Genomic DNA, 57671 nt, shown 5'->3' on the forward strand with positions numbered 1-57671 from the left:
ATAAACGCGCTGGAACAAATTAAAAACTAAACCTTTAGGCGAGCCACGCGCCTGTGGCATTCGATCTCCAACCGAGTGATTTATACACGGCATCTACCAGCGCTTGACCGCGTTTGTTAAGCAGTATGCCTGCGCCCATGCGGTTCATCGTATAGCCAAAACTAATGCCCGCAGACGGGTCTGCGAAGCCTATGCTGCCACCCATCCCCACATGCCCAAAGGCGGATTCCCCAAGGATAACGCTTTCTGCCCCCATAGCTCGATTATCCGTGCTGGCCATAAACCCCATAGCAAAACGCATAGGTTGCATTAGTACAGCATCTTCATGTGTGGCGGCACTCACCCGCCCCATCTGCGCAAGCGTCCTCGGCGAAACCAGCGTACCGCCTCCGTTGGCAAGCGGTGCATACATGCCGGCTAAACCACGGCCGTTAGTAATGCCATTTGCACTGCCCATTTCTGCGGCATGAACGACGCGGCTGTTAAAGTCTGAATTACCTTGGTTATTTAGAAACAAGTTGGGCAAACTGCCGGGCTGCTGCGTAGCCATTCGAAAGAATTTCGATGCAAAGTTTACCTCGGATGGCGCGGGAGGGATCATCGGCGCGACCCGCCGTTCTTCGGATTCGGGAAGACCAATATGAAAATCCAACTCAAGCGGGCCAGCAACCTGTTCAGCAAAGAGAGCACCAAGCGGCATCCCGGCGGCAAGCCGCACAAGGTTGCCTACAGTCCAAGCATAGGTCAATCCGTGATAGCCTTGTCGCCTGCCTGGCTCCCAAAACGCGGGTTCTAAAGCAACGCGCTCTGTCATATACTCCCAATCTGTAAGTCCCCCAGTTTTGATCGGTTCGCGCAAATGTGGGACAGGTGACGTGTGTCCGAGCATCATAGCCACGGTCGTGTCAGTTTTGCCCCCCGCAGCAAATTCCGGCCAAAGGTCTACGACCCGCGCATTGTAATCCAGTTTACCCTGATCAACGAGCATATGCGCACACAGCGCGGTTGCCCCTTTGGTACAGGAATAGACAAGGGAGATTGTGTCCCTTTCCCACTCCGCGCCCGTGTCCGCGTCTCGTAGCCCGCCCCAAAGGTCAATCACAGGTTTGCCATGGTAGGTAAGGCAAACGCTCGCGCCGACCTCATCATTGTGCTCGAAATTGTCGCGAAAGGCGAAAAGCACTTGCTCGAACCCGGGTTCGCACACGCCATGGATGCTTCGGCCATCGCGAAGCTGCTGCAATAGGATTGTCACGATATGTTAAAATTATCAGGAAAAAACTCTTTGGTCATCTTCCAATAATCAACGAGCCGGTATGGTAACAATGCAAATACCCGCCCGTTAGCGTTGCGATACCAGTTGTTCAGCCCCTTGTGCGTCCAAACCATCTTGGCGTGCAATGCGTCTACCTCTGCGACATGTGCGTCGTGTATATCCCGCTTTACGTCAATTTCTCCCACCCCGCGTTCGAGAACTTCACGCAGGCAGGCAAGTATAAAGCGCGTCTGGCATTCCGTAATGAAGATAACGTTACCGCCATGCGCCAGTCCGGTGTTTGGCCCCATCAGAGTAAAAAAGTTGGGGAAATCTGGGATCATAGTTCCTAGATATGCCTGTGCATCATCCTTGCCCCAAAAGTCGTGCAGGTCTCGGCCGCCTTTGCCTCTAATCGTCATAGGCGCCAGCATTTTGCTGGCCTGAAAACCAGTGGCATATACGATAGCATCAACTTCAAACATTTGGCCGTCAGCAGTTTCAATTCCTGCTGGCGTTATCTTTGCTATCCCTTCCGTCACGAGCTCCACATTAGGCCGTACCAGCATTTTAAACCAGTTATTGTCCACCAGGATACGTTTTCCATAAGGCGGATAACTGGGGGTCGCCTTCTCAACAAGGTCTGGACGATCGTTAAGTTGGGTTTGGAGGTAGCGCTCCATGAATGACCGATGCCGAGCATTGGTTTGGTTGATCGACTTCCCATCATCTTCCCATGACGGATCGACCATCAACGACGCATGAAGCCCATCTGCAAAAGCCCAGAAAAGCTGGAAGCGGTACCATCGTGCAAAAAACGGAATATGTGCGAGCGCCCATTTCATGCCGTCAGATACTTCTGCAAAGTAATTTGGGTTTGGCACCACCCAATGCGGGGAGCGCTGGAAAATCGTCAAACTTTTAACTTCCCCTACAATTGTGGGCCCCACCTGTTGGCCCGAAGCGCCTGTGCCAATCATGGCTACGCGTTTGTCGCGCCATTCGAAGTTCTTGTCCCATTGCGCTGTATGGAGTGCCACACCGGCGAATTCGGCGCGACCTGGAATGTCCGGAAGTTTCGGTCGGTTGAGTATACCAACTGCAGAGATAATCGCCTTCGCATTCAGCTCAGCAAGTGTCCCGTCGCGGCGGCGCAGCGTGAGTTTCCAATATGCATCCCCATCCTGATAAATGGCCGACACAACTTCGGTGTCGAACTGGATGCTAGAGCGAATATCGTATTTTTCTGCCGCACGTTCAAAATAGTCCCAAAGTTCGTCACGTTTGGCGAAGAAATGTGACCAGTCATGGTTTAAATCGAACGAGTATGAATAAAAATGATTGGGTGTATCGACGCCGCATCCAGGGTAAAAATTTTCGAACCAACTGCCCCCAACCGCGGAATTTTTCTCCATTACTGTAAAGGGGACGCCAGCTTCTTTCAGCCTTACAGCGGCACAAATACCTGACATGCCGGCGCCAATGATCACCACTGGAAATGCATCAAGTCTGTCTTTGGCAGGTTTAGTGCGCCAGACTAGACCTCGTGGGTCAACTTCGGACGCTTCTAGGTCCTCTCGCATCATCGCGACATAGTCTTCGCTCACTTCCTCGCCCGCAGCGGCACTCAGCATCTCCCGAAGAAGGCCTCCTTCGGGAATGGGCGGAAGTGGCCTTCCGCTTCGGGCGTAGTCGATCAAAGCTTCGGTTAGCCGTTCGCGGATTTCGCCTCGCAACTCCTCCGGCATAGTTTCTTGGTAATTCATCGGGCCTGCAATATGCGGGCGCGCCCGAGCCAAAATGTGGGTATCTCCCGTTAATTGAACCAATACAAGGAGCAGAGTTGCCGCGTCAGCACCCTCAAGCTCCGCTCTTAAAAGCTCGGAATCGGACAGAAATTCAAATGTCTGCGTGTCACTCATAAAGCAGCTTTCAAGCTCGATATTATCGTCATAAATTACCTTGGAATAGCTACATTTACATTCTCGCTTGCATTCTACTTAAAATAAAATACATCTACGTGATAGTATAAAAATATACGTTAGATAAGACGAATTAGGGGAGATGGTGAGATGGCTCAGTCGAAGAAATTGGTAGCAGGCACAACTTTATCAGCGCGTAATCCGTTAAGAATGCTTCATATCTTAACGCTGCTCAGTACTGCCTCACTTGCATCAATAGCAAACCCTGCATTTGCGCAATCTAAGGCGCAGGACGACACGGGGCTTGGTGATATAATTGTAACCGCAACGCGTAATTCAGAAGCCCTTTCAAAGGTCCCAGCTTCGATAACGGCTGTCGCAGGGGATGACCTTGGCGCAGGGGGAATTAAGGATGTTGCCTCACTTGCTTCAGCTATCCCCAACCTTTCGGTCGGTGACCAATTTGGTGTAAACCGAATTTTTATTCGTGGGATCGGCCTAACCAGCATCGATCTTGGTGCTGACGGAGGCGTGGCCTTTCTGCAAGATGGGGCGCAGATTGCAAGGCCGGCGGCCCAGTTATCTGGCTTTTACGATCTTGAGCGGGTCGAAGTGCTGCGCGGTCCGCAGGGAACACTTTACGGTCGTGGTGCCACAGCTGGGGCAATCAACCTAATCACAAAGCGCCCAACCGACGAACTCGATGGCTATGCGCAATTGACCTATGGAAATTATAACGCGCTCAGCGTCGAAGGCGCGGTGGGTGGACCAATTGCCGGCGAGAAGATCTTGGCTCGCGTATCAGGAAAGTATGATCGTCGCGATGGGTATGGCATTAATGAATTTACCGGCAAAGATATCGATGATCGCGACGCGTATGCTTTGCGCGGCGCCCTGCTTTTTAAGGCGGGTGAAACGGTAAACATCCTAGTATCCGGAGAAGTTTTTCATGAAAAGGATAGCAATTATGCGTTTCATTATTTTGGACCGACGGTTGCCCCGGAAAACCAACTCGGTGCCATTCTAGGCGGAAAATCTATTTTGTCGGTAGCGGCTGCTGCCGGCAAGACAGCAAACCTGCGCAATATCTATTCCGATCAGGAGCCGTTAAATGAACGTGATGGGCAAAGCGTAACTGGCACAATTGAATGGACGCCTGGTGACTGGAATTTGAAATCTATTTCATCCTATCACAAGTTTAAGCGCTTCAATCGCGACGATCTCGATGCTTCGGATGCTAACCTGTTTGGCCAAAACAACTACGACGAAAACAGCAAAACTTTCAGCCAGGAATTTGTAGGTAGTTATTCGAGCGACAAGTTTGATGCGATTATCGGCGGAATGTATTTTAATGAAAAGCTGTTCGGTAGTGTACGGGTACCGCTTACCAATTTAGGCGTTCTGTTCGGCGTGCCTGCAAACACTTTTGACGAGGCTAATTATCTTCAACAGGGCACCGTAACAATTGATGCCATCGGGCTCTATGCTCAAGGAAGCTACGCAGTAAGCGACAAGTTTAAAGTGACACTTGGCGGACGCTACAGCCACGAAAATCGGGATGGTGTAGGTAGTTTCGACTTCTTAGGATCGGTTTCGACTGACAAGAAGAAGGGGTGGAGTGCCTTTACTCCAACGCTTACATTAAACTATCAGGCAACTGATAGCACGCTGCTTTATGGGTCGGTTACCCGAGGGTTCAAATCCGGTGTTATCAATGTTGGATCTCGCAATGATGTCATTAACCCCGAATTTGTTTGGAGCTATGAGCTAGGTGTAAAGACTTCAGCATTGGACAATCGCCTGCAAGCAAACGTAGCTGGCTTCTACATGGACTATTCCGATCTTCAGGTCGGATTTGTAGATGCCACCAGCGTCGTAACAACGGTAAATGCGGCATCTGCACGCAACTTTGGTCTCGAAGCCGAACTCCGCGCGAAGCCAGCGCCTGGCCTGACAATCGAATTGTTTGGTACGTATCTAAATGCGAAATATAAACAGTTCGACAGCGGCGATTATCGCCAAGACTTTCAGGTAGTGAGCCTTGCCGGTAACCGTTTGTCTAATGCGCCGGAATGGTCTTTCCGGGCCGGTGCCGATTATGACATTCTGATAAATGGTTCGGGTAAATTAAACCTTCGCGCCGACATTAACTGGCAGGATCGAGTGTATTTCACGGAATTTAATAACGCTGATGCCACGCAAGCACCTTATGCCCTAATCAATGCTGGTGTAAAATACACACCTGATAACGGCATGTGGTCGATTGATTTATGGGGCCGAAATCTCTCAGACGAGCTGGTGGTTACCAATAACATTATAACAGCACCATTATTCAACAGCGTTCGAGTAGGTTCGGTAGCTCCGCCACAAACATATGGGGTAACGCTCGGCGTAAAATTCTAGGGGCTAGCCTGAATGGCAAACGATAGAGCCATATTTGATCCAACAGATCCTCAGCTTAAGCTGGATCCTTACCCGCTGTTTAAGGCTTTGCGTGAACAGGATCCGGTTCATTTTTCGGAGCTTGGGTTCTGGGTTGCCACAAGGTATGATGATGTTCGCACGGTCCTGATGGACCGTGAGAATTTCGGGCAGGGTGATTTCATCCGCAATATCCAGCTCTTCTATGGGCCTGATTTTGATGTTCTGTCTCACTCCGCCTATCGCTGGTTATCCGAGATTTTTCTCTATCAGGATCCCCCAAGGCACACGCGCGTGCGCGGGCTTGTGACCCAAGCCCTGACGGCGCGGCGGGTGGCGGAAATGCGCCCCCGCGTGCAGGCAATTGCAGATCGCTTGCTTGACGCAGTGATCGGTAGTGGGGAGATGGAGGTGATTCACCAATTTGCCTACCGCTTCCCCACACTCGTCATGTGTGACATGCTTGGTTTGTCCCCTCAGGAGGCTTCTGACGACGTCCTTGCCGCGCTTAATCAAGCGATCGCGGATTCTTTTATAGTTTTTGAAATGCGCGCTTTCGAACCTGACGTGCTGGCGCTGGCTAACAGCCAGATCGATTTCCTTGAAGAATTTTTTGGCAAGATTTTTGCAGCGCGCCGGATCGAACCCCGCGATGATCTGGCGACCGGACTGTGCAACGCCTGCGATGAGAATGGGCCGCTGACCGATCATGAGATGGCAACGGTCGCCATCGGGCTTTTTGGAGCTGGATTTGAAACAACCGCACATATGATCGGGAATGGTCTGTTATCGCTTCACAAATTTCCGGATCAATGGGCCAAGCTGGTAGCGGACCCTACGCTTGCTGCTTCGGCCAGCGAAGAGATTCTGCGCTACGAGAGTTCACTGGTCGGAACAAACCGAACGGCTTTCAAGGATGTGACTCTAGGCGACAAGACAATTCACGCAGGTGAGCGTGTGCTAACACTAGTTGCAGCGGGCAATCGCGATCCCGAAATATTCGACGCTCCGGATATTTTTGACATAGAGCGCAAGGGCCCTAGGCATCTCTCGTTCGGCGGAGGTATTCACTTTTGTGTTGGAGCAGAGTTGGCACGGTTGGAAGGCGAAATTGCCTTTACTACACTCGCAAAGCGTTTGCCCGGATTGAAAGTAGATGTCGCATCGGCGCGATGGCGGCAGGACGGCTTCATGTTCCGTGGCCTTACAGCGCTTAGCGCAAGTTGGCAGCCACTATAGTTTTTCCTTGCGCAACTTGATGCCGCTTGCCTCACGGTCCCAACTGTCGGCAGTAATACCAGCGACGCGCAATTCGGCTTTCATAACCTTAGCTGTCGGTGTTTTTGGCAGGTCGTCCATCATTCTGATGTAACGCGGCACCATGAAATAGGGTAGGCGCGAAGTTAGAAACTCGATTAGCTCAACATAATCTACGGTTACACCCGGCACTGGCGCTATTACCGCCATCACTTCGTCCTCAGAATATTCACTAGGCACTGCAATTACGGCGGCCTCGCGTACGTGAGGATGAGCCATCACTTCACTCTCTACTTCGAAGGACGAGATATTCTCGCCGCGTCTTCGGATTGCATCCTTCACGCGGTCAACAAAGTAAAAGAAACCCTCATTGTCGCGGCGAAACGCATCGCCCGTATGAAACCAACCATTGCGCCATGCTATTGCTGTCGCTTGTGGGTTTTTGTGATAGCCACTATTCATTGCCCACGGTCGGTCCGTGCGCACAATCATTTCTCCAACGGACCCGATCGGCACTTCGCAATCATTGCTATCCACCAATCGCACTTCGACGCCCGCGCGCACTTTGCCGCATGTACCAAGCTTATTTGGGTTGGCCTCTGACACAATCGGTGAAGAAATTTCGGTCATGTTGAATATCGTGAATACGTCAATTCCAAAGCGTTCGTGGAACGGCCCCGCGGCATCAGTCAACGGTACCATGAAAGCGACGCGTACATTGTTATCTCGGTCATCCGGAGCCGGGAGTCGTTTCATCAAGAAGGTTGCCATGACGCCGAGCAAGAAGATAACCGTGCATTCAGTCTTCCGCACAAAATCCCAGAAGCTGTCGGTTGAGAAGTTCTCCATTAGGGCAATCGATCCGCCGCGCGCGAGCATCACGAAAGGAATACCAAGGCCTCCAATGTGGAAAATCGGCATGTTAACAAGATAACGGTCCTCACCAGTAACAAAGTGCCAGCTTTCAGGCCCGGCATTGGTGAAGAGATGAAGATAGGAGGACAGCACGCCCTTTGATGGGCCCGTTGTTCCTGACGTGTAAATGATAGACTGATTTTCCCAAGGTTCGATTGGGCTGGCAAGCGGTTGAAGTTCATCCTCGGTCCCGTTGACGTTAACAAAATCGATTGTTTCAAGTGCGGATGTTGTTGCGAGCTTGCCCAGTGTCACAATTTTTGAAATGGCGGCTGTGTTGATCCCGTCTAAGCGATCAAGAAGGCCTGCGTGGGCAATGAGAAGTTCGGCGTCCGAATTCGCAAGGACATGCTCCAATATGGTCCCGCGATAGGCGGTGTTAAAGGGCACAAACACGGCACCTATGTAGTTGATTGCGTAGAAGGCGATCAACGCTTCTCTGCCATTCGCCATCCAGACAGCAACATGGTTGCCGCGTTTTACGCCCAACTTCTGTAGTCCTGCCGCCTTGCTGATTACCAGCTCGCGCAACTCAGCATAGGTCCAGCAGCCACCATCTTCAAATATGGCATAGACTTTATCGGGCTGCTTTTGCGCCCAATCATCAATCAAGTAGCGCAACACGCAGGTATTACGGTCAAGGACGCGGGGATCGCTATGGGTGGCAGCAGCCATCTGCTCAACCACGTTGGGCAGTCCCTGGGAGCACCATTTTCATGATCATGTTGATCGCGTCCATGACAACTTCAGTTGCCGACCAGCGCCCGCCGTCGTGATACCAAAGCGCAATCCATGTCAGTAGCCCGCTGACCCAAATCGCCGTCTGCGAAGGGTGTCGAATATCAAACTCGCCCGTCCGCTTTCCCTTTTCAAGTAGGTCGCTCAACTGAAGATCAAACTGGTGTCGCAAATCACGAATGCGCCTTGCATCCTCAACATCTAGGCTCTTTTCCTCTCTCAGATAAACACTGATGTACCGCTGATTTTCAATAATTATGCGGGCAACCCGCTCGGCCACCATTTTGAGCCGTTCAGTAGCGGTGCCTTCAATAGACAGCGCCTCTTCGAGAACATTAAGAGAGAGCTGGATACCTGTTTGGCAAATTTCGTAAAGCAACTCGCCTTTATTTTTGTAATAGGAGTAGATGAATGGTTTCGTCACATTCAGTTGTTCCGCCACAGCATCTAGGGTCGTCGTTTCATATCCGTATGTGTAAAACAAGTGGCTCGCTTCTTCAAGGATACGGCGCCTTTTATAGGCTGCGATCTCATCCTTTAATTGTGTCGATTTTCGAACTTTTAATACGGCTTCCGGCATCAGTTTTCCCAACTTGCGATTAACCCATCGCCGTCTGCAGGATGCTCATTACATCCGCGGATTTGGTTATTGGACGAGGGTTTGTACGCCCCCAGATGTCTTCAAGAGTATAGTCAGCGATAAGTTGCAACTGGCTTTCGACAACCCCCACTTCACGCAATGATCGCGGCATCCCGAGGCCTCGGATTAGCGTATCCAGTAACTCCGAGGCAGGCTTGCTTGCATCGCCCAAACAGGCGCTGATCCGCTTTTGTCTGTGCGCGTTCACTTCCAAGTTATAAGCCTGAACAAAAGGTGACATAACGCAGGAAGTATACCCATGGGGGACATCGCACGTCCCGCCCAGCACATGCCCGATAGCATGGCTTGCGCCCATCGGGACGCCTCCAATAATCGGGATCATCGACTGCCATGCCCCGATTTGGCATTTCAGACGCGCGTCAAGATTTGCGGGATTTGCTTTAACTTCCCGCAAACCCTCTGCAAGTAGGCGAAGCGCGCTGTCCGCCAGCCCATCACAGAAATCGTTAGAAAGCAGTGACGCCAGCGTTTCCGTGGCATGATCCACCGAACGAACGCCGGTCGATAACCATAGCCATTCAGGCGTATGCACAGTAATTGCCGGATCAAGCACGACGCAAACAGGAACCATGTCGCGTTGGGCATAAGCCTGCTTTTGCTTTATTTTTTCATCGGTTGCGCCGGAAAGCGGGTTAAACTCTCCGCCCGACAGGGTTGTCGGGACACAAATCGCGCGAACGTCCGGGGCATCAAATGCCGGGTTCGTAACAGTTCCGTCCTCTTCCACACGAGTGCGAAAATTATCAAACTGTTCTACCGTGGTGATATTGTGCTTGAGGCAGATGAGCATGATTTTTCCTGCATCCGTCACCGAACCACCACCAACTGTAATAATTAGATCGGCGCCCACCGACCGCGCATGTTCCGCTGCTTTGAGGACGTCGCCGCGAGGTGCGTGCGGCTGGATGCCGTCATGGGTCGCAACATGGCGCGTGCCTAATGCGGCCTCGATCCGACGGATCTCGTCCGTTTTCTGGTTAAGATGTGAACTGGCCAAGATGAAAACCTTGCGGGCACCGCGATTGGACGACTCTTCGGCAACAGCCTCTGCTGCGGGTACTCCCAGTGTGACGCGTTCTGTCGCCGTCAAAACGACCTGTGATGCAGCTACCATAAAAAACTCCCATCGTTTTGCTGGAACGTATACTACAAAGTAGCATGTTTTTCCCATGGGTCAATTTCTAAGGTTAGGAATTAAAGGCGAGTATGCTGTTGCACTACAAGTCCGAAAGCTATGATTTTTTGCTTCGGCTTAACCCGAACCAAGGCTGACTTCGCTATTTGGAGCATATACCACTTCGGTTTTTGTGCGTGTCGCCGGGTTTATGTTTAGTGGAGAGTTTAGATGGCCCATATCCACCTTCTTTCTCTAATTTAGTTATAGCCCCACGCTCGCAGATATAAGAGCACAAGCTTCACGTTCCGAAACGACTTCTGCATATTTGGCCTGTAGGTCGAACAGATTAGCTTCATGTGGTGCCGAATGCCGATCGCCACAGGCTTCACGCACGACGAAAGGTGCAAAGCCGGACTGCAATGCGTCCAGCGCCGTTGCGCGCACACATCCTGAAGTCGAAAGCCCTGTTATGAGCAATGTGTCTATCCCTTCGTCAGAAAGCGTCTCTGCAAGTGATGTCCCAAAAAATGCCGACGCGAACTGTTTTGAAATGACGCGCTCGCCGTCCACCGGTTGAAGCGACGGGGGAAATGCGCCTAATGGCGACCCTTCCAAAAACACCCGAAGCGACGGGATTTTCTTGTAGAACAAACCGCCGTCTGCGCCATCTGCCTGATACACGACATTCGTAAAGAAGACCGGGATTCCGGCAGCCCGCGCAGCCGCCAGCAGGCGTTCGTTGCTGGCCAACGCATCCTCAACCTGCGCGTACAAAGGCGATGCAGGGTCCAGGTACGCCATAACAAAATCGACGATGAGAAGCGCAGGGCGTTTACCAAAAGAAAGACGGCCGTCGAACGCGCCGACATAATTTGCGGTCAGTTCGTCATTCTGTTGCGGCATCAGATTGCGCCAGCCGCCTTCAGCCTATCCAACTCCGCAGTATCCATCCCAAGTAAGCCGCCATATATTTCGGCATTATGTTGGCCTACAATTGATGGTGCGGGGGAGCGAACGCTGCTAGGAGTGGCCGACATCTTCGGAAACGCACCCTGCATTTTCAGCTTGCCGTACCGCTCTGTCTCGACTTCGATAATTGCTTCCCGCGCTTGAAAATGCGGATCCTCGAGCATCTCCGGCGCGCGGTATACCCGGCCTGCGGGGATTGAATATGCAATCATCAACGCGTCGACTTCATCAACGGTAAGTGTGGCCGTCCAGGCATTGATAATTTCATCAAGTTCCAACTGGTTGTGGCCGCGCGCAAGATGCGTTGCGAACCGAGGGTCCGTCCCAAGGTCGGGCACGCCCATAGCTTCTGCCAATCTTTGCCACAGCGAGTCTTTGTTCGCGCCAATCATATATTCGCCATCCTTGCAAACATAGACGTTGGATGGCGCAATGCCGGGTAGAATTGAACCGGAGCGTTCCCGAATAAAGCCGCTATGGTCATATTCGGGGACCAGCCCCTCCATGACTTGCAATACACTTTCATAAAGCGCGGCATCGATAACTTGCCCCTGACCAGTGACGTTGCGATGGTGCAATGCTGCAAGCACGCCCATGCAACCATAAGTGGCGGTCAACGTGTCGCCGATGGAAATGCCCATGCGGCTTGGTGATCGATCAGGCTCACCCACAATATAGCGCCAGCCGCCCATTGCTTCGCCAATGCCACCAAAGCCTGCGCGGTCTGAATAGGGCCCCGTCTGGCCATAGCCCGACATGCGTGCAATGATCAGGCTCGGATGTTCAGCCAAAAGCGCTTCTGGAGAAAAGCCCCATTTTTCCATCGTGCCGGGCTTGAAATTCTCGACCAAGATATCGGCTATGCCAATCAATTGGCGGACCAGCGCCTGCCCTTCTGGAATCCGCAAATTGGCCGAAACAGATTTCTTGTTTCGTGCAATGACTTCCCATTGCACCTTTTCTTCGCCTTGGCCCCACACGCGCATTGGGTCGCCCGCGCCCGGGGGCTCGACCTTGATAACTTCTGCGCCCATATCGCCCAGTAGTTGTCCGCAAAACGGTCCAGCGAGCAGCTGTCCGAGTTCAACAACACGTAAACCCTTAAGTGCACTCACTCAGCAGCCTCCAGCGCTGTCCAGACAGGCTGAACAGGAGCCTTCAGGCCTGTTTCCGCCTCGCAATTGGCTCGCAGCGTTTCAATACCCGGCCCGTAATTGAACAATGGAAGTTCGCCGCGCTCTTGCCGCAAACGGCTGCGCAAGGCCTCAGTGGCATCGACATCTACTACGCCATGTGCGTTGGCAATTACGCCATAAGCTTTTGCGCCTTCGACAGTAACAAGCCCTTGGATGATTTCTTTGCCAACCAATGCCGGATCACGGTCAAGTGCGTCGCCCCAACCGCCACCACCCCACGTGATAAAGTGCAATTGATCGCCCTCTTCGACATGGATGTCCTCGACCTTATTGCCGATAATCTGCGAAGTGCCGTCAGCTTTTTCGAGAATTTTGCGTGCGCGCTTGCCAGGCTCACCGCCATTGACGCCCCACGGAGGCACGAACCAACGGTCATCGTGGATCGAGATCGTGCCTGTCGCCAAGAAACGGTAGGTCATGTGGATACCATTGCCGCCACGATGCAGACCAGCCCCACCGCTGTCGGGCTCGGTTTCATAACGTTCGATTATCAATGGGAAATACCGCTCCAAAAATTCATTGGGTACATTGGTAAAGCCCGGCCATAGCGAGTGGCCGTCTGGCCCGTCGCCCATTGGACGTCCGGGAATTCCACCAAAGCCTATCTGGAACAGCTGGAACCAGTCACCCTTTTTATCATTGCCAGAATAGAAGACATGGGGGCTTGAGGAAAAACCAGCAGCATTTAGGAATTCGGGTGTTTTCTGCCCCAAGAGACCACCTAAAATATCGAAAATGCGGCCCAGCGCGTGGGTGCGACCCGAGAGCGCTGCTGGAAATTTCGGCTTGAGAAGAGAGCCGTCCGGAATGCGGACATCGATCAGATCATAAAAGCCATCGTTAAAGAGAATTTGGGGATCGAAGACCATGATCATGTAAATGCCAAAGAACATTTTGAACATGTTTTCGTTAAGCAGAAAGTTGATTGAAGCCTGACTTTGCGGGTCCGTGCCGGCAAAATCGAGCACAACCTTTTCGCCGTCGCGCCACATGGTGCACTTAATTTTATACGGGCCAGCGCCCATGCCGTCGTCGCAGATATAATCTTCGAAGCTGACCGGTTCTTCGCCAATGGCCATAGCAATAAGCGATTTCATGGCGCGGTGGTTTCGCGCCAGCAACTCTTGTGTTGCCGAGATGTAGACATCATCACCAAAGCGCGCGGCCATTTCGACAACACGGCGCGCTGCAACCCGGCAGGAAGCGATAAGTGCGTTCAAATCCGCCTGACACCAATCGGGCTTGCGGGTCTGGTGCATGACGAGCTTCATCAGATCGTCATTATATTCGCCCTTTTTCCAGATTTTGACGGGCGGAATGCGAACGCCCTCCTCAAAAATTGAACGGGCGTTAATTGGCATCGAGCCGACAACTTTTCCGCCAATGTCGGACTGGTGGCCAAACATTGACGTAAAAGCGATCAGACGTCCGTCTTTGAAAACAGGCAAGAGCACGAGCCAGTCATTCGAATGGCTAACCGCGCCGGCGCAAGAATAGGGGTCGGACAAGAAAATCATATCGCCGTCTTCGAGTGTTCCGTCGAAGTTATCGAGGAAACCACCGATAAAACTGCCAAACTGGCCAACAATCATTTTGCCGGTGTGATCCGCTATCAACGGGAATGCATCCCCCTGTTCACGAATACCTGGCGACATGGCTGTGCGCACCAACGTCGCATCCATTTCGATGCGGGCATTACGCAGCGCGTTTTCGATGATGTCTAGCGTAACCGGATCGATAGCGATTTTGTTGAAGGGGGTGTTGTTCGTTTGAATGATTTGGGCGGGCATGTCGTTCGCCTCCTCAAGCCAGATTGATCAGGATATTGCCGACCTTGTCGACGATTGCGACGCAGCCAGTTTCGATAAGTGTCGTCGAATCCATTTCGACCACAATGGCCGGACCAGGAATGACATCCCCCTGTCGCAGCTTTGATCGGTCATAGATGACTGCAGCCTGTTCTTTGCCATCCATCCACAAAACATGGTCGCGCATTTTGGCCGCTGCGGGGCTTCCATCACCCTTTGGCAATTCCGCAGCTGGCAAGTCGAGCGGTTGCCCCAAGGCAACGGCGCGCAAGTTCACGATTTCGTGCGGCGTATCCATGTTGAAGGTGAACAACCGCAGATGCTCTTCGTCGAAACGCGCCAGAATTCCAGCAACGCCATCACGTTCCAAAACGTCGGGTGTGATCGTCAACGGCACTTCGAACGCTTGCCCCGCATAGCGGACGTCAATTTCGAACTCGCTGGTGATGTCGGCATCGTTGATGCCATCTGACTGCAGCTGCGCACGCGTCTGCTCTGCCATCTCTTTCAAAATAGCGATGAGTTCGGCCGCATCGGTTGTTGTCGCCAGCCGTGAAAAGCTGCGCGCTGTCTCTGTACGCATCCGCGTCGTGGCATCGCCCAATGCGCACAATACGCCTGGCGAAACGGGTGACACGGCAGGCCAGCTGCCCATCAGTCTTGCAACGGCGTTTACGTGCAATGGTCCAGCGCCGCCAAAGCCCATCAGAGCAAAATGCCGTGGGTCATACCCCTGCTGCACCGAAATCATGCGCAGCGCGCCGAACATATTTTCGTTCACAATATCAATGATACCGCGCGCAGCGGCCATTAGGTCAATGCCGAGCGCGTCAGCGATAGTTTGCACCGCTTTTTTCGCGCCCTCGCGGTCAAGCTGGAACGTTCCGCCCAAAAGATTTTCAGGAAGATACCCCAATACCACATTGGCGTCGGTTACGGTTGGCGCTTCCCCGCCCTTACCATAAGCGACTGGTCCGGGAACAGCGCCAGCTGACTGCGGGCCAACACGCAACGCCTTGGTCAATTCAGGTACATAGGCAATCGAACCGCCGCCTGCACCAACGGTTTTGACATCAAGCGAAGATGCACGCACCGCCAAATGGCCGACCTCCGTCGTGCGCACGCGCCGGGGTTCAAGGTTTTCGATCAGGGCGACATCGGTGGATGTGCCACCAACATCAAGCGTCAGGATATTCTTGATGCCTGCATTTTTACCCACCCAAAGCGCGCCTGTTACACCGCCCGCTGGGCCGGACATCAAGATGTCGACAGGATGCTCCTGCGCTTTTTGCGCCGACATCAATCCACCATCGGACCGCAACAATGACAGCTTGCCGGTGAAGCCAGCGTCAGCCAACTTGCTCCGCAGATTGGAGATGTATTTCCCGACTACTGGACGCACGGCGGCGTTCGCAACGGTTGTTAGCGTCCGCTCATATTCCTGCATTTCAGGCAGAACTTCATGGCTGAGTGACACCGGAACATTCGGCATCATTTCACGAGCGAGATCGCCCACATGCTTTTCATGCGCGCCATTGGTGTATGCGTTCATGAAGCTGACGGTGATCGCTTCGACACCCTGCTCCTTCAGATAAGTGAGAGCCGTTTTTGCCGAGGCTATATCCAGCGGACGAACTTCTTCGCCTTGGGCATTCATCCGTCCACCGACAGTGACAGTATCTTCCAAGGCAGCCAACGGTGTCGGCTTTGGCCAGATAATCCACGCGGCAAGACCACCAGGCACATAAGACCGTGCGATCTGCATGATGTCGCGATATCCCTCAGTGACGATCAGGCCAACGCGCGCGCCTTTGCCTTCAAGCACGGCATTCGTCGCCACCGTGGTTCCGTGGAGGAAATATTCAATGCCTGCCGCATCTACGCCAGCGTTTGCGCAAATCGCGTTGACGCCGTTTAATATGCCCTCGCTGCTGTCATGCGGCGTCGACGGCGTTTTGTGCCTCCAAAACGCGCCAGTCTCTGCATTGAACAGCAACAGGTCGGTAAAAGTCCCGCCGACATCCACGCCCAAACGATACCCCATTAAACTCTCCTCACGCTGCTTTTGGAAATGATGGCGATTGCGCCACCATGCCGGGTAGTTTTCTGCCCATAATTTCTGAAAGCCAGTTGCTCGCCTCAATCAGGCTATGCAAATTCATTCCGGTACGCACGCCAGCACGTTCAAGCATGTAGACGACGTCTTCACTAGGCACATTACCCGCTGCGCCCGGCGCAAATGGACATCCGCCAAGCCCACCAAGCGATGCATCGACGACGCTGGCGCCTGCGCCAACAGCGGCCCACACGTTCGCGAGGCCCGTGTTGCGGGTGTTATGGAAATGCACCCGAACAGGAAGAGGGTGAACCTCTTTACGAATTTGCGTCACGAGGCGCGCAACATGGGCTGGGTTTCCAACCCCAATAGTGTCCGCCAATGCAATTTCTACGGGACCAGCCTCTGCTATCGCTACAGCCATTTCGATAACGCGCCTGTCGGCCACTTCACCTTCGAATGGACAACCAAAGGATGCTGCAATTGTGCATTGTGCTGTATGCCCTTCGGCGTGCGCAAGGACGATAATGGCCTTCGCCGCTTCGACCGATTCGTTGCTGCTTTGCCCTTGATTGGCCATGGCGAAGGTATCGGTTGCGACCGCTACCGCACCCAGCTGATTGATATTTCCTGCGGCAATGGCGCGCTCTGCACCACGTAAATTCATAACCAGTCCAATAAACGTGACGTCGTCGCGATCGGGCAGACCCGCGCACACATCCTCTGCATCCGCCATTTGCGGGACGCGCTTTGGATTTACAAAACTCGTAACCTCAATACGGCGCGCACCAGCATCGATGGCCCTGTTTATCAGCGCCAACTTATTCTCAGTCGAAACCAATACAGCCTCATTTTGGAGGCCGTCGCGGGGGCCGACTTCGACAAACTCGATGTGGTCAGAAACATTCATCGCCTCGTAAATGGCATAATTGTATACAAAATAAAATAGGATTATGCCGCCCAACTGGACTTTCGAATTTCGGTGTCGGTCGAATGCGCTTCGGCATAAGCGTGAAAGGCGCGTCGGATATGACCGGTCATTACGGCAGCGGCCCATTCACCATCGCGCTTGTCAAATGCGATAAGCAATTCGTCATGCTCGCTGTGCGAACGGCGCAGATTTTCTAAGTCATATTGTCGCGCTGTGCGAAGGATGACAGGTTGTTCGGTAACCTGCCCAAGCATGTTGGCAAGGCGCTCCGATGCGGCCGCCGCAAGGATAATCGCATGGAATTGCCGGTTGTGATCCAAAAATTTTGGTACATCGGGATTTGGCAATCCGATAGCCTGTTTTAGTTGCGCGTTGTGGAAGCGCAGCAGGGCCAGTTGCTCACGGGTAATGCGGCTCGCTGCGCGTTTTGCAGCACGTGATTCTAGCATAGCGCGCAACTGGAAAGCGTCTTCAAGGTCGTCGAGCGACCAATCCGCAACGAAGCTACGCTGTGAATCATTGCGCCGAATGAACATTTCCGCCTCAAGTCGCCGAAGAGAATCACGTACGGGCGTGCGTGAGACTCCGCATAATTCAGCAAGCGCTTCCTCACGAATTTGCGAACCCGGCTGTAATTCGCCGGACAAAATCATGCTGCGTATGTGATTATATGCTCGTTCCGATGCCCGGGACATTACTGTAACGCTCCTCTTGACTAATGCTATTTGTATACAATAAGCTGTCACCAAATCAATAATTGGTAAATCAAGGGAGTAAGGTTACATGCGTATTGGGAAAAGTGCACTCCTATCATCGATAGCAGCCAGTGTTTTAGTTCCGACCATGGCGTTCGCGCAAAATGCCGAAGAGAGCGTTGAAGCTGAAGAAATCATTGTAACCGCGCGTCGCCAGAATGAGCGGCTTGTTGACGTTCCTGCTTCTGTATCCGTCATTGACGCCGACGCGCTTGCAAAAACCGGTGCAGACAATGCGCAAGGCTTTGCCCAACTTACACCCGGGGTAACCATCGTAACGGGAACCGCCGAAGCCGGTGATACCCAGATAAACATCCGCGGCATTAACGGTGCGCGTGACGCTGAAAGCTCAGTCGCGTTGGTCGTTGACGGCATTTTGAAGACGAACACGGCGCAGCTCAATCAAACACAAGGTACGCTGCGCCAGATCGAAATATTGAAGGGCCCACAAGGCGCAATCTATGGTCGCAACGCTGCGGCCGGCGCGATTGTCGTATCGACAGTGAAGCCTGGTGATGTTCTGGAAGGCGCTGTTAAACTCAGCTACGCCAACGAACAAACGATTGAGGGAACTGCCTACATCTCATCGCCCTTGGGTGATAATGCAGGCTTTGTATTGTCGGGCAACTACCGCAGCACGGACGGTTTTTACCGGAACCTGTATCTCGATCAAAAGGTGGTCGATGACCAAGAGGTTTACTCCATCGACGGCCGCTTTATGGCGCAACTGGGCGATGCGACTGAACTTGACGTAAAAGCTCGCTATTCCAAGTTCTCCGGTGCATCCATCAACTTCAACTCAGTGTTTCATATCGAAGCACTTGGTGGCGCGTTCTTCGAAGACGTCGACGCGCACGAACTGCGTTACTATAGCAACATCCGGCCGACGAACGACCAACGGTCAATCGATCTCTCTGCAAAAATAGATCATGACTTTGGTTCAACGCGTTTAACCGCATGGGCTTTGTATTCCGACGTTGACCAAAGCCTGACCGCAGACGGGACATCGGCAGATTTCGCGCGTTATATTTCACCAGCCCTCGGCGCGCCTGCGAACCCAACAAACATTGCCGTTGAGAACGAGTGCTTTGCAACGACTGCTGATTTGACTGGGTTCCCGCTGAACCCTCCTGGTTTTGTCGGACAAGTTCCGGTGCCGTTTATTTTTGCACCTGCGACAGGCTCAACCTTTGGTGCGTACAGCCCAACAACCTGCGACGGCACGCAGCTGCAAATTCGCAATCAAAAGGACATAAGCGGTGAAATCCGTCTCGCGTCTAATAATGATAGCGCGCTGAATTGGCAATTGGGTGTCTATGGACTGCACATCGACCGCACTGTGGGCGTCAGCCTCGGCGCGGACTTAGGTCAAGGTGTCAGCCGGTCGCTGTACAACGCACCGGGCAGCAGCAACCCGACTTCGCAGTTGTTCAACGACACGTTCAAGACCGATGTTTATGCTGCATTTGGTTCGCTCGACTATAAAATGTCCGATCAATTCAAAGCTGGCGTCGCATTGCGTTATGACGTCGAGGATCGGACAACGTCCAACCTCGTGCCAAATGTGTTCGACCCAATTACTGGTACGAAGATCAATCCCGGCCTTCCTGCAACAGGCGTAATTGCGGATAAATCCGCTAGCTTCAAGCAAGTGCAGCCAAAGGTAACACTTAGCTATACGCCCAATAGCTCGACAAACATCTATGCTAACTGGGGCATCGGATTTAAATCGGGCGGCTTCAACAACACCGGTTCGTCGGCTCTCGTGAACGAAAACTTCAACATTCCTGCGATCGGTGCAGGCGTGACGATCAATGACCAGTTCCGCAAAGAACGGTCTAGCTCGTTTGAAGCGGGTATCAAGGGATCGTTGCTCGACAACCGCGTCACGTTTGATCTTGCTGGGTATTACACCCGGATCACAGACATGCAGTTTTTCGAATTCTTCGTCGGCTCCTTTGGTCTGCTTCGTGTTGTTTCCAACATCGACCAGGTCGATGTTAAGGGCGTCGAGCTGAACACGACCGCAAAAATTTTGGATGGTTGGAAGGTTTTCGGTTCAGTCAACCTGACGGACAGCGAAATTAAGGAAAATGCTTCGCGGCCCTACACCGTTGGCAACAAATCGCCTTATACTGCAGACTACACAATCAACCTCGGTACCCAGATTGATGCGCCGCTTAACGACAGCATTGATCTGGTGTTGCGTGCCGATTATCGGATTACCGGCGCAACTTGGTTCCACACCGTTCAGGACCAAACACGGGCGACTATTTTCAGCCAGCTGCTGCCAATTTCCGCGCTCGCACTGCCCGGGGCTGTCGGAAACGCCAATTACAGCGTCGCCAAGCGTGATCCTTTTGGTGTCTTGAACCTGCGAGTTGGCCTTGAAGGTGATAACTGGAATGTCACGGCATTCGCTGACAATTTGCTCAACCGCAAATATATCAACGAAGCCATTCCGGCGATCGAATTTGGCGGTTCATTCATCTCGCCAGGCGCACGTCGCCTGATGGGTGTCGAAGTGGGCTACAAATTTTAGTTAGACCGTTCACGCGCTCTATCAGAAGTTAGTGGTTGAATTCCATTCTCGCACTTTGGGTAGGTGCGTAGGACAAAGGTCCCGGTAGGATGGCATCGCGAATAATTTTCGTGGTGCCATTTCGCTAAATCTAATGGCATTTGGGCGCAAAGCTGCCGATCCACACTTGTCTGGAAACCCAAACAAAGGATTACGAGTGGCGGGCGCGTTTTAAGGTGGCGGCTTCCACTAAAACATTGAACAAAAAGCCTTCTGAGTAAATCGCGCTGAAAATGTTCGGATCGCGTTCGGATTTTTCACAGTATTTATAAAAATATGTTTTAGAGCATAAATGTAATAGAGCCGAATTTGGCCAAGGTTGGGGTCGAGGGTTCGAATCCCTTCGCCCGCTCCAGTATTTCGATAGTTTTGATGACTGCCGTCGCGACCCTTTTGGCTCTGCGATGAACCTTGCGGTTTACGCGCCGCGCACGAACGTGCTGCGCGTGAGGCGTGTCACTAATCCGGCCAAACCATCGTAATTTGCGCGGTGATAGGCGGAGTCGGGGTCCAATTGTGCCGTCAGTCGGCGGTGGGCTTCGCCCAAGGCATGATAGGGCACGCTGGGGAGCAAATGATGCAGCGCGTGGTAACGCAGTCCTACGGGCGCCCAGATCGATGCCAGCATACCGGGCGGCGGCACGTTGACGCTGTCGAGGAACTGCGCAGTAACGCTTAACGGTTCGCCGTCATTTTCCCATAAATGAGCGACAAGCGTGCGGACTTGATTCAGCACGGCAACGCTGGAGACGATGGCCAAAAATATCAGAAAGGCTTTCATCGGAATATAGCCAGTTAACACGCCGCCCAGAAGGACAATCGACCAAATACTCGCGGCAGTTTCTTGTATGATCCAGTTGCGCTGTGCTTCGTCCTCGGCCGGACGGCGGCGAAAGGCGGGATTGATTGCAAGGCCCGAATATCGTTCCACCACAATCTGGCGAAGCGCCGGAATAAATAGCGAAATCGGCGCAAGCACGGCGTTGCGAAATAGCAAAGCAAAGGGTGCGAACAATGAGACGAAGATGAACAACGGTAAGGTCCAAGGCTTCATCAACGCCAGCGGCAGATATTCAGGATCCTGATCCGTACCATAGCGCGTGCGCGCATGGTGGAGATTGTGAATGCCTTCATACATGTATGACGGCACGAGTAGAGGCACACCGATCACTGCGTTAAAGCCAAAGCGGAAACCGGGTAGGGCCGAGTGCTTTACATGGCTGACTTCATGGATGAAGCTGCCGGCGCGATATAGCGCAAGCACCGATAGCAGAGCCGCCACGCATTGAAGCCAAAGATTGCCGGACAGGATTGCCACGGCAAGGCCAGCATAGCCCAAAAAGGCAGAAGCGAGAAAGTCGGACCAGAAAATGCGGGGATTGGGTGTGCCCAAGTCGCGCGTCAATTCCGCCACAGCGCGCAGCATCGCCTTATCATCGGGCACGCGCTTGAGCGCAGCCGCGCGCATTGCAACATCGGTATCCGGCTGGACATCGGTTGCAGGGGTATGCGCGGTCAGATTGCTGTTACGCATAGGCGAATCAATGGGGCCAGCTATTGTCATGCCGTGCGGCATAACCGCCAGTCATGGCAAGAAAATGGCAGAATGCAGAAATTGTGGCGCTAGTGTATATCTTTTGCGCATTCCCAAAGGCACAATTTCTACAGGCTTGTCAGGGGCCCGGCGTCCGCTAAACATGCTGTATGTTAGGTGTCTGCTATTATCCCGAACATTGGCCGGAAGAATTTTGGGCGCGTGACGCCCGTCGGATGCGTGCGCTTGGGCTGACCTATGTTCGGATTGGCGAATTTGCATGGGGGCGGATCGAAAAAAGCGAAGGCGTTTTTGATTGGGCGTGGATGGACCGCGCGATCGAAACCCTGGGCGCTGCGGGCCTAAAGGTTGTTTTGGGCACGCCAACCGCGACACCGCCCAAATATTTATGCGTGAAATATCCTGATATTCTGCCAGTTGATATTCACACGGGCCAGGTCCGCGGGTTCGGGTCGCGGCGGCATTATGATTTTTCGAGCGAAACTTATGTAATGCAGGCGCAGCGCATTACGGACGCAATGGCGCGGCGATATGGCGGCCACCCCCATGTTGCGGGTTGGCAGACGGACAATGAATTGTGCTGCCACGACACGATGATGAGCGCGTCGCCAGCTGCGTTGGAAAAATTCAGGGCATATTGTGCGCAGCGTTACGGTGATATTGAAACGTTGAATGCGGCATGGGGCAATGTGTTCTGGTCCATGGAATATGATGGTTTTGACCAGATTGAACTTCCGTTTTTCACGGTGTGTGAGACGAACCCGGCGCACCGTTTGGCCTATCGCCGTTTTGCATCGGAACAAGTTGTGCGGTTTCATGACGTCATGATAGCGGCCATTCGCCGTCATGCCGGGCCTGAGCAATGGGTCACGCACAACATCATTCCGCCAGCGACTACGGGCGTCGATAATGCGGCCTTAACGCAGGCGCTCGATTTTGTGAGCTATGACAATTATCCGCTCGGCTTTTCGGATCAATTGATGGCGAAGGCGTCGGCGGAGGAATGGAAGCCGTTTATGCGCACCGGACATCCTGACCTTGCCGCGCTGAATTTCGATTCGGTACGCGGCCTGTCCAAGGGTGCATGGTGGGTGATGGAGCAGCAGCCGGGCCCGGTTAATTGGGCACCGCATAATCCGCGCCCTGCACTCGGTATGGTGCGCCATTGGACGCTTCAGGCCTTTGCCCATGGCGCAGGCTGCGTTGCGTATTTCCGGTGGCGGCAAGTGCCATTTGCGCAGGAACAAATGCATGCCGGGCTATTGCGGCCTGACGATATGCCAGCCTCGGCATGGGCAGAGGTGGAGCAGGTGGCAGCAGAGATGCAGCTGCTGGGCGACGTGTCGGTGGTGGCGCCTAAGGCCCCTGTGGCGATTATCATAGATCCGGTGTCGGGCTGGGTGGATGATATTGAACGCCAAGGCGCGGGCTATCGGTATGATGCGGTCATATTCCAATATTATTGCGCCTTGCGCAGCCTTGGCGTCGATGTAGACTTTGTGTCGGCAGGCGACGCGCGGTTGGATGGTTACAAATTGATTGTCGTGCCAACGCTTGCGGTTGTTGATGATGCTGCGTTTGATGCGTTGAACGCGAGCGAGGGCTTGCTACTATTTGGTCCGCGCTGCGGCGCAAAGACGGCGGAGTTTTCGATTGTTGAGGGCCTGCCGCCGGGACGATTGCGCGCATTTGTGCCGATCAAGGTGACGTCGGTAGAAACGCTGCGTCCGGATTGTAGTGGCACGATCAGATACAAGAACGCGGTGTATGAAAGCGGACGCTGGCGCGAAACGATTGAGGTCGGCGCGGCGGATATCATCGCCACTTATGAAGATGGCGCACCCGCCGCTGTCCGGTCGGGGCGCAGCGTGTATCTCGCGACGTTGACGGACGACGCCTGTATCAAGAACATGCTGGTTGATCTGTGCGCTGAGGCTGGGGTCGCGATAACGCCGCTGCCGCCGACCTTGCGCTTGCGCCGCCGGGGTGATCTGACCTTCGCGTTCAATCTCGCTGAAACGCATGCGCCTGCCCCTGCACCAGACGGCGCAGTATTCGTCATCGGTAGCCCCGAAATCGAACCCTTTGGCGTTGCTGTCTGGCGTTAGCGCTCTTTGGTTGCGCTAAATTTCAGGTCCGGATGCTTTTCCTGCTGATACCCCACATCCCATGACGAGCGGGCCATAAACACAGGGTGGCCATCGCGATCCTTGGCCATATTGCCGCCGTTGAACGACACAAATTGAGCCAATGCGCTTTCCGAACCGATCAACCAGCGCGCAGTGTCGTAAGGCGCAGCTTCCAAGAAAGCATCGACCTTATACTCCGCCTCAAGCCGGGAGATCAGCACGTCCAATTGTAATTGCCCGACAACGCCAATGACCCAGTTGGAACCGATTTCAGGGTAGAATACCTGAATGACGCCCTCTTCGCTCAAATCATCAAGCGCCTTGCGCAACTGCTTGGTCTTGGTGGGGTCGCGCAACACGACACGGCGCAAGATTTCCGGCGCAAAATTCGGCAGGCCTGTAAAGCGCACCTCATTGCGTTCCGACAAGGTGTCGCCAACACGCAGCGTGCCATGGTTGGGAATACCGATGATGTCGCCGGGTTCGGCGCTGTCGGCAATTTCGCGGTCTTGGGCAAAAAACAGGATTGGCGAATGTATCGCAACCGGCTTTCCAAGCCCGGATGGCGTCAGCTTCATGCCGCGCTTAAACGTGCCTGAGCATAGTCGCATGAATGCGATACGGTCACGGTGTTGCGGGTCCATATTGGCCTGCACCTTAAAAATAAAGCCAGTGACTTCCTTTTCCGACGGATCGATATTGCCCTTTGAACTGGGCTGTGGCCGGGGTGGGGGGGCGTAGGCCGCAATGGCGTTAATCAGCTCGATCACGCCAAATTCTTTCAACGCAGACCCGAAATATACAGGCGTTAGGTCGCCGTTCTGGAACGCAGTCAGGTCAAAGTCTGAATATCCCGCTTGCGCAAGTTCCGCTTCTTCGCGCAGCCGGTTTACGCCCGCTGGCGTCAACACCTGTTCCAGCGTGGCCGCGTCAAGCCCGCTATGATCACTCATTTTGCCTTCAAATGCCTTACTGTCGCCCGACGGTTGGCTGAGGCGGCCGCTATGGAAATCATACAGGCCTTCAAACTCGCCGCCCATGCCAACGGGCCAATTCATTGGGCAGACATCAAGTGCAAGCGCGTCGGCGACCTCATCGATCGTTTCAAACGCGGCGCGGCCTTCGCGGTCGACCTTATTGACGAAGGTGATGATCGGCACGCTGCGCAGGCGGCAGACTTCAAACAGCTTGCGGGTTTGCGGCTCAATACCCTTGGCCGCATCAATGACCATGATGGCGGAATCGACCGCCGTCAGCGTCCGGTAGGTATCTTCCGAAAAATCCTCATGCCCCGGCGTATCGAGCAGGTTGAAAACAATGCCATCTTTCTGGAACGTCATCACCGATGATGTCACCGAAATGCCGCGTTGTTGTTCGATTTTCATCCAGTCCGAACGCGCGCGCCGCGCTTGCCCGCGTGCCTTGACTTCACCGGCCAAGTGAATCGCGCCACCTTGCAGCAGCAATTTCTCCGTCAGCGTGGTCTTGCCAGCATCAGGGTGAGAAATAATGGCAAAGGTCCGGCGGTTGAGCGTCATGCCGCGCGGCTTAGGGGTGAATGATTAACGCTTCAACCCGTTTGTCAGCAGATCAGCGGCAATCCCCCGGCCTTTTTCATCCGCGCAGCGCAGCGCCCAATTTTGTCGCCGCGGCTATGACCTTGTCCGAAATGGCTTTCAGCTCGTCATCGCTATAGCTTTTTTCGGTGGGTTGGAGCGTTACCTCAACCGCAAGGCTTAATTGTCCTTCAGGTACGCCTTGTCCGGCGAAGCGGTCGAACAGGCGGACCGCCACGATGTTGTCCTTGTCACATCCCTTTATGGCGCGAACCAGATCATTGGCAGGCATGTCTGCTGCGACCAGAAACGCAAAATCGCGTGTTACCGCTTGTAACGCTGGCGGTGTGAAGGCTGGCCGCATGAAGCCGCTCGCTTTCTTCAACGGTATGGCATCCAAAAAGATTTCCGCGGCAACGACATTGCCATCAAGGTCGAATGTTTTTGTAGTTGCCGGGTGTAAAGTGCCAAAGGCCGCCAAAATGGTCTTGGGCCCCATACGCAAGGTCGCCGACTGTCCTGGATGATAATGCGCGCCGGCATCGTCCATCACCAGCAGATTATCTGTGGCGACGCCTGCGGCCTTGAGCAAGGCAATCGCTTCTGCCTTTGCGTCAAAGGCATCAAAGCGTGCGGCCTTACCCGCAGCCCAGTTTCGCGCGGAACGTTCACCCGCCAGCAATATGCCCGCCGTAACCCGCTCGTCGCTCGCACCGTCAGCGGCGGTCAGATAGCGCCGTCCAATTTCGAATAATCGAACGGATGATGCGCCGCGGTCCATGTTGCGCTGCGCGGCGGAAAGTAGCCCGGGTAGCAAGGAAGGTCGCATGACCTTCATGTCCTCGGAAATCGGGTTCGCAAGGCTCCAATTGCCGCCGCCAAAGGCGTCGGCGGCCTTTTGCGGCAGAAAGGACCAGTTGATCGCTTCATTCAGCCCACGTGCCGCAGCCGCGCGGCGGACTTTGCGTTCTAATGATTGTGCGGGCGTCGCGGTGGGCTTGGCCACGCCATCGGCGCGGGGCAATGGGACCGACACGACATTGTCGAGGCCAACCATGCGCACTACTTCTTCCACAATATCGGCCGGTCCATCGACGTCACGACGCCATGACGGCACAATTATGCGCCAGTCTGATGTGACCGAAAAGCCAAGTCTTTCAAGAATGTTGCGCTGTTCCTCTGGCGCAACATCCACCCCGCCGAGGCGGTCGCAATAATCGGTATCATAAGAAAATATGCGTGGCGCAACGGGCGCTTGGCCAGCGCGCGTGATGGCACTGGCGGTGCCGCCGGCCAGGTCAAGAACAAGCTTTGTGGCAATTGCCAGCCCGTCGTCGAGAAAGGCGGGATCAACGCCGCGTTCAAAACGCTGGCGCGCATCGCTGGTCAGGCCAAGCTTCTGTCCCGTGCGGGCAATATGTTCAGGATCGAAAAAGGCGCATTCGATGAGAACATTCACAGTGTCTTCCGAAACACCGCTATGTTCGCCGCCCATGATGCCGCCAATATCATGCACCAACGCGTCGTCGGCGATGACTGTCATACTGGCATCCAACGTGTAAGTTTTGCCGTTGAGCGCAACTATCTGTTCGCCGTCCACGGCTTTGCGCGCTACCAGCGCACCGTTGAGCTTATCTTGGTCATAGACGTGTAGGGGGCGGCCAAGGTCAATCGACAGGAAATTGGTGATGTCGACCAAGGCAGAAATTGGCTTTTGGCCAATCGCTTTCAACTTGGCGCGCATCCATTCAGGCGAACCACCATTGCGCACGCCGGAGACTGATTGCGCATAAAAAGCCGGACAACCGGCTGCGTCGTCGGTGCGGACGTTCGGCGCAGTGTCGCGACCTTCCAAAGGCGCAGACAAGTCAATTTTATACACCTCGCCCAGCGGCTTTAGCGTGCCCAGCCCTGCCGCCGCCAGATCGCGCGCAATGCCACGCACGCCCATGCAATCCTGACGATTGGGGGTAATGCTGACATCGATGACTGGGTCGTCAAGGCCAGCCCAATCGGCATACACAACGCCGACGGGTGCATCGTCTGGAAGCTCGATTATACCATCATGTTCATCGCCAAGTTCAAGCTCAGCAATGGAACACATCATGCCATTCGATTCGACGCCGCGTATGGCCGCTACCTTCAGTACCATGCCATTGGCGGGTACGACTGCGCCAGCCGGGCCAAAGACGCCAAGCATGCCGGCACGTGCGTTAGGCGCGCCGCAGACGACCTGAAGCGGCTCCCCGCCTGCGTCAACCGACAGGACTTGCAATTTGTCAGCCTGGGGGTGCGGGGCGGCGCTTATGACCTTTGCAATGCGGAAGGCAGACAATGCGTCAGCCGGGTTTTCAATGCCTTCGACTTCCAAACCAATGCGGTTCAGGCAGTCAGCGACGGCTTGAATATCCGCGTCGGTGTCGAGATGCTCTTTTAACCATGAAAGGGAGAATTTCATGCGCCTACGCCTCCGCTTAGCGTCGGGACATCGAGCGCATTGAACCCATAATGTTGCAGCCAGCGATTATCGCCATCGAAAAAGGCGCGCAGATCATCCATACCATATTTCAGCATCGCGAGACGATCGACACCTGTGCCAAAGGCAAAGCCCTGCCACACATCGGGATCAAGGCCGCAGGCCTCAATAACCTTACGGTGCACCATGCCCGAACCAAGCACCTCCATCCAGCCTTCGGCCCCGCCAATAACGCGTTTGCCGTTAATGACGGAATAGCCGACATCAACCTCCACCGATGGTTCTGTGAACGGGAAATAGCTTGGGCGCAAACGCAGGACAACATCCTCGCGTTCAAAATAGGCCTTTAAAAATGTCTCCAGCGTCCATTTCAGATGGCCAAGGTGAATACCCTTGTCGATGACAAGGCCTTCAATCTGATGGAACATCGGCGTGTGCGTCGCATCGCTGTCGCTGCGGTACACACGGCCCGGCGCGATGATGCGGATGGGTGGTTCCTGTGACGTCATGGTGCGGATTTGCACGGGCGATGTGTGCGTGCGTAGCACCATTTTTTGGCCGTCGCGGGCCATATCGTCGGGGAAATAAAATGTGTCGTGCATGGCGCGGGCCGGATGCGTTTCGGGGATATTGAGCGCGGTGAAATTGTGCCAGTCATCCTCAATTTCCGGCCCCTCGGCCACGGCAAAGCCCATATCGGCGAAAATCTCAGCCAGCTCGTCCATGACTTGGCTCACGGGGTGGACTGTGCCACGCGGGACATCTGACGCAGGCAGCGTCATATCGACACGCTCGGTAGCAAGGCGGCGGTTTAGCTCTGCCGTTTCAAGATCTGCCTTCTTTGCGGTGAGCGCCGTTGTGATGCTTTCACGCAAGCCGTTGATGATTGGCCCTTGGGTTTGCCGTTCCTCGGGCGACATGCCGCCCATCGTCTTCAGCAAAGCCGAGACGCTTCCCTGTTTGCCAAGCGCAGAAACGCGGACAGCCTCCAACGCCTCCAGCGTGTCCGCTGAGCCAATAGCCGCCATCAGGTCGGTTTGAAGGGTTTCAATATCCATAATCTTCGTCATTCCCGCGAAGGCGGGAATCTAACTCCCGCGCGTTCCTAAAATTCACTGCCTGAACTGCATAAGCAAAAGGGCGCGAACGGCAAGTGCCGCCCGCGCCCTTTTGCGCATTCTTGGAAGGGAGGAGCTTAGGCTGCTTCAGCCAATGCCGCTTTCGACTGCGCAATGATGGTGCTAAACATCGCCGCCTCGTTCATTGCCAGGTCGGCAAGAACCTTGCGGTCGAGTTCAACATTCGCCAGCTTCAGGCCGTGCATGAACACGCCATAGGTCATACCTTCGGCGCGGACTGCGGCGTTGATACGCTGGATCCACAATGCGCGGAAGTTCCGCTTGTTTACTTTACGGTCACGATATGCATATTGGCCGGCCTTTTCGACGGCCTGGCGTGCAACGCGGATCGTATTTTTGCGACGGCCATAATAGCCCTTCGCCTGCTCTAAAATTCTTTTATGTTTGGCTTTGGTGGTCACACCACGTTTGACGCGTGCCATAATCTATATCCTTTAATTTTTACGTGGTCGCGTGGTTTAACCGAAAAACCGGTTGCCACTTTTCGCACCACGCTTCGTCTGAAAACGTACGCTTGGTCTTACAGACCGTAGGGCGCCCATTTCTTGATTGTCTTGGCATCGGGATCAGAGATCACGCTGGTGCCACGGTTTTGCCGGATATATTTGGCATTATGGCTGCTCAAACGGTGCCGTTTTCCAACGACGCCATGCTTGATCTTGCCGGTTGCGGTGATTTTGAAGCGCTTCTTCACACCGCTCTTGGTCTTGAGCTTGGGCATTTTGGTCTCCTTTGTTGAGTCCGTATCAAGCCGACATGGCAGCCCTATTGGCCAGCCTGCTTATTCGGAAGGCGCGCGACTAGCGGGATTCGCTGGCGAATGCAAGTCTATTGCCTGCTCAAAGGCCCCGGATGCTGGAATGCTTGACGTTATCGTCGGTCAGTTATCCGCAGAGGGTCGAACGGACCCCATGGAATACGCTTTCGTTAATGATGGCATGCAAGTGCCTCAAGCACATCGTCAAGGCGCGCCGGGTCGCCCACCGCAATGACATGTCCATCCGAGGCCCCGTGAAGCGGATCTCCCGACCAGTCGCTCATCATGCCCCCCGCGCCCGTTATCACCGGGACCAACGCCGCAAAGTCATGAAGTTTCAAGCCTGCTTCCACAACAATGTCGATATGGCCGCTGGCGAGCAATGCATAATTATAACAATCACCGCCAAACAGCATTTTTTTATGCGCCGTTCGGGCGGCAAGCGCCATAAAATGGTCGCCATCATGCTGACTGAAATATTGCGGTCCAGACGTGGCCAGGGTCGCTTCGGCAAGCGCCCTGCACGATCGGGTTTGCACCGGCGCACCGTTCAGCGTTGTCGGATAGCCCGCCGCGCCAACCCAGCGTTCGCCGCTTATGCATTGGTCAATGACGCCAAGCACTGGCCAATTATCCTCCATCAACGCAATCAGCGTTCCGAATATGGGCCGCCCGGCCATGAAGCTTATTGTGCCGTCGATTGGATCGATAATCCATCTGCGGCCAGAGGTGCCGCTTTTTTCGCCAAATTCTTCGCCAATGATACCGTCGCGCGGGCATTCAGCATCCAATATCCGGCGGATGGCGTTTTCGCCCGCGCGGTCGGCCTCGGTCACGGGCGAGGCATCTGCCTTTGTTTCCTGTGCGAAGGTTGACCGGAAAAATGGCCGGATTGCCTGCCCAGCGGCATCCGCCAAGCGATTGGCAAGGAGAATATCGGCGGGTGTCATCAATCGAACAAGGAGCTAACTGAGCTTTCGTCCGTAATCCGCTTGATCGCCTCACCCAACAAGGGCGCAATCGGAAGTTGGCGGATTTTGGCGCTCGCTTTGGCTGCATCCGACGCCATAATCGAATCGGTGATGACCAACTTTCGCAACGACGATGCGTTGACGCGGTTGACGGCCTCACCAGACAATACGCCATGCGTGATATAGGCAACAACGTCGGACGCGCCGGCCGCTTTTAAGGCGTCGGCGGCATTGCACAATGTACCGGCGCTGTCGGCAATGTCGTCGATCAGGATGCAGAAGCGGTCTTTTACGTCGCCAATGATGTTCATAACTTCGGACACACCTGCTTTTTCGCGTCGCTTATCGACGATTGCAAGCGGCGCGTCGTCGAGGCGCTTGGCGAGCGCGCGGGCGCGGACAACGCCGCCAACATCGGGGGATACGACGGTGATATTCTTGTCGCCATGCCGCTCCAATATGTCCGCGCTCATGACGGGCGCGCCATAGAGATTGTCGGTGGGAATATCAAAAAAGCCCTGAATCTGCCCAGCGTGCAAATCAACGGTCAACACCCGGTCGGCGCCAGCTTCGGTAATCAAATTGGCAACAAGCTTGGCAGAAATAGGCGTGCGCGGGCCGGGTTTCCGGTCCTGACGCGCATAGCCGAAATAGGGCAAAACGGCCGTAATGCGCCTAGCTGACGCCCGGCGTAACGCGTCAATCATGATCAGCAGTTCCATCAAATTGTCATTTGCCGGATGGCTGGTGGATTGAATCACAAACATATCTTCGCCGCGGACATTTTCGTGAATTTCTACGAAAATTTCATTGTCGGCGAAACGCCGGACGCTGGCGTTGGTCAGCGGCAATTTCATATAATCGGCAATACCCTGCGCCAGCGGCAGGTTGCTGTTGCCTGTCATTAATTTCATACACGTGTCCCCGAAAACTCTTGCGACGCTCTAGCGATCCGCGGCTGGCCTGACAATCGGCTTGCTCCGCTAGTTTGTGGACAATAAGGGTGGTGACATGACAAATCAGCTTAATATTGCGATGGCGCAGGTAAATCAGCGCGTTGGCGACCTTGCAGGGAACGCGACCACAATGCTGGAGTGGCGCGTCAAGGCGGGGCAAGCTGATCTGATCGTGTTTCCTGAACAGCAATTGATTGGTTACCCGGCTGAAGATCTGGTGCTGAAGCCCGTATTTGCGGCGCGTGCCGCCGAAGAATTGGCCAAGCTCGCAGCCGCAACCGGTGACGGCGGACCAGCGATGCTCGTTGGCTCGATTTTTGTGGATGGTGGCGCGCTTTATAACGGTATTGCCTTGCTGGATGGCGGGCGGATTGCCGCCGTGCGATACAAGCATGAATTGCCCAATTACGGGACTTTTGACGAAAAGCGTATTTTTGCGGCGGGTCCGTTGCCAGAGCCTGTTGAATTTCGCGGTGTGCGCCTTGGTGTGCCCATTTGCGAAGATGGCTGGTTGGCGCCCGTCAGCCTGCACTTACAGCAACGCGGCGCGGAACTGCTGATTTCTACCAATGGCAGCCCTTATGAAATCGACAAGGATGACCGGCGGCTGGAGGAAGTGTTTGCCGCGCGGGTTCGCGAAACCGGATTGCCATTAATGTTCCTGAACCGGGTAGGCGGACAAGATGAGCTGGTCTTTGACGGCAGCTCCTTCGTGCTGAACGCCAATGGCGCAATTGCGCACCGCCTGCCTGACTGGGAAGAACATCTGCGTATGACCCATTGGCACCGCAGCGCGAGAGGCTGGGAATGTGCAGATGGCCCCAAGGCGCTTTGGGAGGAGCATCCCGCCGATATCTATAGCGCAATGGTCGTTGGCTTGCGCGATTATGTCGACACCAATCGCTTTCTGGGCGTGGTGCTCGGCATGTCGGGCGGTATCGACAGCGCATTATGTGCCGCGATCGCAGCGGACGCGCTTGGACCGGATCGCGTCTGGTGCGTCATGTTGCCCAGTCGCTATACCAGCCAATCGAGCCTAGATGACGCTGCGGCGTGCGCCGCGATGATCGGGTGTAAAATTGACACTATCCCCATTTCGCCAGCGGTCGAGGCGTTTGATGACATGCTGTCGGACAGTTTCGTCAGCCGCGATGCCGACATTACTGAGGAAAATATTCAGTCGCGTATCCGTGGGCTTACGCTCATGGCGTTGTCCAACAAATTTGGCCACATGCTGCTAACGACAGGCAACAAGAGCGAGATGAGCGTTGGTTATGCGACGATCTATGGCGACATGGCGGGTGGATATAATCCGTTGAAGGACGCGTATAAGATGACCGTCTTTGCCATTTCAAAATGGCGGAACGGCCATAAGCCAAGATTTGCCCTTGGCCGTGATGGGCCAGTGATCCCGGAAAACATTATCACCAAGCCACCAAGCGCAGAATTGCGGCCGGACCAGAAAGATAGCGATTCGCTGCCGGATTATCCCATTCTCGACAAGATGCTGCATGCATTGGTGGAGGAGGAGCGGTCCGTGGATGAGGTTGTCGCGCTTGGCTTTGCCAGGGAAGCGGTAACGCGGATCGAACGTTTGCTATATCTCGCCGAGTATAAACGGCGGCAGGCACCGCCGGGCGTAAAGCTTGGGGCCCGCAATTTTGGCCGCGACCGGCGTTACCCGATCACCAATGCCTTCCGCAGCGGCGGATAATCTGCGCGTCGTGTAAGTGGACACTGGAAATCGCGCAGCGTGCGCCTTATTGGAGTGGCATGGCGTTTTTCAAAGATGTATCGTTCGGCAACGCAGGCCGTGACCTAGTGGGGTTTCTGCGCACGTCAGGCCATCACAGCCCTTGGCTGTTTTTGGCGGCCTGCGTGCCGACGGCGATCATAATGTACACATTTTATCTCGATTCCATCGAGAAGGCTACTCCACCGCCGCGTGAAATAATCTATATTGAAAGCTGGCCCGCCACACGCTCGCTTGAAGAAACTAAGGCCGCAATTACCGAGCGCCAAAAGTACAAAGACGAAATGCGCGCCCGTGAGAAGGAAGCGTATAAGGCATTTGGGCGGGCCGTCGGGATGGACGTCGACAAGATAGATCGCGAAGCACAAAGCGAGGAAGAGGCAAAGAAAGCCGATGCGGCTCCGCCTTCTGTAGGAGCGGGGCAATAGCTATCGAAGGCGACCTTCGGTTCATGGCGGCCGCTTTGTCGCTTGCTGAACGCGGTGTTGGGCGAACCGGTCAAAATCCTTCTATCGGCTGTATCATCGTGAAAGACGGACAAGTCATTGGACGCGGGTGGACGCAGCCCGGTGGCCGTCCACATGCAGAGGCCATGGCACTGGCGCAAGCTGGAGAAGCGGCGCGCGGCGGTACAATCTACGTCACGCTTGAACCCTGCGCACATATGTCACGCCGCGGTCCGGCTTGTGCCCAATTAGTCGCCGAAGCAATGCCCGCGAGAGTTGTCATTGCATTGCAGGACCCCGATCCACGCACTGCCGGCCAAGGCATGGCTGCACTCAAAGCCGCTGGTATCACGGTTGTGACAGATGTCATGGCATCCCAAGCGCGGCAAAGTCTGGCTGGCTTTATAAGCCGGATAGATCGCGGCCGCCCGTTTGTAACCTTGAAGATCGCAAGCTCGCTAGACGGCCCAATTGCGATGGCGGATGGCAGCAGCCGGTGGATCACTGGCGACGTTGCGCGCGCGCACAGCCATGTTGAACGGGCACGCACCGACGCAATATTGGTGGGGGCAGGGACCGTGGTTGCCGATGCACCGCAATTGAACGTCCGGCTGGCGGGGCTGGGTGCATATCAACCCCGCAGGATCATGCTTGGCAGCGCCGATGCGCCGCAGGGTTGGGAGGTTATGCGCACGCCGCACGATATTGCAAAATTGGACTGCAACACTTTGTTGGTTGAAGGCGGCGCTGCGACAGCGACAGCTTTCTTGCGTGAGGGCCTCGTCGACAGGCTCATGTTGTACCGCGCGCCCATATTGCTTGGCGCTGGCAAGGCATGTTTGAACGACATCGGGCTTACCCAACTTCGCGATGCCCATGGAATCTGGCAGCTTTCGGATGCGCGCAGTCTTGGCAAGGACCGTCTCGAAGTCTACGAAAAAGCGAATTAGGAAAAGGGTGCAGCATATATGTTTACAGGTATCATCACGGACGTCGGCAGCATTCGGACATCCGAACAGCGCGGTGACCTGCGCCTCGTCATATCCTGCGCTTATGATATGGATACGGTTGCCATTGGCGCCTCGATTGCCTGTTCGGGTGTATGCCTGACGGTCGTTGATAAAGGCGATGGATGGTTTGCGATTGACGCATCGGCAGAGACCGTTTCGTGCACAGCGGCCGGCATGTGGGAACAAGGCACCCGACTGAACCTTGAACGTGCCTTAAAAGTCGGCGATGAACTGGGCGGGCATATTGTGACCGGCCATGTCGATGGCGTAGGACAAATCGTCGCCAGCGAGACCATTGGGGACAGTTGGAAAGTCACGGTTGCGGCTCCGTCCGCCCTTGCGGCTTATATCGCGGCAAAGGGTTCGATTACCGTTGACGGCGTATCACTCACCGTCAACGACATTGCAGATCAAGCCGATGGTTCAGCGCATTTCATGCTGAATATCATTCCGCACACGGGGCAGATGACGACCTTAGACACGCTCGCTGTCGGGCGGCAGGTCAATTTGGAAATTGACGTGCTTGCCCGCTATCTCAAACGGATGGAAGATATCCGCGCGCGTTAAAAGGGTAACCACCGCTGCTTTTTGGAAAAGCGCATATAGCCCACATTTGCGCCCAGTCGAAGTCCTGCACCGACACGGATCGGGATCAATACTACATCGCCGCGACGCAGGTAGCTGGCGTTAAAACCGCCACCCAGATAGGCAGCGCCTTCTGCTGCGGGGAAGCGTCCGTAGATGTCTTCGGTATCGTACAAATTATAAACCAAAATAAAGGTGTTTCCTCCATTGGCCCCCGCGTCAGGACCAATGGAGGGGCCCGTCCAATAGACCGGTTTTTCGCCCTCCACCCGGTGATTTAATGTGCCGGACCCATAACGAATGCCGACTAAAAAAGCTCCGCCGCCTTCACGTCCCACAATATATCCATTGGGGCGGCCCTGTTTTTTGAGGATGTCCTCAATCAGCAAAGCAAGACCTTGCGCGCCCTTTCCAAACACGCCTTCAGCAGCGCCAATGAGGTCGTCGCCTTGATATGTATCGCCCGTCGGCACGGCCACGCGCGCCGCTTCAGGCCCGACTTGGGTGTCCGAGCCATCTGCGGGCATTGCGTCGGTTGGCGCACCATCTTGCATAAACGTTTCGTCTTGGGCCATTGGCGCAGATTGTGTGCTGATATCTGGGCCAGCGGGCGGGTTGCCAAGGTCTGCGTCAATCGCGTAATTCGGATCAACATTACTAATCTGTGCATTTGCGGGCGAGACGACAAGCGTGCCTGCCGCCAGCAGTACCAAAAGGTAATGTATCGGTTTCTGTAATCCCATTTTCGCCAACAACATGCGGTCCCGCCTTAAAAGTTACGCGTCTCAAGCTATGTACTATTTGGATGACCGCATGATGAACAGGCCACCATGCGGGACCAAAATGAGCCACATTTCACCTGCGACCTTAATTTCTTCTTATCCGGCGTCTGTGTCAATAACCATTGCAGCCAGATGCTTGGGCCGCTATAGGCGAGTGATGCCAAGCGCGCAGGAGACGTGGGTGAGTGGCTGAAACCAACGGTTTGCTAAACCGTCGTACTGGTAAATCCGGTACCGAGGGTTCGAATCCCTCCGTCTCCGCCACGCATTCAATTATATCAAAGACTTGCGTGGAAACTGTGGGATTACCCACCTTTCTACCCACCTTTAAGTGCGGGCTTACCGCCGACTGCTTCGCACCAAGAAAACACCCCCCCACCCCTTTAAAAACCTGCCCAACCGAGACCCCACCGGGGTGGCACCCCCCTATTCTGGCGGATGGGACCCACAGTTCCTTCTTACATACTATTCTGCGCGTCTGGTTAGCTAGGTTTCATTCACAACTTAAGGCGTCACATCCAGGTGACGTCCATGCGTCGGCTGGCGAGCTCGAACATTAGGAGCGACTGCGGCGATTGTGTTTCGACATTGCAGCGGGCCGGTTTGTGATAGCCATGCATGGGGTTAAATTCAGGAACGGCTTAGCTCCGACTATCAGGCATACCGCCACTCTTAGCTAGACCAGAACACTCCTTAAATCACAACATCAAATCTGTGCCATTGGTGCTGACGGGGAACAATTGCGGGACACCGCCGCTGGATTGGCAGTTGGGTTTCACAAATATGTCATTATAGATAGTTATGGCAACGTGGCACTCAGCGCCGAACCGGGGGGCGATTGACGCTGGAAACCACCTTTCGGGGCATCGAACTCATGGGTGAATCGGTCAGCGTAACAGATGAAATCGGCGCACCAGCAACCGGCGCGCGCGAACGGCCCATCGGCGAGCGGATTATGGGCTGGCTGACCGATGTTTTTTCCGGCTCGATCTGTGGCTTGCTGTCGATTCTCTTCGGTATTTCCTATGCCGCGCTGATTTTTGCCGGGCCGCTCGCGCCTGGTCTCTCAATTGGCCTTGCCGCAACCTTTCTGACCACGGCGGTGGCCGCTCTGGTGGTCGCGCTGCGCAGTTCGATGCCGTTCATGATCGCAGGCCCTGATTCATCGACCTCGGCGGTGACGGCCGCCTTATCTGCTGCACTGGCGCACCGGATGATCACGGATGGCGCGGGCGGTGACGCGCTCATTGGCCCGGCACTGATGATCATCGCCTTGGGGAGCGGGATTTCTGGCCTGTTCCTGTGTCTGCTGGGGCTGGCGCGCGCCGGTCGCGCGATCCGCTTTATTCCTTATCCGGTGATCGGCGGGTTTCTGGGAGCGACTGGCGTCCTGATCGTCACCGGATCGGTACAGGTGATGACCGATCACAAATTTTCGTTCGCCAATATTGAAGCGCTGACCACGCCGCAAAGCATGGCGAAGATCCTCGCGGGCATCGCGATTGCCGCCACATTGCTGGTGGTACGGGCGCGGTTCAAAAGCGCATTCACGCTGCCTATAGTGCTCGCTGGGGCGGTGGCGCTGTTTTACGTTCTGCTTGCCGCGGCTTCGGTACCGATTGCGGATGCGCAAGCAGCGGGCTGGACATTTGCACGCCAATCGCCGGTCGCGATCTCGACCCCCTGGACTGCCGATGCGCTGATGCGCTTTCCTTGGACGGCGATGCCATCATTGTTGGGCGATCTTCTGGCGGTCATGTTCGTCACCACGATCAGCGCGCTGCTGAATACAGCGGGCATCGAACTCGCTACCGAACGCGAGGCGAATCTGAACCGCGAGCTCAATGCGCTCGGCGCCGCCAATCTCGTGTCCGCGGTTTTCGGCGGCTACGTTAGCTGCATGTCGCTCAGTCGGTCGACGCTGGCGCATGCGGCGGGGGCGACTGGTCGGTTGGCGGGGATCACCGTTGCGGTGATTGCCGCCCTGATGCTGGTGGTCGATCCGGCCTTCCTCGCCTTTGTGCCCAAAAGTGTTTTGGGCGGCCTGCTGCTCTATATTGGGCTTGATCTGCTCTACCGCTGGCTGGTGCAATCAGCGCGGCGGCTGATGCTCACTGATTATCTGTCGCTGCTGGCGATCGTCGCGATTATCTTTTTCTGGGGATTTGTTTTCGGGGTGATTTTCGGGATCATCACGGGCTGCGCGACCTTCGCGCTGAGCGCCAGCCGGGTCAACGCGATCAAGTTCAGCTTCGATGGCAGCAGCTATCGTTCGTCGCTTGATCGCGGCGGGCGTGATCTCGCCATTTTGAACGAAAATGGACCCGAGCTGCAGGGCATGGCGCTGCAAAGCTATCTGTTCTTTGGTTCCGCCAATGGATTATACCAGCATATCAAGGGGCTGATCGCGACGACTACCCAGTGCCGCTTCCTGTTGTTCGATTTCCGGCTGGTCACGGGGATCGATTCGTCGGCAACGCACAGCTTCAATCAGATCAAGCTGCTCGCCGGGCGAAATTGCGTTTCGCTCGTGCTCGTCAATATGAGCGCTGATGTTCACTGCGCGTTTCAGATTGGCGGCTTGCTGGGTGACGATGTGATCCTTGGCGATGATCTGGATCATGCGATGGAGCATTGTGAAAACATCATCATTCAGCGCCACCGTGCGGCGGCTGACGAGCATGAAACCTTTATCGACTGGCTGGGCGGCGCATTGCGCGATCGCGGCTTTGCTGAAATGCTCGCCCAGCATTGCCGCCGGATCGAAGTGCCCGCAAACGCGCTGATCGCGACCCAGGGTGCGCCGTCGGACAGCATGCATTTTGTTCTGGAAGGCCGGATCGGCGTGGTCGTCAATATCGGCCAGCACCGGCAGGTGCGGGTGCGCAGCCTGGGCGAACATACCACGATCGGCGAGATGGGGTTACTGACCCGCCAGCCGCGCAGCGCCAATATCGTCGCCGAGGCCAACAGCGTGCTTTACGAACTCAGCGCCGATTCCTATGCCACGCTGATGGCCGATCATCCGGCGCTGACACAGGCCTTGTTGACCTATGTGATCACGGTGATGGCCGAAAGACTGCGCTTTGCCAGCCAAGCGATCGGCATTTTGCAGAACTGACCTTTGCCCGAGGAGTGCTGCATTATCCGTGCTGATCGCCCGTTGCATTTGGCCGCGGCTTTGAGCTGCCTGGCGCTGTGGTGTGCGCCTGGCATCGCTCAAACCGTGCCGCCGTTGCCTGTCGAAGACATTGTCGTCATCGATAGCGATCTGCCGCTGCCACCGGGTGCGCCGGCCTATGGATCGGTCGTGATCGAGCGGGAACGATTGGCGGGTGATGCCTCGGGTCGGGTCGAAAATGTGCTCCGCGATGTCGCCGGGTTTCAGCAATTTCGCCGATCGGACAGCCGATCCGCCAACCCAACAGCGCAGGGTGTGACGCTGCGGTCGCTGGGCGGCAATGCCTCCAGCCGGGCGCTGGTGCTGCTCGACGGGGTGCCGGTGGCCGAACCGTTTTTCGGGCATATTCCCTTCACCGCGATCGTCGGTGACCGGCTGTCGGCGGTGCGGGTGACGCGCGGCGGCGGCGCGGGGGCGTTCGGCGCAGGCGCAGTGGCGGGGACGATCGAACTGGTCAGCGCGACGCGGCGCGACCTGCCGGGGGTGGACGGCAGTGCCTTTTACGGCAGCAACGATGCGCAAGAGATCACCGCGAGCCTTTCGCCCGATCTCGGCGGCGGTTTTGCGACCCTTTCCGGCCGGTTCGAGCGCGGTGATGGTTTCTTCACGACGCCACTCGCCCAGCGCGTGCCCGCAACGGCCAGGGCTGGCTATCGCGACTGGTCGGTCGGGATTCGGGCAGTCGCGCCGCTCGATGATCTGACGGAGCTGCAGGTGCGCGGGCTCGTGTTCGGCGATAACCGAACGCTGCGTTTTCGCGGGGCGAACAGCAGCACCGGGGGGCAGAATGCGAGCGTCCGGCTGGTGCATCGCGGGCCGCGGGCGGTGGATGCGATCGCTTATCTGCAGGCGCGCAACTTCACCAACACGGTCATCAGCGCGACCAGTTTCCGCCGCACGCTCGATCAACGTGCCACACCCGCCAGCGTTCCCAGCGACAAGGCGGTGCATGTAGGACTGTACGGACTCGTGGGACATCTTTCATATTGCCGATAGGCGGCTAAAGAACATTGTGAAACTCGCAAATTCAACTTACAATTGAGCAGCGCCAGTCGGTAATATATTGGAAGTCTATGGATTTTTCTCCGCCAATTATCTCAGCTAATAAATTGAATCTACATGTTTTTTCTGGAAAATCGCGGTTCGAATCCGGCTACTGGCGCGGCATGCGCCAGGCAGCCTATGTTGTCGAACTACATACTGAGCATAGACCCGTCCCTGCCACAGTGCTCCAGACCCATGATGCCATCTGCCGTGCTCTCGGTTCACAATTGTCTTCCGGACACCATGGACCAACAATCAAAATCCTACCCGAGGATGATAATGTGATCCGGCATGTCCTACAATTGGCAACCACGATTCTGGCGGGCCTGGGAATGCCGGATTTTGGAGGAAGCACGGCCATAAGAGTAGGGGTAACGGCGGGCCAAACAAAATGGCTTGCCGGGTTGCCAGCGATCAACCCTGACAATCCGGCTCCACAGATCGCTCTGCAGATTTCCATCAATCTCTTTAATGCACTGTTGGCTGGAGCCTCTGTCGCACAAGACACTGTGCGGGCGCAAATTGATCAAATTGCCCTTCAGCTGCGGTCCAAGGCCCCAGGAGGCATCAACACGATACGCTTCCTGGCTGCGGCTAACGCGCTCGATATTCCCTGGCGCCATGTGGGAGGAAACATCTACCAGTTCGGTTGGGGGAGCAGATCGCGCTGGTTGGATAGTTCCTTCACCGACCAGACCCCGCAACTCAGCGCGATGGCCGCCCGTGATAAACGGCTTTGCGCCAAGATCCTCCGAGACTTTGGTCTGCCTGTTCCAAACCAGATGTCTGTTGGCACAGCCGATCAAGCCGTGGCCGCTGCGCGAAAGATTGGATACCCGGTTGTGGTTAAGCCGGCTGACCTTGATGGGGGCCTGGGTGTTCATGCCGGCCTCACCAATGACCAACATGTAAAGAATGCGTTCGCAGACGCCGGCAAGCTAAGCAAGCGCATTCTCGTCGAGCAGTTTCTAACTGGCGGTGACTTCAGGTTTCAGGTTTTCGATGGCAAGGTGTTTTGGGCTGTTCGCCGAAGACCCGCCTGCGTGATTGGAGATGGACGACAGTCTATTACGCAGTTGGTTACTGCCCTTAACGCTAGACGTGCCGAACGAAAAACACTGCAGGGCGCGGATCATATGGCCGAACAGGGCCGCGAAGCCATCGTTCTGGACGCCGAGGCAGACATCTGGCTGGCAGCGCAGGGCTTGGGTATGGACCGCGTGCCAGTAGAGGGCCAGCGCGTCCGGCTCGCTGGCGCCGCAAACGTGTCGCGGGGCGGCACCCGCCAAGGCATTGAACTGCACCACATCCATCCCGACAATGCAGCACTGGCCATTGATGCGACGCGTCTTCTGAAGCTCGATCTGGCGGGCGTTGATCTAATCTTGCCCGACGTCACACAGTCCTGGCGCGAGACGGGCGGCGGGATCTGCGAGGTCAACGGTCAGCCGCAACTGGCTCCCCACCTTCCCCGTCAACTACTGCCACAGATTGTGCCCGGCCAAGGGCGGATACCCGTCTTTGCGCTGCTACTGTCGCCAGAAAGCTGGATCAACCTAACCGCGCTTTGTCAGATGCTGGCCAAGGACTATCCCAGCTTCGCCTTCGCGCAGGATTCCGCCAGCTGGCTCAGGGCAAGCAATACGCGCCACGTCGAAGCCATTGTCTACGGTGTGGGTGCTGCAGATCTCCAGAGAATGTCATTCCCGTTCGATCGCGCTGATGTGCTGATCACATCCAAGGACAGGGTCGATCCCAGCGCCGTCTCGAAACTCAAGGTGTTACTGCAGCCGGCACAACACTGGCTTGCGCAGCCGGGGTCCGGCGACGCTTCAAGCGAGATTTGCCGCAAACTACTCAGCCGGGCTGCGCACGTCGTTGAACATCACCGAGCCCACCCGACCCTTCCGATCTAATCCTGAATGGAGCAGCCGCTATGACTACGGGCACCCGAGTTGCACCCGCCCGATATGAACCACTCATGTCGGACTACCTGGCAAAGCAAAAAGCCAACGAGCGCTGGACAATAAACACGATTGATTGGGATGGAACAACATTAAAAGCAGATGTGTCTCTAATTGGGTGGACCAATTCTGAGACTGATAACAATCTTTTTCACGTGTCCATTTTCTCGATACGCGAGATCGATGCACAGCTCGGTATCATTGGTCTTCATTTGAAGCTCGGTTTAGAACGAAAGACGGCCGAGGTTTGGTTGCTAAAGTGCGTTGAGGAGTGCCGACGGGCCATAAGAGATCCTAACAATATCATGGTTTCCATAACCTTCGATATCCGACCCACGAAGAGCGGGAAACTCTTGAGCGAACGGCAGTCGACCATCACCGATCCGCACGGTGGCCTCATAGACCTCTCAATCACCAACTACCTTCCACACGATTTTCCCAAAGTCTGAGCACATGAAGCCCATGGTGAATAATGTGCTTACTCTCCGAGAACTCCCGAACCCATCGGACCTGAAGGAAAAGCTTGACGCCCAAGGCTGGCTTATCATCAGAGACGAAGTGTGCAGTGTCGAGCAGTTTGAACAGGTTTCAAAACTTTGGTTCTCGCAGTTTCATACGTCAGCAACCCGCCATGATCGCAACCAATCAAGCCCCGACGGCCTCTCCTTACAGGTACGCTCATCGGGGCATTTGTTAGCACATGCAGAAGGCTACTACAGGCCCTGCCTACCGCCACCTGATGTTGGCCTACTGTGGTGTAAGACCGCGCCCCAAGGTGCAGGCGGAGAAACCTCTTTGTTTGACGGCGCCGCTTTCTTTGATGCCCTCCCAACAGCTATCGCAGAGCGACTTGAAAAAGAGAAGGTCATCTATGAATTATCTTGGCCGAAGGATCGATGTAACCTAGAGTTTTCAACATCATCTGTTAAACGGCTAGTAAAGATGTTTGAGGTAAATAAGAGTATATCTTTCAATTTTAATATAGATGAGCATCTACACCTTCACTATCATGCGAAAGCAGTGACGGAAGATACTCTTGGAAGACGGCGATTTATAAATGGCTTTCTTGCCCACCTTCCATTGGTGACCCATCCGAGCTACGCTGGAAACGTCTTTACTCGCCCGCATAATGGGGTGTATTGGCAGGACATGTCACCGTGGGACTCCATTGATATCGATCCCATCATTGATGCCCACGACCATGTAATGCAACGTCATCGTTGGCAGGAAGGGGACTTGCTCATAATAAACAACCACACTCATCTTCATGGTCGTGTCGCACTTGCAGCACCAGAAGCGCGAGAGATCTTCAGCCGCTTCGCCTACTGGTCACACGGAGAGGTGTAGTGTCCGTCGTCAGATGATTTGAGACTGTTTGCAGTTTAAAACAGGTGAGTGTTTAGGTTCATCAGTTGGGTTGATATTAGGCAGCGAGCTTGCGGTGTTGCAAGCGCCGATATTCGATAGTCTGTTGTTTGATCCTTTCGCGTTGTTTGATGATGGATTGCGCCCTGCCGAAGTAGGTGACCGGCCCCCATTGAGTGGTCCGGTTTGATTGTTAGTGCATGATTGCCTCCTTGGCCAGTGTTGACCGTAGGTGGAGCGAGGCGGAACCGGAGGACGGCACTGGCCAAGGGATGGTCTGTGGTGCGGGTGGGCGATAACCAAGCGAGCTATGTGGTCTGACAGTATTGTAATGCCGCCGCCATGCTTCGATCAGGATTTGGGCTTCGGCAAGTCTGTAGAAGATTTCGCCATTAAGCAACTCGTCACGCAAGCTGCCGTTGAAGGTTCCACAATAGCCGTTCTCCCGCGGGCTAACCGGTGTGATGTAAGGCGTCTGCGCCACGATCTGTCCCCACATTCACGGCAGTGGCAATCAACTCGGGGCCATTTTCAGACTTGACGCCCAAGTTGGTGACAGCATTGTTGACCTTCTTTGGCGTGAGCTTTACCCCCACTCACAGCTTCAATTGGGGACCGGAGGCTGTGCGTGTCCGATTGCATTTCTGTTCCCTATTCCATTCCATCAAAATGGCACGGTTTCGGGAGTAGCGTAAGCGAACAATAATGATCGGTACTTGAAGTAAAGTACATATAAAAGTATATAAACTAGATATATTGTCCAAAATTTGGGCCACATAGTACTATAATTTGTAGTAGTCCGTCTTCACCAATAAGTGGCCTTCTAAGAGGAAACGTGCGAACCCATGTCGAGAGAGCTAAATGGCCCCACGCGTTTTTCGGCCTTGCGCGAGAAATCACCTTTTTTTTGGATCAAAATCACCCTCATATTGTTTGTCACGGGCTATCTCGCCCGGCTCTCATTCACTCACGCGGTGGCAAGCATTACTTGGGATCGTAATCCCGATGTTGCGTTACGATATGTGCCGGACCATCCCTCGGCATTGTCGCGCAAAGCCGACGAAATGTTTGCCGAAAGGCAGGACCCTGCAACCGTGGCCAAGGTGGAGGCAATGGCCAAGCAATCGCTGCGCGGCGGTGCGTTAAATCCGGTGGCCATCCGTTTGCTTGGCTATGTCGCTGACGTGCGGGGCGACACCAAAAAAGCACGCGAGTTGATGTTGCTGTCACACAAAGTATCCCGCCGAGACATCGGCACCCAATTGTGGCTGATTGAGGATGCCGTGGCGCGCGGCGACAAGAAACGGGCGCTCTATCATTACGACATCGCGATGCGCACAACACCCAGCAGCTTCCCGATATTGTTCCCGACACTGACCGGCGCGCTCAATGACCCTGAAGTGCGCGTTGCATTGGCGCCCATTGTGCGGCAAGCGCCCAACTGGCTGCCATCCTACCTCAGCGAAGCCATCAATACCGTGGGAAACCCAGCGAATTTGGCCGATGTTTTGGTGAAGGCCGGCGGCCTGCCCGAAGAGGAAGTCTATCAAAATTTGTCCAATGCCTTGCTCGGGAAATTGGCGGCTAAGAATATGTTTCCGGCCTTCCGGCAATATTACCTCACCCTCAAGGGCAGCAAGTCTGCCGCCTTCCAGTCGGGGGCGCTCACCAAAGACACGGTTAATGTCCGTTATCCGGCCATGGGCTGGCAGGTCGTCGAAAATGTCGGCGTTGGCGGATCATTTTCGCAACCCGACCGTAAGGGACGGGTTTCGCTTGCCGCCTTTGCAGGGTCGGGGGAGCGCGGCGAAGTTATGCGGAAATTGCTGTTTCTTGAGCCTGGGAATTATCGCTTTCAGGCGGATTACTTGGCGCTTGAGGCTGTGTCAGATGCTGAAATTCGTTGGGAATTGCAGTGTGTGACGTCTGCCGGAACCGTCGGCCAATGGATTGTCGATACCGACATACGCGGGGGCAATTTTGCGCAAATGCAAGATTTCAATATCGGCAATGATTGTCGCGCGCAGCTCCTGATTTTGCAGGCGGCGGGCGGAAGCAATCAGCTCGGCGCCGAGTTTAGCTTACGCTCGGTGGACGTAACGCCCAGGTGATCGAAAGAGAAGATTGGCCGCAATACCGATCACGCCTCACCCCCCCACACAGCCTCAGCCGCCCCGCCCGTGTATCTTGTCGGACACGCAATGTCGTCTATTTCTGCGCCCACCCACGCGAAACTTCCTGGAGAAATTGCTCTCCGCGCCGCCGCCGCGTGCGACTGGAAACAGAGGCGGGCCGCGCGCATCCCATTGGGTAGCCAAGAGGGCCTGTGTCTGAAGTCGCGCGGGGGTGAGGCCGTCCTTCGCCAATTCATGCGCTTCGCCCGAAGGGAGACCTCACCTCCCCCTGCGTCACGCGCGACGAGTATTTGAAGGCGACGTTCGGGGAGTTGCAGGGTGCCACGGCGGCGGCCATCCCGCCCGAAGATCTCGAGGCCTTGAGGACATGATCGTCATTGGCGGCTATGTATTTGCGCGCGCCGGCCTTGCGTCCGTCAACCGTCGGCCTTCAATAGCAAGGCTGACCGTCAGCAGTCGGCGGTGCATCTCGCTGTGTGGTTTAGCTTGTCTCCTAGCTGCGCACTCAGATGCGGCTCAATCACAAAAAAGGCGGCCGAAAGGCCGCCCCTGTGGATTTGAGAGGTGCGCGCGCTTAGGGGCTCGCTGGACTATCATTTGATGACGATGACAGTGCGACAATGGCGCCAATGAGTGCCGCGACCCCAATTGCGCCATACACCACGCCCGAGCGTCGCTTTCTTTCACCCTCAGCCTTCACAGCGACGCGCTTAACGTTTTCATTTCCGACGGCATTTGTCGAAGGTGAGAGCGTCTGCGCCAATACTGGCGATCCAATGAGAGACGCCGCGGCTAAGGCTGCCAGGCAGATTTTGAAACTTTTCATGGCGAAGCCCTTTCTGAGTATTCACAAAAACGAATGAAAGATAAAATTAACGATTAAAAAGCCCGATTTTCTAAATCTCTGCGTGCGTACCGGACAGGCTCGAATATAACTTTTCCCGATTCACTCTAACAATGTGTCTCCGCTTGTCAAGTGGGTCAAGGGTTTTTTCTATGACGCCGATCTGCTCCAGAAAGCGCAACTGTTGGAAACATGTCCGAAACGAAACGCCGGCAAGGTGTGGGATGTCCTTCACCGTGAGTTCGTTGTGTTGCAGCATTGTCGCCAAAATTTTCCCCTTAGACGACAGTAAATCCAGCCCCGTACCGCCTGAGTTGCGCCCACGCAGCTCAAGGAAGCTCTCTAACAGCGCGTCTCTCTTCTCCATCCCGTTACTTCTTTTTGTTCAATTAATTGATGGCGTACAAAATACCGCGACCTCTTAGGTAAGTTTTGTTGACTTTTCAATGTTTCATAAATGGAAGTTTACCAAGAACATTTGCCGGCACTATCTGCCGGCCTGATTCGCCCCCCCATTGTCATAAATTCGCGAACATCACCTGCGTCCCGCGCACGAGGCGCCATCATTGAAGGCCTCGATCGTGCCCCAATGTGCCCCCGCGTCCCTCGCGCGGCGCCCCTGCCACTGCTAGCTTAGCTCAGTTCCGCCGCGATCTCCGCCGCACTTCCCGATCACCGTCGCGTGTGAGCTACGCCGCCAGCAGGCAAGATATCTTCTAAACTCCCAACATTAAATGCACGCTTGGCCGGAAATCCGAACGGAAAATTCCCGTTCAACAAAGCTATTTACTTTCAATATTGACTGCATTCGGTGCGGGGGTACTAGAGCGGCGTTCGCATTAGAGATTTTCAACTACGTTTTATGGCATTTTTTGTTGGAAAGATGTTGGCAAAGCGCTACTATCATTTTGGCCAAGAAATCAGAAAAATTATGAATAATTTATGAAAATTTTAGAGTTTTTTAACAAAATATCCGACACAAAGACTTAATTTTAAATATACAATTTTATTCCTATAATATGATCGAATATATTTTTAGAATTGAACGCATCACTGCTCTCGGAAATTTGAAAAATGAATAAAAAACAATATATCAGTGTCGGCGCAGTCTCAAAAATAGAAAAAATATTTGTTAAATCTCGTGGCTCAGGGGTTGGAAATTTAAATCCCCTGCACCCTGTTCGGTCGCCTTTGCCTCGGACAACAAACGCGACTGGCGCCAGCTGGTACGTGGCGCAGGTTCTGACGCAAAAGGAGGCCTACGCTGCGCTGCACTTGGCGCGGCAGGGCTTTGAAACGTTCTACCCACGCTTCCAACGCACCCGCAGCCACGCGCGCAAGCGGGACACCGTCTTATTTCCCCTGTTCCCAGGATATATCTTCGTAAAATTCGACATCAAAGTCGACCGCTGGCTGGCGGTCAATTCCACGCAGGGCGTCATCCGCCTCGTGGGGCCGAGGCTGAGCGCGCCGTCCGCCGTCAGCCAAGAATTGATCGACCTCTTAATGTCTCGCTGCAGCGACGGCGTCATCGTTAGGCTGCCGGAGTATATCCGGACAGGGGAGCGCATCCTAATTACTGCAGGCGCACTCGCCGGCCAAATTGCGACCATTGAGGCCCTCGATGACCGCGGCCGCGTCAGCGTATTGCTGAGCCTCCTCGGGACCGAGCACAGCGTCTCGGTCCGCGCCGACCAACTCGCCCCTATGGCTGCCACGTGAAGGGGTTTAGTGAATTGCCACTGCCTGACGCCAGCTTTCTCGCGTACCTGACCGCGGCCGGACTTCTCACCCTGATTTTGTGCCGCCGCGCCCCCGTGATTGGCGCACGCCTCGGGCTCATCGACGACCCGAGGGCCAAGGCGCACAGCCTCCACGAGAGGAGCACGCCCCTCGTCGGCGGCATTGCCGTCATTCTGCCGTCACTGCTGCTGACTGGCGCCGACGCAATGCTGCGTGGGTTCTCTGGTGGTTGGGATAGTGCACCGACCGCCGCCGCGGGCTTCTCTCTCCTCGTCGTCACCCTCATGCTCCTCGGCGCCCTTGACGACCGCGTCCACCTGTCGGCACGCCTTCGGCTCGCAGTCACTGCGACGATGTTTACCCTGTTTACGTATCTATATCCCGCCTTCAGCGTCGCGTCGCTGGCCGCGCCCGGCTTCGGCGTCTCCGTCTCCTTGGGATACATGGCCGCGCCATTCTCCGCCCTGTGCCTCCTCGCGTTTACCAATGCCGTGAACATGGCCGACGGGCGCAATGGACTGGTCATCGGCCTCAGTCTAATCTGGTGCCTGACACTGAGCCTCTACGTGCCGACGCATCTGCAGGTGCCGCTATACGGGGTCGCGGTCTCGTTGCTAGTCACAGGATACTACAACCTCAGGGGAAAACTGTTTTTGGGTGACGGCGGCACATACGGCCTCGCGGCATTGATTGGCTTGACGGGCCTATACGCGCACGGCCTCTCGCCGCAGCCGGGCGGGATTTCATCGACCCAACTGGCGGCGCTCTTTGCCATACCCGGCCTCGACATGTTCAGGCTCATTGCCGAGCGCAGCGAGCGCGGCGCCTCGCCATTTACGAGTGACCACGACCACCTCCACCACAGGCTAGATCGCTACATCGGCTGGCGTGCGGGGCTGCCGGTGTATCTTGCGCTGGCGGGCGGACCAATTCTGGTCGCATGCAGCGCGCCCGATATGGGCACGCCAGGCCTCATTGCCGCCGCGGTGTTGTATGGCGCGGCGTGGCTTGTGACACGCAGGCACCGCCAACAGTGGGGCGACGGGCCCGCGGACGGTAAGGGCACCTGACGGGGGAAGATTTTAAAAAATTGACGGTATTAATTGCCGGCGATATGCACCGACAAATTTTATGAGGCTTTGGTAACGCCTCAGCCTCGGTTTAGGTATAGTTGCCACGTGGCGGCGCCCCGCGCGCGCCAATGCTCCTCAGCGGTGGGCTTTCACCCGCCGTGCGGTAGCCGTTCTGGATGCCACTAGAATTCGCGGCCGCGCTTTTAGATACCCCCAACACGCCCAACGCATCGGGGTGTGTTGGCCCGAGGCCCGCAACACAATGGCGCCGGCGTTGCAAAATACCGCGCCGAACTTTTAAACACTATCTGACATGCAATCACCCCCAAACACACACACGCAACGCGGCGCCCCTGCATTGGCCGACCGGCGCACCGGCCCCTCGCACTCGCCTGGCACGCTTGGCCTTGCCTGCCTACTCCTCGCCAGCGCCTTCGCGCTTGGCGGCAGTGCGCGGCCCGAAGTCGCGTCCCTCGAAGTTCTGCGCCCACTGGCCGTGGTCGGGCTGGGCGTCGCCCTGCTTAACGTCCGTCGCGCGCACATCCGCCACTACCGCGTCCCACTCGCCATCGCATTACTCTGCGCCGCACTGCTGGCCCTCCAACTCGCGCCGCTGCCCGCTGGCGCGGCGAGTGCCCTGCACGGGCGCGGCCTCGTGAGCGAAATCGACGCCTCCACAGGCCTCGGATCGGCGTGGCGCCCACTGTCACTGTGGGCGCCCGCGACGCAAAATTCACTCTGGGCCCTGCTTGTGCCCCTGTCACTCCTCGCCACCTGCATCCAGTTGGGGGCGCGCGACCTGTCAAGGCTACTACTCTTGGCCCTCGCGGCGGGCGCCTCCAGCGCCATCATCGCCCTCCTCCAGACTATTGGCGACCCGCAAGGTCCGCTCTACTTCTACGACGTCACAAATTTTGGATCGGCCGTCGGCCTATTTGCCAACCGCAACCACCAGGCCGCGCTCCTCGCCTGCCTCATACCCCTGACATTTGCCGCGGTGCGTCTACGAAAAAGCAATGCGGGCGCCTCCAGCCACGTCGGCGGCAAGTTTGACCCGTGGCTCGTCGCCGCAATTGTCGCCACCGCATTTCTCGTGCCACTCATCCTAGTCACCGGCTCCCGCACGGGCCTCCTAATGGGCGCCATCGCCCTCCTCAGTGTCGCCGCCGTCACAAACGCCGGCAGTAAGCCCGTGGCCCCCGACGGCGTTTGGACTTCGCGCAAGGCCAAGATCGCCCTCGCTGCGCTCGCCACCGCCGCCCTCGTCTCAGTCACCATTTACGTCCAGCGCGACCTCGCCATCGACCGCCTAATGGAGGCCGAGGCGGGTGAGGGCATGCGCGCACGCATTTTACCGACAATGGTCGACATGATCACGCTCCACCAGCCGTGGGGTATCGGCCTCGGCGCATTCAGGGAAGTCTACGAGGCCAATGAGCCGACGTCGCTGCTGATGGGAGTTTACATGAACCAGGCACACAATGACTGGCTCGACGTCGCACTCACGGGCGGCCTGCCTGGACTGGCCATCGCCGCGGTGGCTATTTGCGCGTGGCTCGCACGCGCGGCGATAGTCTTCAAGGGCGAGGCGCCAGATGACTTTCAGGCCCTGCGCGCGGCGGGCCTCACTGTGCTGCTGATACTGGCCCTCGCCTCCCTCTCCGACTACCCCGCGCGCACGCCGGCCCTGGCTTGTCTCATCGCACTCGCATCAGTATGGGCGGCCCTGCCGGCACAGCCCCGCCCCGCCGCACCTCAATATTTTGACGCCCAAGGAGCCTGACGCCCCAATGAATACCAAATCTCTAGCCAAGCTGACAATCATTGCAGGCGGCGCCCTGCTAATGAGTGCCTGCGCCACGACGCCACCCGTCGGCGGCGACCCGGGCCTGACTGTAATGCCCACGCGCGACCTGCCCACGCCCGACGCCTCTGACTACAAGCCAAATACCCGCCCCTACTTGGTGGGACCGCTGGACCGCCTCACCGTCGACGTCTTCAACGTCACCGGCCTCACGGACCGCGAAATCCAGGTCGACGCCGCCGGCAAAATGTCATTCCCCCTCGCGGGCATCATCGACGTCGCCGGACGCACGCCGGGGGAGGTGGAGGCCCTAATTGCCCAACGACTGCGCGCCACCTACATCAAAAACCCACAGGTGACGGTAAACCTCAAGGAGGCCGTCAGCCAAATCGTCACGGTCGAGGGCCAGGTTAAGAAGCCAGGCCTCTACCCCGTCACCGGCCGCATGACGCTCCTCCAAGTCATGGCCGTCGCGGAAGGGCCCGGCGACTTTGCCAACCTCGAGAATGTCATCATCTACCGCACGGTGAAGGGCCAGCGCTTCGCCGCCGTCCACGACGTCGACTACATTCGCCAGGGCGCATACCCCGACCCCGAGATTTACCCCAACGACCTCGTCATGGTCGGCGACGACGCCTCGGCGCGCCTCGTCAAGGACTTGCTGACGACCTTCTCCCTCGTGAGTGGGCCCCTCGTCATTGCCATCGACCGCCTCGCGCGGTAACAAAAAAGCCCGCCTCGCGCGTTAACAAAAGACACCCGCCCCGCGCGGTGCATAAAATGAGTACACCCATGAACACACGCGACAATCCAGACAATATGCAGGCCGACCCCCGCGACGCGCGCGCGGCACTCTCGCCGCAGAAGACGCGCCTGCAGTTGGCGCAGGGAGACGACGACCGCCTCCTGCCGCCCGAGATACTGCAATACTGGCAGGTCGTGCTGCGCTGGCGCTGGGTCATTGCCGGCATCATCGCCGCCAGCCTCGCCATTGGATTGATCGTGACTTTGCTCATGTCACCGCAATACACCGCACGATCGCAGATTGAGATTTCGCGCGAGCAGAAGAACGTCACCAACGTCGAGGGCATCGACCGCGCCTCTGAGAGCAGAGACCTAGAATTTTACGACACGCAGTACGCCCTCCTCAAGGCAGAATCACTGGCCGAGCGGGTAGGCGTCTCCCTCAAGCTGCACGAGCAGGAGGCCTTCTTTGACAGCCACGGCGTCGACGGCTCCGACCGCCCCGAGGCCCGCAGGCGCCAGGTTATGAAACTACTGCTTGAAAACGTCACCATCGAGCCCGTCAAAAAGTCAAAGCTCGTCAACGTCAAATACACCAGCCGATCGCCCGAACTCGCCTCAAGGATTGCCGACGCGTGGGTGCGCGAGTTTATCGGCGCCAGCATGGACCGCCAATACGCCTCCAACGCAGACGCGCGACGCTTCCTAGAGCAGCGCCTGAGCGACCTGCGCGCGCGGCTGGAGAAGTCCGAGCGCGAAATGGTCACCTACGCCAGCGAGAGGGGCATCGTGGAACTCAGCACGACCCGCGACGCCGAGGGCAAGACGCAGACGCAGCAGACCCTCACCTCGGCAGACCTCGAGGGCTTCAACGCCGCACTGATCGCCGCCCGCACCGACCGCATTGCCGCGCAGAGTAAGACAACCTCCGGCGCCTCCGACACGTCCGCCGAGGCACTGGCAAACAGCACGATCTCGAGCCTGCGCCAGCGCCGCGGCGAACTTAACGCAGACTACGCCCGCCTCCTCGTGCAATTTGAACCCGAATATCCCGAGGCGCTGGCGATCAAGGAACAGATCGACGCGCTCGACGCGTCGATCGCCCGCGAGGCGTCGCGCGTCGGCGCCAGCCAGCGCCAAGGCTACGCCGAGGCCCGCGCCCGCGAGCGGGCCCTCGAGGGTCAAGTGGGCGGCCTCAAGTCGCAGCTAGACCGCCAGCAGCGCGACAGCATTCAGCATCAGGTCCTCGTGCGCGACGCCGACACCAACCGCCAACTCTATGACGCGCTCCTCCAGCGCTACAAGGAAATCGGCATCGCCGGCGCCATCGGCACCAGCAACATTTCTGTCGTCGACAAGGCCAAAATTCCGCGCACGCCCTCCGCGCCGAGCATTCCGCTGAACCTAGCCGTCGCGCTGCTGGTGGGCCTCGGCGGCTCCCTCCTCGCCCTATTCGCGCTGGAGCAGATGAACCAGGGCATCCACGCGCCCGAGGACGTCCCCAACCTGCTGGGCTTGCCCCTGCTGGGCAATGTGCCGCTCGCGCACGGCGACCCAGCCGAGGCGCTGCGGGACCCCAAGTCGCATCTGTCGGAGGCCTACTTCTCCATCCGCTCGGCTCTGGCCTTTGCGACCACGCACGGCGTCCCACATTCTTTGGGCCTTACGAGTACGAAGCCGAGCGAGGGCAAGTCCACCTCCGCACTCGCACTGGCGCAGATCATTGCCCGCACGGGGAAGACAGTCCTGCTGGTCGACGCCGACCTGCGCTCGCCGTCGGTGCACCAGATGTTCGGGCTCAAGAACGTGCGCGGCTTCAGCAACATGCTGACCGGAGCCGATGACGTAGGCGCCCTCGCCCTCGAGACAGACTTGGCGGGCCTGAGCGTCATGACCTCGGGCCCCAAGCCGCCCAACCCGTCCGAGTTGCTGAGCGGTGACCGCCTGAGCCAGGTACTGCGCATGCTCGAGGGCCGCTACGACCACGTCATCGTCGACTGCCCGCCCGTGCTTGGCCTGTCGGACGCGCCGCTGCTGAGCCAGGCCGTCGAGGGCCTCGTATATGTGGTGGAGCCGGAGGGCGCGCCGGTGCGGGGCATTCGCGCGTCGATCCACCGCGTGGCGATGCTGGGCGGCAACATACTGGGCGCCATTGTGACGAAGATTGACCCGAGCAAGAATAGCTACGGCTACGGCTACGGCTACGGCTACGGCTATGGCTATGGCGCCTATGGCTACGGCAGCGAGGGCGAGGCGGACGCGCCGGCGGTTGGCCGGCGTGCCTGACGCGCGCACTGCGGCGCGCTTGAGGACCGCTTGCGTTATCGGCAGTTTGGTGTGGAGGCTCAAAAATTTTCAAATCTCCAAAATTTCTGCTCACAAAAACATAAAAATTGGATTTAAAATGAATGAAGCCGATTTAAATAAAAATTCAATCAATCGATTTACTTTAGTTTATCAGAAAAACTATTGGAGAGGATTTGCCTGCACCGTTTCGTCTATTTCAAAAAGATCTGATTCAATAATAAAAATAGACGTAATAACAGATAGTCATTCATATTCACATTTTGAAAAAATAAAAAACAAATACCTTTCCCCCGTTTTGAAAAATATTTCATTTGAATGCAAATCTTTGTCAAAAAATGATATGAATTTTTTACAGAAATTTTCATTTAAGACTCATTTTCATCCATCAGTCTGCTATCGACTGTTTTATATGGATTTATTTGAGTGCAATGAACCTGTCTGTTATCTCGACACTGACATAGTGTTTAAAACAAATACTTTAGATATAGGCCAATTCGTTTCTGAAGATTTTCCAATCTCAGCACGTTGCGAAACAAAAAAAGACGTAACCGGAAAGCCCTACTTTAACGCTGGCGTCATTATAATGAATTGTCGAGAAAAAAAGGAAGAGTTATTTACTCTTTTAACCGAAGCCAAAAGACTACTACCAGTGCTTTCCAAGAGTTCCATTTATCTAGATCAGGATGCGTTAAATATCGCCTTTGAAAACAGATGGAAAGAACTGCCAATCCGCCTAAACCGCACGCCGTCGGATAACGGAGTTGCCTTGGACAGATGCATTGCGCACGCTACAGGCTCGAGGAAGCCCTGGATGCTGGGCGCTGGACACGCCTACAACACCTTATACGAGAGAGAAATCGAACAGCTAAAGCTACCAGTTTATATACGGTACGATGTCATTTGGCCGCTTAAAGCATTAAAGCGGCGAGTAAATTCTCTGATGCGATCAAATAGGTGATGAATTCAAATTTTGCTAAGGTGCGCGAAAACGTATCAAACTTTGGTTTTTTGAGACTGCCGTAAAAATGGCACGGATGATCCTTTCTAGAATAGGATATCGGTCACTATTAACACGCGAAAAAATCAGGATCGGAACTCGGTTGAGCGCCGAGCTAAATCATACCGTTGCATACGGTCCATTTAAGGGTTTGATTTTAAAACCTAAGTCATCGTGGAGCAGAGCCGATAGAGGCTCTATGCTTTTGGGCATTTACGAAAGAGAAGTAAGTGACTTACTGCCGCAGGTATTTTTCAAACGTTCTGTATTTGTTAATTTCGGAGCTGCTGATGGCTTTTATGCACTCGGCGTTTTGACGAGTGGGTTAGCAGAACGGGTAATCGCCTTCGAACAATGTGAAAAATCTAGAAATATTTTAGTCAGCTCGGCGACATTAAACTCAGTGTCCGAAAAATTAACGGTACGGGGCAAGGCAGACGAACTTTGTATAATAAAATTGGCGTCACACCTGCCTCTTAATAAGAGTGTTGTCTTATTTGATGTTGAGGGCGCAGAATATACACTGTTATCTGAAGCTGTCTTTTCAGCTCTTAATGGTGCCATTATAATTGTAGAAATTCATCGGCTTCGCGATATCGGCTCCCAGGTGGTTTTATCGACGCTAATAAAACGGTCCGGCAGAGCCTACAAGGTAAAGATAATAAAGCAGGCATCGCGGGACCCACTGTCGCTCCCATTTACAACTATGCTGTCAGATGACGAAGCTTGGCTCCTCTGCTCCGAGGGACGAGGGTATAGACAAGTTTGGGCCGTCTTTGAACCTTCTGTCATAATGTAGAATTTATGAGAGCGAATATCCCAACCGCTCTAGTAAGCGCTGTGGTAAGTGCCTGCGCTTCGATATTGTACTCAATTTTTGCAATCGGAATGGTTGCAAGAGAGATAACCTCCAACGAACTTACTACGATCATTTCATCGACCGGGTTTTTACTGCCGCTGGGTTTTGCTCAATCGGGATTATCAGGAGTAGTGGTTCGAGAGATTATTGAACTAAGAAATAACGGCCAAATAATTTCAGATTCTCAAAAGATCGGCACCGCATTTATTTTCTGCGCCGCTTTTTCGATTATAATTTTTATAATTATGCTGATAAATTCTATTTTTAATGGAACATTTTATATAATTCCAGTATCTTTATTAATAACTTGTGGATTAATTTGCTCGATATCACAAAGCGTCGCCGTTGCTGAAAGCAAAAATATATCAAATAACATTTTCCAAATATCAAGTTTAATTATTTGCTCAACAATGTTATTCATATCTCTTTATTTCAATATTAAAAATATAGATATTTTACTGATCATAATATTAGGGGTGCCTTCCACCTCTTCAATATTGGGCTTTTTATATTTCATTATGCGGCGGGATTTTCGGGCTATGATATCTAGTTTTAAGGTGCGCCGATTGCCCTTTATTTGGCGAGAGGTATTGCCCTTTTCTATAAATGGAGGCTTGGCCTCGTTACTGGTGGCGGCTCCCACCCTAAATATCCCAGCATTTGTGATCCCAGAGTTGTCGGCGGACGAATCGCTATTTTGGCGGTTCGGTCTATTTTCATCAAATTTAACAGTAACCCTAGCTGCTGCTATTTTACCCCATCTTATACTAAGTGCTCGATTAATCGAAAATCATGGTCCAGAGCGAGAGGTAAGGAATTACGCACTTTTCATGCTAATGTTATTATTTCTGGTCACTTTAAGTGCAAGCTTGGTTTTTATTTTTTCACCCATCGTTATAGATATGTGGTTGAAT

Annotated in this window: 42 protein-coding genes, 1 tRNA gene and 3 pseudogenes (1 of these 46 only partly in view); 23 read left to right on the plus strand and 23 right to left on the minus strand. The window is 55.2% G+C overall.

The features are described 5' to 3' along the window. Nucleotides 1–34: 34 nt before the first annotated feature. Complete coding sequence (locus tag Q0N43_RS01320; RefSeq protein ID WP_295441385.1) at nt 35–1255, minus strand: serine hydrolase domain-containing protein; 1221 nt, start codon at nt 1253–1255, stop codon at nt 35–37. Next, a complete protein-coding gene (locus Q0N43_RS01325; RefSeq protein ID WP_295441388.1) occupies nt 1252–3177 on the minus strand; it encodes an NAD(P)-binding domain-containing protein in 1926 nt (641 codons plus the stop codon). The genes Q0N43_RS01320 and Q0N43_RS01325 overlap by 4 nt, the downstream gene beginning before the upstream one ends. 150 nt (nt 3178–3327) lie before the next feature. On the opposite strand from Q0N43_RS01325, the gene Q0N43_RS01330 reads away from it, so the two are divergent. Further along, complete coding sequence (locus tag Q0N43_RS01330) at nt 3328–5580, plus strand: TonB-dependent receptor (RefSeq protein WP_295441389.1); 2253 nt, start codon at nt 3328–3330, stop codon at nt 5578–5580. Nucleotides 5581–5592: 12 nt separating this feature from the next. Further along, the gene (locus Q0N43_RS01335; RefSeq protein ID WP_295441392.1) at nt 5593–6837 is read left to right on the plus strand and encodes a cytochrome P450; all 1245 of its coding nucleotides are present in this window, start codon (nt 5593–5595) and stop codon (nt 6835–6837) included. Here Q0N43_RS01335 and Q0N43_RS01340 read toward each other — a convergent pair. The 9 genes from Q0N43_RS01340 to Q0N43_RS01380 form a co-directional block, all read right to left on the minus strand. Continuing rightward, nucleotides 6832–8457 carry an AMP-binding protein gene (locus tag Q0N43_RS01340; protein WP_295441395.1) on the minus strand — a complete coding sequence of 542 codons (1626 nt, stop codon included), beginning with the start codon at nt 8455–8457 and terminating at the stop codon, nt 6832–6834. The two genes, Q0N43_RS01335 and Q0N43_RS01340, sit on opposite strands and share 6 nt — an antisense overlap. Further along, nucleotides 8450–9088: a TetR/AcrR family transcriptional regulator gene (locus tag Q0N43_RS01345; protein WP_295441397.1), complete on the minus strand. Its 639-nt coding sequence runs from the start codon at nt 9086–9088 to the stop codon at nt 8450–8452. Before Q0N43_RS01345 ends, Q0N43_RS01340 begins: the two co-directional genes overlap by 8 nt. Nucleotides 9089–9107: 19 nt before the next feature. Then, entirely contained in the window at nt 9108–10283 is a 1176-nt protein-coding gene (locus tag Q0N43_RS01350) for an iron-containing alcohol dehydrogenase (protein ID WP_295441400.1), read from the minus strand. 264 nt (nt 10284–10547) lie between these two features. Then, the gene (locus Q0N43_RS01355) at nt 10548–11189 is read right to left on the minus strand and encodes an isochorismatase family protein (RefSeq protein WP_295441402.1); all 642 of its coding nucleotides are present in this window, start codon (nt 11187–11189) and stop codon (nt 10548–10550) included. Beyond that, a complete protein-coding gene (locus Q0N43_RS01360; protein ID WP_295441404.1) occupies nt 11189–12370 on the minus strand; it encodes a CoA transferase in 1182 nt (393 codons plus the stop codon). The genes Q0N43_RS01355 and Q0N43_RS01360 overlap by 1 nt, the downstream gene beginning before the upstream one ends. Further along, entirely contained in the window at nt 12367–14241 is a 1875-nt protein-coding gene (locus Q0N43_RS01365; RefSeq protein ID WP_295441406.1) for a hydantoinase B/oxoprolinase family protein, read from the minus strand. The genes Q0N43_RS01360 and Q0N43_RS01365 overlap by 4 nt, the downstream gene beginning before the upstream one ends. A gap of 13 nt (nt 14242–14254) precedes the next feature. Beyond that, a complete protein-coding gene (locus Q0N43_RS01370; protein ID WP_295441409.1) occupies nt 14255–16303 on the minus strand; it encodes a hydantoinase/oxoprolinase family protein in 2049 nt (682 codons plus the stop codon). A gap of 10 nt (nt 16304–16313) precedes the next feature. Then, on the minus strand, nt 16314–17225 hold the full coding sequence (locus Q0N43_RS01375; protein WP_295441411.1) for a hydroxymethylglutaryl-CoA lyase: 912 nt from the start codon (nt 17223–17225) through the stop codon (nt 16314–16316). 41 nt (nt 17226–17266) lie between these two features. Then, entirely contained in the window at nt 17267–17941 is a 675-nt protein-coding gene (locus Q0N43_RS01380) for a GntR family transcriptional regulator (protein ID WP_295441413.1), read from the minus strand. 148 nt (nt 17942–18089) lie between these two features. Between Q0N43_RS01380 and Q0N43_RS01385 the strand changes: the two genes are divergently transcribed. Further along, entirely contained in the window at nt 18090–20543 is a 2454-nt protein-coding gene (locus Q0N43_RS01385) for a TonB-dependent receptor (RefSeq protein WP_295441415.1), read from the plus strand. 457 nt (nt 20544–21000) lie between these two features. On the opposite strand, the gene Q0N43_RS01390 is transcribed toward Q0N43_RS01385, so the two are convergent. Next, nucleotides 21001–22050, minus strand: a complete 1050-nt coding sequence (locus tag Q0N43_RS01390) for a fatty acid desaturase (RefSeq protein ID WP_295441561.1) — start codon at nt 22048–22050, stop codon at nt 21001–21003. Nucleotides 22051–22286: 236 nt separating this feature from the next. On the opposite strand from Q0N43_RS01390, the gene Q0N43_RS01395 reads away from it, so the two are divergent. After that, nucleotides 22287–24245: a beta-galactosidase gene (locus Q0N43_RS01395; RefSeq protein ID WP_295441417.1), complete on the plus strand. Its 1959-nt coding sequence runs from the start codon at nt 22287–22289 to the stop codon at nt 24243–24245. On the opposite strand, the gene Q0N43_RS01400 is transcribed toward Q0N43_RS01395, so the two are convergent. From Q0N43_RS01400 to Q0N43_RS01430, 7 genes are all read right to left on the minus strand, one after another. Beyond that, entirely contained in the window at nt 24242–25804 is a 1563-nt protein-coding gene (locus Q0N43_RS01400; protein WP_295441419.1) for a peptide chain release factor 3, read from the minus strand. The genes Q0N43_RS01395 and Q0N43_RS01400 overlap by 4 nt on opposite strands. A gap of 76 nt (nt 25805–25880) precedes the next feature. Further along, complete coding sequence (pheT, locus tag Q0N43_RS01405) at nt 25881–28280, minus strand: phenylalanine--tRNA ligase subunit beta (protein WP_295441421.1); 2400 nt, start codon at nt 28278–28280, stop codon at nt 25881–25883. After that, nucleotides 28277–29359, minus strand: coding sequence for a phenylalanine--tRNA ligase subunit alpha (gene pheS / locus Q0N43_RS01410; RefSeq protein ID WP_295441563.1), 1083 nt, complete (start codon nt 29357–29359; stop codon nt 28277–28279). Before pheS ends, pheT begins: the two co-directional genes overlap by 4 nt. A 134-nt stretch (nt 29360–29493) precedes the next feature. Continuing rightward, nucleotides 29494–29859 carry a 50S ribosomal protein L20 gene (gene rplT, locus Q0N43_RS01415; RefSeq protein WP_295441423.1) on the minus strand — a complete coding sequence of 122 codons (366 nt, stop codon included), beginning with the start codon at nt 29857–29859 and terminating at the stop codon, nt 29494–29496. Nucleotides 29860–29957: 98 nt separating this feature from the next. Continuing rightward, nucleotides 29958–30158: a 50S ribosomal protein L35 gene (gene rpmI, locus Q0N43_RS01420; protein ID WP_125231188.1), complete on the minus strand. Its 201-nt coding sequence runs from the start codon at nt 30156–30158 to the stop codon at nt 29958–29960. A 206-nt stretch (nt 30159–30364) separates the two neighbouring features. Next, nucleotides 30365–31144: a histidinol-phosphatase gene (hisN, locus tag Q0N43_RS01425; RefSeq protein WP_295441429.1), complete on the minus strand. Its 780-nt coding sequence runs from the start codon at nt 31142–31144 to the stop codon at nt 30365–30367. Next, on the minus strand, nt 31144–32079 hold the full coding sequence (locus Q0N43_RS01430; protein WP_295441432.1) for a ribose-phosphate pyrophosphokinase: 936 nt from the start codon (nt 32077–32079) through the stop codon (nt 31144–31146). The genes hisN and Q0N43_RS01430 overlap by 1 nt, the downstream gene beginning before the upstream one ends. 97 nt (nt 32080–32176) lie before the next feature. Between Q0N43_RS01430 and Q0N43_RS01435 the strand changes: the two genes are divergently transcribed. The 4 genes from Q0N43_RS01435 to Q0N43_RS01450 are packed head-to-tail and all read left to right on the plus strand — an operon-like array spanning nt 32177 to nt 35897. After that, a complete protein-coding gene (locus Q0N43_RS01435) occupies nt 32177–33835 on the plus strand; it encodes an NAD+ synthase (RefSeq protein ID WP_295441434.1) in 1659 nt (552 codons plus the stop codon). Nucleotides 33836–33894: 59 nt separating this feature from the next. Then, nucleotides 33895–34302, plus strand: a complete 408-nt coding sequence (locus Q0N43_RS01440; protein WP_295441437.1) for a hypothetical protein — start codon at nt 33895–33897, stop codon at nt 34300–34302. 23 nt (nt 34303–34325) lie between these two features. Further along, entirely contained in the window at nt 34326–35270 is a 945-nt protein-coding gene (gene ribD / locus Q0N43_RS01445) for a bifunctional diaminohydroxyphosphoribosylaminopyrimidine deaminase/5-amino-6-(5-phosphoribosylamino)uracil reductase RibD (RefSeq protein ID WP_295441440.1), read from the plus strand. Nucleotides 35271–35288: 18 nt separating this feature from the next. Then, complete coding sequence (locus Q0N43_RS01450) at nt 35289–35897, plus strand: riboflavin synthase (protein ID WP_295441442.1); 609 nt, start codon at nt 35289–35291, stop codon at nt 35895–35897. Here Q0N43_RS01450 and Q0N43_RS01455 read toward each other — a convergent pair. Then, entirely contained in the window at nt 35894–36673 is a 780-nt protein-coding gene (locus Q0N43_RS01455; protein ID WP_295441444.1) for a DUF1134 domain-containing protein, read from the minus strand. The two genes, Q0N43_RS01450 and Q0N43_RS01455, sit on opposite strands and share 4 nt — an antisense overlap. Nucleotides 36674–36868: 195 nt before the next feature. Here Q0N43_RS01455 and Q0N43_RS01460 point away from each other — a divergent pair. The 6 genes and pseudogenes from Q0N43_RS01460 (at nt 36869) to Q0N43_RS01485 (ending at nt 44233) form a co-directional block, all read left to right on the plus strand. Then, nucleotides 36869–36961, plus strand: a tRNA-Ser gene (locus tag Q0N43_RS01460). A gap of 574 nt (nt 36962–37535) precedes the next feature. Next, on the plus strand, nt 37536–39818 hold the full coding sequence (locus Q0N43_RS01465; protein WP_295441446.1) for a SulP family inorganic anion transporter: 2283 nt from the start codon (nt 37536–37538) through the stop codon (nt 39816–39818). 105 nt (nt 39819–39923) lie between these two features. Then, nucleotides 39924–40805, plus strand: a pseudogene (locus tag Q0N43_RS01470) (TonB-dependent receptor plug domain-containing protein); the annotation flags it as partial. A gap of 146 nt (nt 40806–40951) precedes the next feature. Beyond that, entirely contained in the window at nt 40952–42838 is a 1887-nt protein-coding gene (locus tag Q0N43_RS01475; RefSeq protein ID WP_295441448.1) for an acetate--CoA ligase family protein, read from the plus strand. A 20-nt stretch (nt 42839–42858) separates the two neighbouring features. Continuing rightward, entirely contained in the window at nt 42859–43335 is a 477-nt protein-coding gene (locus Q0N43_RS01480) for a hypothetical protein (protein WP_295441451.1), read from the plus strand. Nucleotides 43336–43339: 4 nt separating this feature from the next. Continuing rightward, nucleotides 43340–44233, plus strand: a complete 894-nt coding sequence (locus Q0N43_RS01485; RefSeq protein ID WP_295441453.1) for a TauD/TfdA family dioxygenase — start codon at nt 43340–43342, stop codon at nt 44231–44233. Nucleotides 44234–44309: 76 nt separating this feature from the next. On the opposite strand, the pseudogene Q0N43_RS01490 reads toward Q0N43_RS01485, so the two are convergent. Both Q0N43_RS01490 and Q0N43_RS01495 read right to left on the minus strand, forming a co-directional pair. Beyond that, nucleotides 44310–44408: pseudogene (locus Q0N43_RS01490) on the minus strand (pyruvate, phosphate dikinase); the annotation flags it as partial. 36 nt (nt 44409–44444) lie between these two features. Next, nucleotides 44445–44793: pseudogene (locus tag Q0N43_RS01495) on the minus strand (transposase); the annotation flags it as partial. A 303-nt stretch (nt 44794–45096) separates the two neighbouring features. On the opposite strand from Q0N43_RS01495, the gene Q0N43_RS01500 reads away from it, so the two are divergent. Continuing rightward, nucleotides 45097–46362, plus strand: a complete 1266-nt coding sequence (locus Q0N43_RS01500) for a hypothetical protein (protein ID WP_295441455.1) — start codon at nt 45097–45099, stop codon at nt 46360–46362. Nucleotides 46363–47282: 920 nt separating this feature from the next. Here the strand turns inward: Q0N43_RS01500 and Q0N43_RS01505 are convergent. Further along, nucleotides 47283–47597: a hypothetical protein gene (locus Q0N43_RS01505; protein WP_295441457.1), complete on the minus strand. Its 315-nt coding sequence runs from the start codon at nt 47595–47597 to the stop codon at nt 47283–47285. 707 nt (nt 47598–48304) lie between these two features. On the opposite strand from Q0N43_RS01505, the gene Q0N43_RS01510 reads away from it, so the two are divergent. The 8 genes from Q0N43_RS01510 to Q0N43_RS01545 form a co-directional block, all read left to right on the plus strand. Continuing rightward, entirely contained in the window at nt 48305–48952 is a 648-nt protein-coding gene (locus Q0N43_RS01510; RefSeq protein ID WP_295441460.1) for a transcription termination/antitermination protein NusG, read from the plus strand. 14 nt (nt 48953–48966) lie between these two features. Further along, nucleotides 48967–50043: a glycosyltransferase family 4 protein gene (locus tag Q0N43_RS01515; RefSeq protein WP_295441463.1), complete on the plus strand. Its 1077-nt coding sequence runs from the start codon at nt 48967–48969 to the stop codon at nt 50041–50043. Nucleotides 50044–50404: 361 nt separating this feature from the next. Next, on the plus strand, nt 50405–51829 hold the full coding sequence (locus tag Q0N43_RS01520; protein ID WP_295441466.1) for an O-antigen ligase family protein: 1425 nt from the start codon (nt 50405–50407) through the stop codon (nt 51827–51829). A 7-nt stretch (nt 51830–51836) separates the two neighbouring features. Further along, nucleotides 51837–52574: a polysaccharide biosynthesis/export family protein gene (locus Q0N43_RS01525; protein ID WP_295441468.1), complete on the plus strand. Its 738-nt coding sequence runs from the start codon at nt 51837–51839 to the stop codon at nt 52572–52574. 68 nt (nt 52575–52642) lie between these two features. After that, a complete protein-coding gene (locus Q0N43_RS01530; RefSeq protein WP_295441470.1) occupies nt 52643–54880 on the plus strand; it encodes a polysaccharide biosynthesis tyrosine autokinase in 2238 nt (745 codons plus the stop codon). Beyond that, nucleotides 54810–55859, plus strand: coding sequence for a glycosyltransferase (locus tag Q0N43_RS01535; protein WP_295441473.1), 1050 nt, complete (start codon nt 54810–54812; stop codon nt 55857–55859). Before Q0N43_RS01530 ends, Q0N43_RS01535 begins: the two co-directional genes overlap by 71 nt. A gap of 67 nt (nt 55860–55926) precedes the next feature. Next, a complete protein-coding gene (locus tag Q0N43_RS01540) occupies nt 55927–56697 on the plus strand; it encodes a hypothetical protein (RefSeq protein ID WP_295441475.1) in 771 nt (256 codons plus the stop codon). A 5-nt stretch (nt 56698–56702) separates the two neighbouring features. After that, nucleotides 56703–57671 carry the 5' portion of a hypothetical protein gene (locus Q0N43_RS01545; protein WP_295441478.1) on the plus strand. 297 nt of this gene lie beyond the right edge of the window, so 969 of the gene's 1266 nt are visible here — the first part of the coding sequence; the start codon lies at nt 56703–56705; its stop codon lies beyond the right edge, outside the window.

The organism is Sphingorhabdus sp. EL138 (assembly GCF_945882965.1).
Lineage (GTDB): Bacteria > Pseudomonadota > Alphaproteobacteria > Sphingomonadales > Sphingomonadaceae > Sphingorhabdus_B.

What these genes read in the sequence shown, in the direction of transcription:
- Q0N43_RS01325 (WP_295441388.1), bottom strand. Translation starts at nt 3,177, where the DNA reads ATGAGTGACACGCAGACATTTGAATTTCTGTCCGATTCCGAGCTTTTA.
- Q0N43_RS01330 (WP_295441389.1), top strand. Translation starts at nt 3,328, where the DNA reads ATGGCTCAGTCGAAGAAATTGGTAGCAGGCACAACTTTATCAGCGCGT.
- Q0N43_RS01335 (WP_295441392.1), top strand. Translation starts at nt 5,593, where the DNA reads ATGGCAAACGATAGAGCCATATTTGATCCAACAGATCCTCAGCTTAAG.
- Q0N43_RS01345 (WP_295441397.1), bottom strand. Translation starts at nt 9,088, where the DNA reads ATGCCGGAAGCCGTATTAAAAGTTCGAAAATCGACACAATTAAAGGAT.
- Q0N43_RS01350 (WP_295441400.1), bottom strand. Translation starts at nt 10,283, where the DNA reads ATGGTAGCTGCATCACAGGTCGTTTTGACGGCGACAGAACGCGTCACA.
- Q0N43_RS01355 (WP_295441402.1), bottom strand. Translation starts at nt 11,189, where the DNA reads ATGCCGCAACAGAATGACGAACTGACCGCAAATTATGTCGGCGCGTTC.
- Q0N43_RS01365 (WP_295441406.1), bottom strand. Translation starts at nt 14,241, where the DNA reads ATGCCCGCCCAAATCATTCAAACGAACAACACCCCCTTCAACAAAATC.
- Q0N43_RS01370 (WP_295441409.1), bottom strand. Translation starts at nt 16,303, where the DNA reads ATGGGGTATCGTTTGGGCGTGGATGTCGGCGGGACTTTTACCGACCTG.
- Q0N43_RS01375 (WP_295441411.1), bottom strand. Translation starts at nt 17,225, where the DNA reads ATGAATGTTTCTGACCACATCGAGTTTGTCGAAGTCGGCCCCCGCGAC.
- Q0N43_RS01380 (WP_295441413.1), bottom strand. Translation starts at nt 17,941, where the DNA reads ATGTCCCGGGCATCGGAACGAGCATATAATCACATACGCAGCATGATT.
- Q0N43_RS01385 (WP_295441415.1), top strand. Translation starts at nt 18,090, where the DNA reads ATGGCGTTCGCGCAAAATGCCGAAGAGAGCGTTGAAGCTGAAGAAATC.
- Q0N43_RS01390 (WP_295441561.1), bottom strand. Translation starts at nt 22,050, where the DNA reads ATGCGCGCGGCTGCGCTCAAGCGCGTGCCCGATGATAAGGCGATGCTG.
- Q0N43_RS01395 (WP_295441417.1), top strand. Translation starts at nt 22,287, where the DNA reads ATGTTAGGTGTCTGCTATTATCCCGAACATTGGCCGGAAGAATTTTGG.
- Q0N43_RS01400 (WP_295441419.1), bottom strand. Translation starts at nt 25,804, where the DNA reads ATGACGCTCAACCGCCGGACCTTTGCCATTATTTCTCACCCTGATGCT.
- pheT (WP_295441421.1), bottom strand. Translation starts at nt 28,280, where the DNA reads ATGAAATTCTCCCTTTCATGGTTAAAAGAGCATCTCGACACCGACGCG.
- rplT (WP_295441423.1), bottom strand. Translation starts at nt 29,859, where the DNA reads ATGGCACGCGTCAAACGTGGTGTGACCACCAAAGCCAAACATAAAAGA.
- rpmI (WP_125231188.1), bottom strand. Translation starts at nt 30,158, where the DNA reads ATGCCCAAGCTCAAGACCAAGAGCGGTGTGAAGAAGCGCTTCAAAATC.
- hisN (WP_295441429.1), bottom strand. Translation starts at nt 31,144, where the DNA reads ATGACACCCGCCGATATTCTCCTTGCCAATCGCTTGGCGGATGCCGCT.
- Q0N43_RS01430 (WP_295441432.1), bottom strand. Translation starts at nt 32,079, where the DNA reads ATGAAATTAATGACAGGCAACAGCAACCTGCCGCTGGCGCAGGGTATT.
- Q0N43_RS01435 (WP_295441434.1), top strand. Translation starts at nt 32,177, where the DNA reads ATGACAAATCAGCTTAATATTGCGATGGCGCAGGTAAATCAGCGCGTT.
- Q0N43_RS01440 (WP_295441437.1), top strand. Translation starts at nt 33,895, where the DNA reads ATGGCGTTTTTCAAAGATGTATCGTTCGGCAACGCAGGCCGTGACCTA.
- ribD (WP_295441440.1), top strand. Translation starts at nt 34,326, where the DNA reads ATGGCGGCCGCTTTGTCGCTTGCTGAACGCGGTGTTGGGCGAACCGGT.
- Q0N43_RS01450 (WP_295441442.1), top strand. Translation starts at nt 35,289, where the DNA reads ATGTTTACAGGTATCATCACGGACGTCGGCAGCATTCGGACATCCGAA.
- Q0N43_RS01455 (WP_295441444.1), bottom strand. Translation starts at nt 36,673, where the DNA reads ATGTTGTTGGCGAAAATGGGATTACAGAAACCGATACATTACCTTTTG.
- Q0N43_RS01475 (WP_295441448.1), top strand. Translation starts at nt 40,952, where the DNA reads ATGGATTTTTCTCCGCCAATTATCTCAGCTAATAAATTGAATCTACAT.
- Q0N43_RS01480 (WP_295441451.1), top strand. Translation starts at nt 42,859, where the DNA reads ATGACTACGGGCACCCGAGTTGCACCCGCCCGATATGAACCACTCATG.
- Q0N43_RS01485 (WP_295441453.1), top strand. Translation starts at nt 43,340, where the DNA reads ATGAAGCCCATGGTGAATAATGTGCTTACTCTCCGAGAACTCCCGAAC.
- Q0N43_RS01500 (WP_295441455.1), top strand. Translation starts at nt 45,097, where the DNA reads ATGTCGAGAGAGCTAAATGGCCCCACGCGTTTTTCGGCCTTGCGCGAG.
- Q0N43_RS01505 (WP_295441457.1), bottom strand. Translation starts at nt 47,597, where the DNA reads ATGGAGAAGAGAGACGCGCTGTTAGAGAGCTTCCTTGAGCTGCGTGGG.
- Q0N43_RS01510 (WP_295441460.1), top strand. Translation starts at nt 48,305, where the DNA reads ATGAATAAAAAACAATATATCAGTGTCGGCGCAGTCTCAAAAATAGAA.
- Q0N43_RS01525 (WP_295441468.1), top strand. Translation starts at nt 51,837, where the DNA reads ATGAATACCAAATCTCTAGCCAAGCTGACAATCATTGCAGGCGGCGCC.
- Q0N43_RS01530 (WP_295441470.1), top strand. Translation starts at nt 52,643, where the DNA reads ATGAACACACGCGACAATCCAGACAATATGCAGGCCGACCCCCGCGAC.
- Q0N43_RS01535 (WP_295441473.1), top strand. Translation starts at nt 54,810, where the DNA reads ATGGCTATGGCGCCTATGGCTACGGCAGCGAGGGCGAGGCGGACGCGC.
- Q0N43_RS01540 (WP_295441475.1), top strand. Translation starts at nt 55,927, where the DNA reads ATGGCACGGATGATCCTTTCTAGAATAGGATATCGGTCACTATTAACA.